The organism is Shewanella sp. 10N.286.51.B2 (genome assembly GCF_041469265.1).
Lineage (GTDB): Bacteria > Pseudomonadota > Gammaproteobacteria > Enterobacterales > Shewanellaceae > Shewanella.
Genome location: NZ_JBFRKH010000007.1, coordinates 1 through 57,671 on the forward strand (window position 1 = coordinate 1; position 57,671 = coordinate 57,671).

General features: G+C 42.2%; 51 protein-coding genes and 2 tRNA genes (1 of these 53 running past the window's edge). 35 read left to right on the forward strand and 18 right to left on the reverse strand.

The window, feature by feature from the left end; translation table 11 throughout:
• Positions 1 to 66: 66 nt before the first annotated feature.
• The 5 genes from AB4140_RS01190 to AB4140_RS01210 form a co-directional block, all read right to left on the reverse strand.
• Positions 67 to 151, reverse strand: a tRNA-Leu gene (locus AB4140_RS01190).
• 123 nt (positions 152 to 274) lie between these two features.
• Positions 275 to 351 (reverse strand) — tRNA-Met (locus AB4140_RS01195).
• 204 nt (positions 352 to 555) lie between these two features.
• Positions 556 to 1,647, reverse strand: coding sequence for a redox-regulated ATPase YchF (gene ychF / locus AB4140_RS01200; RefSeq protein ID WP_102438973.1), 1,092 nt, complete (start codon positions 1,645 to 1,647; stop codon positions 556 to 558).
• A gap of 75 nt (positions 1,648 to 1,722) precedes the next feature.
• The gene (gene pth, locus AB4140_RS01205; RefSeq protein ID WP_102438975.1) at positions 1,723 to 2,310 is read right to left on the reverse strand and encodes an aminoacyl-tRNA hydrolase; all 588 of its coding nucleotides are present in this window, start codon (positions 2,308 to 2,310) and stop codon (positions 1,723 to 1,725) included.
• A gap of 262 nt (positions 2,311 to 2,572) precedes the next feature.
• Positions 2,573 to 3,796: an FAD-dependent monooxygenase gene (locus tag AB4140_RS01210; protein ID WP_102438977.1), complete on the reverse strand. Its 1,224-nt coding sequence runs from the start codon at positions 3,794 to 3,796 to the stop codon at positions 2,573 to 2,575.
• A gap of 259 nt (positions 3,797 to 4,055) precedes the next feature.
• On the opposite strand from AB4140_RS01210, the gene AB4140_RS01215 reads away from it, so the two are divergent.
• From AB4140_RS01215 to AB4140_RS01245, 7 genes are all read left to right on the forward strand, one after another.
• Positions 4,056 to 4,475, forward strand: coding sequence for a hypothetical protein (locus AB4140_RS01215; RefSeq protein WP_102438979.1), 420 nt, complete (start codon positions 4,056 to 4,058; stop codon positions 4,473 to 4,475).
• Between the two features lie 92 nt (positions 4,476 to 4,567).
• Positions 4,568 to 5,998 (forward strand): tRNA (N6-isopentenyl adenosine(37)-C2)-methylthiotransferase MiaB, encoded by a 1,431-nt coding sequence (gene miaB / locus AB4140_RS01220; protein WP_102438981.1) that lies wholly within the window; start codon positions 4,568 to 4,570, stop codon positions 5,996 to 5,998.
• A gap of 133 nt (positions 5,999 to 6,131) precedes the next feature.
• Positions 6,132 to 7,238 (forward strand): PhoH family protein, encoded by a 1,107-nt coding sequence (locus AB4140_RS01225; protein WP_102438983.1) that lies wholly within the window; start codon positions 6,132 to 6,134, stop codon positions 7,236 to 7,238.
• Positions 7,228 to 7,692, forward strand: coding sequence for an rRNA maturation RNase YbeY (ybeY, locus tag AB4140_RS01230; RefSeq protein ID WP_102477091.1), 465 nt, complete (start codon positions 7,228 to 7,230; stop codon positions 7,690 to 7,692). Before AB4140_RS01225 ends, ybeY begins: the two co-directional genes overlap by 11 nt.
• Positions 7,693 to 7,743: 51 nt before the next feature.
• Positions 7,744 to 8,622 (forward strand): CNNM family magnesium/cobalt transport protein CorC, encoded by an 879-nt coding sequence (gene corC / locus AB4140_RS01235; protein ID WP_102438987.1) that lies wholly within the window; start codon positions 7,744 to 7,746, stop codon positions 8,620 to 8,622.
• 43 nt (positions 8,623 to 8,665) lie between these two features.
• On the forward strand, positions 8,666 to 10,192 hold the full coding sequence (lnt, locus tag AB4140_RS01240; protein ID WP_102532072.1) for an apolipoprotein N-acyltransferase: 1,527 nt from the start codon (positions 8,666 to 8,668) through the stop codon (positions 10,190 to 10,192).
• Between the two features lie 14 nt (positions 10,193 to 10,206).
• On the forward strand, positions 10,207 to 10,722 hold the full coding sequence (locus AB4140_RS01245; RefSeq protein WP_102520819.1) for a prepilin-type N-terminal cleavage/methylation domain-containing protein: 516 nt from the start codon (positions 10,207 to 10,209) through the stop codon (positions 10,720 to 10,722).
• A 212-nt stretch (positions 10,723 to 10,934) separates the two neighbouring features.
• Here the strand turns inward: AB4140_RS01245 and AB4140_RS01250 are convergent, their stop codons facing one another.
• Positions 10,935 to 11,435 carry a zinc ribbon-containing protein gene (locus AB4140_RS01250; protein ID WP_076543105.1) on the reverse strand — a complete coding sequence of 167 codons (501 nt, stop codon included), beginning with the start codon at positions 11,433 to 11,435 and terminating at the stop codon, positions 10,935 to 10,937.
• 120 nt (positions 11,436 to 11,555) lie between these two features.
• Here AB4140_RS01250 and leuS point away from each other — a divergent pair, with 120 nt between their 5' ends.
• The 14 genes from leuS (at position 11,556) to lipA (ending at position 26,228) form a co-directional block, all read left to right on the forward strand.
• A complete protein-coding gene (gene leuS / locus AB4140_RS01255) occupies positions 11,556 to 14,135 on the forward strand; it encodes a leucine--tRNA ligase (RefSeq protein ID WP_102439165.1) in 2,580 nt (859 codons plus the stop codon).
• A gap of 136 nt (positions 14,136 to 14,271) precedes the next feature.
• Complete coding sequence (gene lptE, locus AB4140_RS01260) at positions 14,272 to 14,766, forward strand: LPS assembly lipoprotein LptE (protein ID WP_371999542.1); 495 nt, start codon at positions 14,272 to 14,274, stop codon at positions 14,764 to 14,766.
• On the forward strand, positions 14,766 to 15,797 hold the full coding sequence (gene holA / locus AB4140_RS01265; RefSeq protein WP_102438993.1) for a DNA polymerase III subunit delta: 1,032 nt from the start codon (positions 14,766 to 14,768) through the stop codon (positions 15,795 to 15,797). Before lptE ends, holA begins: the two co-directional genes overlap by 1 nt.
• Positions 15,794 to 16,519 carry a nicotinate-nucleotide adenylyltransferase gene (gene nadD, locus AB4140_RS01270; protein WP_102438995.1) on the forward strand — a complete coding sequence of 242 codons (726 nt, stop codon included), beginning with the start codon at positions 15,794 to 15,796 and terminating at the stop codon, positions 16,517 to 16,519. The genes holA and nadD overlap by 4 nt, the downstream gene beginning before the upstream one ends.
• Positions 16,520 to 16,638: 119 nt before the next feature.
• A complete protein-coding gene (gene rsfS / locus AB4140_RS01275; RefSeq protein WP_076543101.1) occupies positions 16,639 to 16,968 on the forward strand; it encodes a ribosome silencing factor in 330 nt (109 codons plus the stop codon).
• A complete protein-coding gene (rlmH, locus tag AB4140_RS01280; protein ID WP_076543100.1) occupies positions 16,968 to 17,438 on the forward strand; it encodes a 23S rRNA (pseudouridine(1915)-N(3))-methyltransferase RlmH in 471 nt (156 codons plus the stop codon). The genes rsfS and rlmH overlap by 1 nt, the downstream gene beginning before the upstream one ends.
• A gap of 95 nt (positions 17,439 to 17,533) precedes the next feature.
• Positions 17,534 to 19,390 (forward strand): penicillin-binding protein 2, encoded by a 1,857-nt coding sequence (gene mrdA / locus AB4140_RS01285; protein ID WP_102477088.1) that lies wholly within the window; start codon positions 17,534 to 17,536, stop codon positions 19,388 to 19,390.
• Positions 19,387 to 20,499, forward strand: coding sequence for a rod shape-determining protein RodA (gene rodA, locus AB4140_RS01290; protein WP_102477087.1), 1,113 nt, complete (start codon positions 19,387 to 19,389; stop codon positions 20,497 to 20,499). The genes mrdA and rodA overlap by 4 nt, the downstream gene beginning before the upstream one ends.
• A 95-nt stretch (positions 20,500 to 20,594) precedes the next feature.
• Positions 20,595 to 21,626, forward strand: a complete 1,032-nt coding sequence (gene mltB, locus AB4140_RS01295) for a lytic murein transglycosylase B (protein ID WP_371999464.1) — start codon at positions 20,595 to 20,597, stop codon at positions 21,624 to 21,626.
• A 49-nt stretch (positions 21,627 to 21,675) separates the two neighbouring features.
• Positions 21,676 to 22,491 carry a septal ring lytic transglycosylase RlpA family protein gene (locus tag AB4140_RS01300; RefSeq protein ID WP_102439167.1) on the forward strand — a complete coding sequence of 272 codons (816 nt, stop codon included), beginning with the start codon at positions 21,676 to 21,678 and terminating at the stop codon, positions 22,489 to 22,491.
• 281 nt (positions 22,492 to 22,772) lie between these two features.
• Positions 22,773 to 23,963 carry a serine hydrolase gene (locus tag AB4140_RS01305; protein WP_076543096.1) on the forward strand — a complete coding sequence of 397 codons (1,191 nt, stop codon included), beginning with the start codon at positions 22,773 to 22,775 and terminating at the stop codon, positions 23,961 to 23,963.
• A 278-nt stretch (positions 23,964 to 24,241) separates the two neighbouring features.
• A complete protein-coding gene (gene ybeD / locus AB4140_RS01310; RefSeq protein WP_076543127.1) occupies positions 24,242 to 24,508 on the forward strand; it encodes a DUF493 family protein YbeD in 267 nt (88 codons plus the stop codon).
• A gap of 102 nt (positions 24,509 to 24,610) precedes the next feature.
• Positions 24,611 to 25,261 (forward strand): lipoyl(octanoyl) transferase LipB, encoded by a 651-nt coding sequence (gene lipB / locus AB4140_RS01315; RefSeq protein WP_076543095.1) that lies wholly within the window; start codon positions 24,611 to 24,613, stop codon positions 25,259 to 25,261.
• Between the two features lies 1 nt (position 25,262).
• Positions 25,263 to 26,228 (forward strand): lipoyl synthase, encoded by a 966-nt coding sequence (lipA, locus tag AB4140_RS01320; RefSeq protein ID WP_076543094.1) that lies wholly within the window; start codon positions 25,263 to 25,265, stop codon positions 26,226 to 26,228.
• A 70-nt stretch (positions 26,229 to 26,298) separates the two neighbouring features.
• Here the strand turns inward: lipA and AB4140_RS01325 are convergent, their stop codons facing one another.
• The 4 genes from AB4140_RS01325 to AB4140_RS01340 all read right to left on the reverse strand — a co-directional run bounded on the left by AB4140_RS01325 (position 26,299) and on the right by AB4140_RS01340 (position 28,612).
• Positions 26,299 to 26,517 carry a DUF6500 family protein gene (locus tag AB4140_RS01325; protein ID WP_076543093.1) on the reverse strand — a complete coding sequence of 73 codons (219 nt, stop codon included), beginning with the start codon at positions 26,515 to 26,517 and terminating at the stop codon, positions 26,299 to 26,301.
• 60 nt (positions 26,518 to 26,577) lie between these two features.
• Positions 26,578 to 27,051 (reverse strand): ribosomal protein S18-alanine N-acetyltransferase, encoded by a 474-nt coding sequence (gene rimI, locus AB4140_RS01330; RefSeq protein ID WP_102439003.1) that lies wholly within the window; start codon positions 27,049 to 27,051, stop codon positions 26,578 to 26,580.
• 115 nt (positions 27,052 to 27,166) lie between these two features.
• A complete protein-coding gene (locus AB4140_RS01335; protein WP_102439005.1) occupies positions 27,167 to 27,532 on the reverse strand; it encodes a hypothetical protein in 366 nt (121 codons plus the stop codon).
• 228 nt (positions 27,533 to 27,760) lie between these two features.
• Complete coding sequence (locus AB4140_RS01340; protein WP_303458965.1) at positions 27,761 to 28,612, reverse strand: GGDEF domain-containing protein; 852 nt, start codon at positions 28,610 to 28,612, stop codon at positions 27,761 to 27,763.
• 383 nt (positions 28,613 to 28,995) lie between these two features.
• Here AB4140_RS01340 and AB4140_RS01345 point away from each other — a divergent pair, with 383 nt between their 5' ends.
• The 4 genes from AB4140_RS01345 (at position 28,996) to AB4140_RS01360 (ending at position 35,237) form a co-directional block, all read left to right on the forward strand.
• Positions 28,996 to 30,651, forward strand: coding sequence for an amidohydrolase family protein (locus AB4140_RS01345; protein ID WP_371999468.1), 1,656 nt, complete (start codon positions 28,996 to 28,998; stop codon positions 30,649 to 30,651).
• Between the two features lie 268 nt (positions 30,652 to 30,919).
• Positions 30,920 to 31,624 carry an oxidative stress defense protein gene (locus AB4140_RS01350; RefSeq protein WP_102439169.1) on the forward strand — a complete coding sequence of 235 codons (705 nt, stop codon included), beginning with the start codon at positions 30,920 to 30,922 and terminating at the stop codon, positions 31,622 to 31,624.
• A 235-nt stretch (positions 31,625 to 31,859) separates the two neighbouring features.
• Positions 31,860 to 32,792 carry a dihydroorotate oxidase gene (locus tag AB4140_RS01355; RefSeq protein WP_371999470.1) on the forward strand — a complete coding sequence of 311 codons (933 nt, stop codon included), beginning with the start codon at positions 31,860 to 31,862 and terminating at the stop codon, positions 32,790 to 32,792.
• A gap of 276 nt (positions 32,793 to 33,068) precedes the next feature.
• Positions 33,069 to 35,237: a cation:dicarboxylate symporter family transporter gene (locus AB4140_RS01360; RefSeq protein ID WP_371999472.1), complete on the forward strand. Its 2,169-nt coding sequence runs from the start codon at positions 33,069 to 33,071 to the stop codon at positions 35,235 to 35,237.
• 58 nt (positions 35,238 to 35,295) lie between these two features.
• On the opposite strand, the gene AB4140_RS01365 is transcribed toward AB4140_RS01360, so the two are convergent.
• The 3 genes from AB4140_RS01365 to AB4140_RS01375 form a co-directional block, all read right to left on the reverse strand.
• A complete protein-coding gene (locus AB4140_RS01365; protein WP_102439015.1) occupies positions 35,296 to 36,654 on the reverse strand; it encodes an amidohydrolase family protein in 1,359 nt (452 codons plus the stop codon).
• 227 nt (positions 36,655 to 36,881) lie between these two features.
• Positions 36,882 to 37,463, reverse strand: coding sequence for a hypothetical protein (locus AB4140_RS01370; RefSeq protein ID WP_371999474.1), 582 nt, complete (start codon positions 37,461 to 37,463; stop codon positions 36,882 to 36,884).
• Positions 37,464 to 37,708: 245 nt separating this feature from the next.
• On the reverse strand, positions 37,709 to 39,946 hold the full coding sequence (locus tag AB4140_RS01375) for an acyl-CoA dehydrogenase (protein WP_102439019.1): 2,238 nt from the start codon (positions 39,944 to 39,946) through the stop codon (positions 37,709 to 37,711).
• A gap of 313 nt (positions 39,947 to 40,259) precedes the next feature.
• Here AB4140_RS01375 and AB4140_RS01380 point away from each other — a divergent pair, with 313 nt between their 5' ends.
• Both AB4140_RS01380 and AB4140_RS01385 read left to right on the forward strand, forming a co-directional pair.
• Complete coding sequence (locus AB4140_RS01380; RefSeq protein ID WP_371999476.1) at positions 40,260 to 40,907, forward strand: SOS response-associated peptidase family protein; 648 nt, start codon at positions 40,260 to 40,262, stop codon at positions 40,905 to 40,907.
• Between the two features lie 385 nt (positions 40,908 to 41,292).
• A complete protein-coding gene (locus AB4140_RS01385; protein WP_303502836.1) occupies positions 41,293 to 41,523 on the forward strand; it encodes a hypothetical protein in 231 nt (76 codons plus the stop codon).
• Positions 41,524 to 41,669: 146 nt separating this feature from the next.
• Here AB4140_RS01385 and AB4140_RS01390 read toward each other — a convergent pair whose 3' ends face one another.
• Complete coding sequence (locus tag AB4140_RS01390) at positions 41,670 to 42,341, reverse strand: DsbA family protein (RefSeq protein WP_102477075.1); 672 nt, start codon at positions 42,339 to 42,341, stop codon at positions 41,670 to 41,672.
• 148 nt (positions 42,342 to 42,489) lie between these two features.
• Between AB4140_RS01390 and AB4140_RS01395 the strand changes: the two genes are divergently transcribed.
• The 4 genes from AB4140_RS01395 (at position 42,490) to AB4140_RS01410 (ending at position 46,875) form a co-directional block, all read left to right on the forward strand.
• A complete protein-coding gene (locus AB4140_RS01395) occupies positions 42,490 to 42,768 on the forward strand; it encodes a peptidylprolyl isomerase (protein WP_371999479.1) in 279 nt (92 codons plus the stop codon).
• A 95-nt stretch (positions 42,769 to 42,863) separates the two neighbouring features.
• On the forward strand, positions 42,864 to 43,505 hold the full coding sequence (locus AB4140_RS01400; RefSeq protein ID WP_102439029.1) for a sulfotransferase family protein: 642 nt from the start codon (positions 42,864 to 42,866) through the stop codon (positions 43,503 to 43,505).
• Positions 43,506 to 43,649: 144 nt separating this feature from the next.
• Positions 43,650 to 44,390: a DUF2057 family protein gene (locus AB4140_RS01405; protein ID WP_371999481.1), complete on the forward strand. Its 741-nt coding sequence runs from the start codon at positions 43,650 to 43,652 to the stop codon at positions 44,388 to 44,390.
• Positions 44,391 to 44,517: 127 nt separating this feature from the next.
• Positions 44,518 to 46,875, forward strand: a complete 2,358-nt coding sequence (locus AB4140_RS01410) for a penicillin acylase family protein (protein WP_371999483.1) — start codon at positions 44,518 to 44,520, stop codon at positions 46,873 to 46,875.
• Here AB4140_RS01410 and AB4140_RS01415 read toward each other — a convergent pair.
• Positions 46,872 to 47,840 (reverse strand): TDT family transporter, encoded by a 969-nt coding sequence (locus tag AB4140_RS01415; RefSeq protein WP_102477072.1) that lies wholly within the window; start codon positions 47,838 to 47,840, stop codon positions 46,872 to 46,874. The genes AB4140_RS01410 and AB4140_RS01415 overlap by 4 nt on opposite strands.
• A 233-nt stretch (positions 47,841 to 48,073) precedes the next feature.
• Here AB4140_RS01415 and AB4140_RS01420 point away from each other — a divergent pair, with 233 nt between their 5' ends.
• The gene (locus AB4140_RS01420; protein WP_371999485.1) at positions 48,074 to 49,000 is read left to right on the forward strand and encodes a LysR substrate-binding domain-containing protein; all 927 of its coding nucleotides are present in this window, start codon (positions 48,074 to 48,076) and stop codon (positions 48,998 to 49,000) included.
• A gap of 437 nt (positions 49,001 to 49,437) precedes the next feature.
• Here AB4140_RS01420 and AB4140_RS01425 read toward each other — a convergent pair whose 3' ends face one another.
• A complete protein-coding gene (locus tag AB4140_RS01425) occupies positions 49,438 to 49,812 on the reverse strand; it encodes a hypothetical protein (RefSeq protein ID WP_102520808.1) in 375 nt (124 codons plus the stop codon).
• A 409-nt stretch (positions 49,813 to 50,221) separates the two neighbouring features.
• On the opposite strand from AB4140_RS01425, the gene AB4140_RS01430 reads away from it, so the two are divergent.
• The 3 genes from AB4140_RS01430 to AB4140_RS01440 all read left to right on the forward strand — a co-directional run bounded on the left by AB4140_RS01430 (position 50,222) and on the right by AB4140_RS01440 (position 54,866).
• Positions 50,222 to 51,943: a bifunctional protein-serine/threonine kinase/phosphatase gene (locus tag AB4140_RS01430; protein WP_102439037.1), complete on the forward strand. Its 1,722-nt coding sequence runs from the start codon at positions 50,222 to 50,224 to the stop codon at positions 51,941 to 51,943.
• A gap of 50 nt (positions 51,944 to 51,993) precedes the next feature.
• Positions 51,994 to 52,434 (forward strand): cyanase, encoded by a 441-nt coding sequence (cynS, locus tag AB4140_RS01435; protein WP_102439039.1) that lies wholly within the window; start codon positions 51,994 to 51,996, stop codon positions 52,432 to 52,434.
• 506 nt (positions 52,435 to 52,940) lie between these two features.
• Complete coding sequence (locus tag AB4140_RS01440; RefSeq protein WP_241901124.1) at positions 52,941 to 54,866, forward strand: bifunctional diguanylate cyclase/phosphodiesterase; 1,926 nt, start codon at positions 52,941 to 52,943, stop codon at positions 54,864 to 54,866.
• A 307-nt stretch (positions 54,867 to 55,173) separates the two neighbouring features.
• On the opposite strand, the gene AB4140_RS01445 is transcribed toward AB4140_RS01440, so the two are convergent.
• Both AB4140_RS01445 and AB4140_RS01450 read right to left on the reverse strand, forming a co-directional pair.
• The gene (locus AB4140_RS01445; protein ID WP_102439041.1) at positions 55,174 to 56,640 is read right to left on the reverse strand and encodes a carbon starvation protein A; all 1,467 of its coding nucleotides are present in this window, start codon (positions 56,638 to 56,640) and stop codon (positions 55,174 to 55,176) included.
• A 530-nt stretch (positions 56,641 to 57,170) separates the two neighbouring features.
• Positions 57,171 to 57,671, reverse strand: the 3' portion of a protein-coding gene (locus AB4140_RS01450; protein WP_303502833.1) for an NUDIX hydrolase. It continues 36 nt past the right edge of the window; only the last 501 of its 537 coding nucleotides appear in the window; its start codon lies off the right edge, out of view; its stop codon occupies positions 57,171 to 57,173.

Genomic DNA, 57,671 nt, shown 5'->3' on the forward strand with positions numbered 1-57,671 from the left:
CCACTTGGCGATATCCCAATCTAAAGCTTTTTCGAAAAACCCGCTAATGCCAGCCTTTCTATATAATGGTACGGGAAGAGAGACTTGAACTCTCACACCTTACGGCACCAGAACCTAAATCTGGCGTGTCTACCAATTCCACCACTCCCGCACTGACTCTGTTTAACATCCAGAACACGATGCTCATTTAACCTTGAGAAGGTAGCCAGTCATATTTCTAAAACCTTGCGGCCTTAACTAACCAGCGAATCTCTAGTTTGACATCTTGAGAAGATGGTAGCAATGGCGGGACTTGAACCTGCGACCCCAGCATTATGAATGCTGTGCTCTAACCAGCTGAGCTACATTGCCACTTTATCTTTCGTTGCCCTCGTCGTGAGGACGGGGCGTATTATGCTTATTCAGCGTATCGAGGTCAACTGCTTTTTTTAGCTATTTTCATCAATTGGCACTGTTCGGCTATAAGTTCACCAAACTGCGTAGCAAATCGGCATATTTGACCAAAAAAGTTAACCTCGACCGCTTGTTTGACTAATTAAAGTCTGCAAATACTATTTATACGTTGAATAAGAAATGCATTACATCGCCATCTTTAACGATATAAGCTTTACCTTCTACGCGTAACTTACCTGCTTCTTTAGCACCTGCTTCACCATTAAACTCGATAAAGTCATCATAGGCCATTACTTGGGCGCGAATAAAGCCACGCTCAAAGTCGGTGTGGATCACACCAGCAGCTTGTGGCGCACTGGCGCCTACTGGCACAGTCCATGCTCTTACTTCTTTTACACCTGCAGTAAAGTAAGTCTGTAAGTCCAATAATTCATAACCACCACGAATAACGCGATCAAGCCCTGGCTCATCAAGACCAAGGTCTGCCATAAACTCATCACGCTCTTCAGCGTCCATCTCAGCAAGCTCAGACTCAATAGCAGCACATACTGCAACTACCACGGCGTTTTCTGTCGCGGCAATGGCTTTAACAGCATCTAAATGTGGGTTATTCTCAAATCCATCTTCAGATACGTTAGCAATGTACATGGTTGGCTTTAGGGTTAAGAAGTTAAGGTAGGCAATTGCAGCCATTTCTTCTTTGCTTAACTCTAATGAACGCAGCATTTGGCCTTCATCTAAAGTTGGACGCATTTTTTCAAGTACTTCTACTTCAAACTTAGCATCTTTGTCGCCGCCTTTAGCGCGCTTTTGCTGACGGAAGATAGCACGCTCTAAGCTGTCTAAATCCGCTAACGCAAGTTCAGTGTTGATAACATCAATATCGCCTGCAGGGTCAACCTTGTTAGCAACATGAACGATGTTGTCATCTTCAAAACAACGTACAACGTGACCAATGGCATCCGTTTCACGAATGTTAGCTAGGAACTTGTTACCTAAACCTTCACCTTTTGATGCGCCAGCAACTAAACCTGCAATATCCACAAATTCCATTGTAGTCGGTAAAATACGTTCTGGATTAACAATCGCTGCTAATGCATCTAAACGTGGATCAGGTACTGGAACCACACCCGTATTTGGCTCAATGGTACAAAACGGGAAGTTAGCAGCTTCGATTCCTGCTTTAGTTAACGCATTAAATAGTGTTGACTTACCAACATTTGGCAAACCCACAATGCCGCATTTAAAACCCATATTTTTACCTTTATATAATTAAACTCACCTAGGAAGTGGTAAGTTGTGTCAAATCAATAATCAAAGCGCGGCTAATTAGAGCGCTTTGAATGTGTGTAATCGGTGCATCGCTTTCGCCATGTCTTGTTTAAACAATATTTCAGTTGAACGCACCGCTTCATCTATTGCTGCGTCCATCTTTTCTTGATCGCTCGCTGGCGCTTTACCTAAGACATAACCACTGACGCGGTTTTTATCTCCAGGGTGACCAATACCAATACGTAATCGGTAAAAGCCTTTTTCATTGGCAAGCTTAGCAATAATATCTTTTAAGCCGTTATGACCACCATGACCACCGCCCAATTTAAACTTGGCAACGCCCGGCTCCATATCAAGCTCATCATGGGCCACTAATATCTCTTCAGGTAAAATACGAAAAAAGTTCGCTAATGCGCCCACTGACTTACCGCTTAAATTCATAAACGTAGTAGGTATAAGTAGACGCACATCTTTACCATCAATAGTGACTCTGGCGGTTAAGCCAAAATATTTACTGTCTGGCGCTAAGGTGGCGCCACATAAACGCGCTAACTCTTGTACATACCATGCACCCGCATTATGACGAGTGTGGGCGTATTCTGCACCTGGGTTAGCAAGGCCGACAATTAGTTTTATTTGACTCATTAGCACTCAATTTCAGTGGTTAAATGACTGCGTTATCTTCAATATCATTTATCCATCTTAATAGTTATAGACTAAGATTTTGTGATTTGAAGGCGCTAAAGTGCGGCATTTTAACACTCAAAACTGAACTCAACAAATACACTGTGATAATTAGACAGAATGGGGATAACCTCACTGTGAAAAAGTTCACAGTGAATATAGTTAACCGCCATTAGAAATTGCGTGGTGGGGGAAGGCGTGATTGCTGATTAAATAGAATAAGTTACGCTAAACCCAATGCGTATTTAAGCACTTTCTGTTTGATCGGATTATCGTAGTTTGCCAGTTTCAACAACCCATTTCTTAACAGTTTTATTGGTAATAAATCATTACTAAAGCCTGCATAGAATGCATCCATTGCTGACATCATCAATAAATTATCGCTATAACGTTTGCATTGATACTGCTTTAAACAAGATGCTGTCCACCAAGGTTTATCATTGCCTACTGCATCGGCAATGGTTGCAATCAATACATCGACATCTTTAAAACCAATATTGACGCCCTGCCCTGCAAGCGGGTTAATGGTATGGGCTGCATCACCTAAAATCACAATATTATCTTGGCAATAATCTTGGGCATGACGTCTTGTGAGCGGGAAACTGCCTCTAGCTATAACGGTAAAGTTCTCATCAAGCCTTGATGGAAAGTTAAGCTTAATTTGCTCAGCCAGTTGTTTATGATTGAGCTGCATAAGCTGCTTAATGCGACTATTACTGTCATACCATACTAATGAGGCGTTATTACCCGGTAATGGCAGTAATGAGCGTGGCCCTTGAGGGGTAAACTGTTGCCAAGTTATGTCTTGCTGCGCGGTGTCAGTTTCAACATTAATGAGCATGGCTGACTGAGCATAATCCCAGCCAGTAATACCAATACCGGCCCATTGTCTTACTTGTGAGTTAGCCCCATCTGCGCCAACTAATAATGATGCATGTAATTCAACGCCACTTTTAAGGGTCGCTTTAATTCCTTGAGACAATGATTTTACGTCACTATTGCTCATTTCAATACGCTCGAACTTAGCAACGCTATCAGGGCAATAACAATGCACATTGTCCATCTTTTCAATTTGCTGCCACAGACTCAGTTGAATTAAGCGGTTCTCAAAAAAATAGCCCAGATGTGATTCATCGATCTGATCAGCATGAAAACGGGTAATGCAATCATCGAGCTCCCAGGTTTCTAAACCTTTATAGGCCACATGACGCATAGTGCGTAATTGCTCCATTACGCCCAAGCGTTCGAGTAATTGCTCAGAGGCCACACTAATAGCTGATACGCGTAAGTCTAAGGGCTGCTCAGGTAAATAGGCTTTAGGCGCGAATGCTTCAACCATGGCAACATTTAAGCCAAGCTGACCTAACCCCACAGCTACAGCTGCGCCCACCATACCTCCGCCAACGATGACGACATCATGTTCAACTACATTCGATGCTTGATGCATTGTCTATTTACCTTTAAAAAAGCTGTAATACTGAAACAACATTGACTGTGACGATTATTATGCCAATAAGTGTCATTGAAACTATGTACAAAGATGTCTGTAACGCCTCAATCGTATCGATATGTTGCTATCTTGAGTTTGAGCAACACTTGCTTACACTGATTAAACTTTGACCACCAAACCTTACCTTATACTGAGACTGTCTAGTATGACATGCCTTGCAACCAACCCCTTAAATGCCAAGGTAAGAGAGGATAGTATGTTCAGTCAAAGCACCTATGTACAATCTAATAATGGAACCCTTAAATCACTAACAAGCAGCCGTAATACGTTAATGAGTTATGTAAAAAAGTTTACTAAGTCACTCTATACTATGCCGCTACTTGCAGGGCTTGTTGCTGGCGCAGCCATTATGCCAATGACAGCACAAGCCGAAGTACAACCGATGGAAACCATTACGGTTATTCACCGTTCATCCTTCGATTATGCCTTATATCAACAAACCACGGAAATGCTTACGCAGTTTAATAGAGAGCTAGCGCAAAAAATAATTGTTCAAGCAAGACAAGATAACGTCACAATGGCGAAACAATTTGGCTATTTTACCAATCAATCAAATGAGTTAGCCCAAATAGATAAACACCCTGAAAATATAGGGGTATTAGTCATTTCAGAATAATGCCGCTTAAGTGTGCACAAAGGCTAGCCAGCGAGCCTTTGTGCAGTTAAAATACTCGGCTATTTTTCTGTGGTAATAGAACGGCGTAACTGATGAGTAAAAAACTACACATAAAGACCTGGGGCTGTCAGATGAATGAATATGATTCATCTAAAATGGCTGACTTGCTGGACGATTATCAAGGTTATACCTTGACTGAGGATGCTGAAGAAGCAGACGTACTGCTACTAAACACATGTTCAATTCGCGAAAAAGCGCAGGAAAAAGTGTTTCATCAGCTTGGTCGCTGGAAAACCCTCAAAGACAAAAAACCTAATCTAATTATCGGTGTAGGTGGTTGTGTTGCCTCACAAGAAGGTAAAGCCATTAAAGAACGTGCTCAGTGCGTTGATATTATTTTTGGCCCACAAACCTTACATCGCTTACCTGAGATGATCACCCAAATTAATAATGGCGATAAAGCAGTTATTGATGTGAGCTTTCCTGAAATTGAAAAATTCGATCGCCTACCTGAGCCTCGCGCTGACGGTCCATCGGCGTTTGTGTCTATTATGGAAGGCTGCAGTAAATACTGTTCATTCTGCGTAGTGCCGTACACCCGCGGTGAAGAAGTTAGCCGCCCGGTTGATGATGTCATTTTAGAAATCGCACAACTTGCTGAACAAGGTGTACGTGAAGTAAACCTGCTTGGTCAAAACGTGAATGCGTTTCGCGGTGCTACCCATGATGATGATATTTGCACCTTCGCAGAGTTATTGCGTCTAGTGGCATCAATTGATGGTATCGACCGTGTGCGTTACACAACGAGTAACCCCATTGAGTTTTCACAAGACATTATCGATGTTTATGAAGACACCCCTGAAGTGGTGAGTTTCTTACATTTACCAGTGCAATCGGGATCAGACCGCATTCTAACTAATATGAAACGTGGTCATATGGCAATTGAATATAAATCAATTATTCGTCGTTTACGTAAAGCGCGCCCTGATATCCAAATCAGTTCCGACTTCATTGTCGGCTTCCCTGGTGAGTCAAATGCTGAATTTGAAGACACCATGAAGTTGATTGAAGATGTCAGTTTTGACCACAGCTTTAGCTTTATCTACAGCGCCCGTCCAGGAACACCAGCGGCTGATTTGCCAGATGATGTCACCATGGAAGAAAAGAAAAAGCGCTTAGCGATTTTACAAGACCGTATTACCCAACAAGCCATGCGCTACAGCCGCCAAATGTTAGGCACTGTTCAACGTATTTTAGTTGAAGGCCCTTCAGTTAAGAACCCTATGGAGCTTCGCGGCCGTACTGAAAATAACCGCGTAGTGAACTTTGAAGCTGATCCTAAGTGTATTGGCGGTTTTGTGGATGTTGAAATTGTTGATGTATATACAAACTCGCTGCGCGGCGTATTTATTCGTGGCGAAGACGAGATGGATTTACGTCGAAGTTTACGTCCGTCAGATATCGTAGCCAAACACAAAACTGATGATGATATTGGTGTAAGCCAATTTACCCCAGGCAGCTAATTTAGCCATAAAACGGGTTTATCATTATTTAATAAAGGCGGCCTCGAGCCGCCTTTATTGTGCTTTTCATTTAATACCGTGGTATTTTAACTTTTATACCTATTCGCATTCTTTTTCTTTTGGAGCATTATTTTTGTCCACTAAAGTTACTACCATGAATTTATACCTCGAGCCTGCTGAAACTCGAAGAATTGCCTCATTATGTGGTCCATATGATGACAACATTAAACAGCTTGAACGTCGTTTAGGTGTTGAGATTATCCATAAGAATAATCATTTCAAAATCGTTGGCCTGCCAAGACATGCCTTTAATGCTAATAATTTACTGAAACAGCTATACATTGAAACCCAAACTGTTAAAGGTAGCACCCCAGATTTAGAGCCAGAGCGAGTGCATTTAGCCATTCAGGAGGTCATTAACCTCGAAGCTGAATCATCGGCTGAAGATGACACCCTGCATATCAAAACTAAACGCGGCATCATCAAACCTCGCAATCCAAACCAGTCTGTGTATGTGGCGAATATGGCCAAACACGACATTACCTTTGGTGTGGGACCTGCCGGTACCGGTAAAACCTTTTTAGCAGTTGCCGCAGCTGTTGATGCCCTTGAAAGACAAGAAGTAAGACGAATACTCCTTACCCGCCCAGCTGTTGAGGCTGGCGAAAAATTAGGTTTTTTACCAGGGGATTTAAGTCAGAAAGTCGATCCCTATTTACGCCCGCTTTATGATGCCTTATTTGAAATGATGGGCTTTGAGAAAGTTGAAAAGCTACTTGAACGTAATATTATTGAAGTCGCGCCTTTAGCCTATATGCGTGGTCGAACCCTAAATGATGCGTTTGTTATATTGGATGAAAGCCAAAATACTACTGTTGAGCAAATGAAAATGTTCTTAACCCGTATCGGCTTTAACTCGAAAGCGGTGATCACCGGTGATATTACCCAGATAGATTTGCCTCGCAGTCAAAAATCAGGGCTTCGCCAAGCCATTGAAGTATTGAGTGAGGTCGATGAAATCAGCTTCAACTTCTTTATGTCTCAAGATGTGGTGCGTCATCCGATTGTGGCAAGAATTGTCGAAGCTTATGAAGCCTTTGATTCAAAAGAGCTAGCACAAAAAGCTGAAAAAGAGCGCCAGTATAAACAACGTCAAACGGCCTTTAATGAACAAATGGCCAATGTGGACGTTAACGCCAACGAGATCAGTAAAGACGGAGCAATAAATAATGAGTCTTAAACTTGATTTAGATCTGCAAATTGCCGTTACTGACAGCAGTAAGCTCCCCAGCCGAAGTGAATTTGAGCTATGGGTAGCGACAGCCCTTGGTAACACTATGGCGCAAGCTGAACTGACCATCAGAATTGTTGAAAATACTGAAAGCCAGCAACTTAATAATACTTACCGTGGTAAAGACAAGCCGACTAATGTATTGTCTTTCCCCTTTGAAGCGCCTCCAGGGATTGAGTTACCGCTATTAGGCGATCTCATCATTAGTGCTGAGGTGGTAGAACTTGAAGCAAATCAACAAAATAAGCCCCTTGTCGCACATTGGGCCCATATGGTTATTCACGGCTGCTTGCATTTACTAGGCTATGACCATATTATCGATAATGAAGCTGAAGAAATGGAGTCATTAGAGACTCAACTCATTGAAGGCTTAGGTTTTTCAAATCCATATAAGGAAGCGTAAATAAATCAGACGACTGCATATAACATGCTGATTTTGATTTAGTAAAATATTATGAGTGACGACATCCCACCGAGTACCAACGCCCGTAAGAAGAACTGGATTGGCAAAATTAGTCAGATGTTTCAGGGCGAACCTCAAAATCGCGAAGACTTAGTTGATGTAATTGCTGGCGCAGAAGAGCGCTCTTTAATTACTGAAGACACCCGCGAAATGATGAATGGCGTATTAGAAGTATCAGGGTTGCGGGTACGCGACATCATGATCCCTCGAAGCCAAATAGTCACATTGCAAATCGATAGCACTGTTGAAGAGCTACTAGAAACAGTCATTGAGTCTGCACACTCCCGTTTTCCTGTGGTCAACGAGGATAAAGATCATATTGAAGGTATTTTGCTTGCAAAAGATTTACTTAAATATGGTTTCAAACAATCAGCTCAACCTTTCTCATTGCATCAAGTCATCAGGCCTGCGGTTGTTGTGCCTGAAAGCAAACGCGTTGATGTACTGCTAAAAGAATTCCGCTCCCAGCGATATCATATGGCCATCGTGGTCGATGAATATGGCGGTGTATCCGGCCTAGTGACGATTGAAGATATCTTAGAAGAAATCGTCGGTGAAATCGAAGACGAGTTCGATCATAGTTCAGTAGAAGATACCGAAATCAAAAAGATCAGTAACACCGTGTTTATGATTAAAGCACGTACACCGATTGATGAATTTAATGACGCTTGTGGCACCCAATTTAGCGACGAAGAATTTGATACCGTAGGCGGCTTAGTTTCACACGCATTTGGTCACTTACCAGAGCGAAATGAAACTGTCGTTATCGATAATATCGAGTTTAAAGTCACCAATGCTGACACCAGACGTTTAATTCAACTTAGTGTGAAGTTACCCGATCAAAAACTGCTAGAAGAACTCGACGACTAACTCTGTGCTAAAAAATAAACTTTCCAAGTCATCAGTGATTAAAATGGTGACTGCATTTGTTGCAGGTGCTTCAACCACACTTGCTTTTGCCCCCTACGCTATTTGGGCTTTTTACCCCGCAGCAATGCTATTTGTTTTATGGCAAAGTCGCAGCCTAACCCCGAAAGAAAACTTCTTTCATTGGTTAAGCTTCGGCTTTGGCTGTTTTGCATTTGGCATTAGTTGGGTACATGTCAGCATTGATACCTTTGGTGGTTTACCGCTAATAGTATCAATGGCATTAATGGCAATATTGGCGCTTTATCTGGCCTTATTTCCAGCGCTAGCAGGTTATCTCACTGCGAAACTGTCCCAATATCAGCAAACTCAAGGCTGGCAAGTTTATTTTCGTTACTTAGGGTTATTCCCCGCACTGTGGGTATTTACCGAGTGGATGCGCGGTTGGGTTCTCACAGGTTTCCCTTGGTTATGGGCAGGCTACAGTCAAACCCAAGGGCCATTGTCAGAGCTTGGCAGTATAATTGGCGCATTAGGCTTAAGTTATGTTATCGCACTGGTTTGTGGCAGTATCGCACTGGTGTTATATCAACGTTTTGCCAGTGTTATCATCATATTCTCTTTGATATTTATCAGCACTTACCTTGCGCCGCACATCTCCGACATAAGCCCACGAAATGAAACGGTTAAAGTGGCTTTAGTACAAGGCAATATTGAGCAAAGTATGAAGTGGGAGCCTGACGCACTATGGCCAACTTTACTCAAGTATATGGATTTAAGTCGGCCTAATTTTGATGCTGATATCATCATTTGGCCTGAAGCCGCGATTCCAGCGCCTGAAGCTATGGTGGCAGACTTTTTACATAATACCGACAAGGTGGCTAATTTAAATAATAGCGCCATCATTACCGGTATTATTAGCATGCAACAAAATGACTTTTATAACTCATTAATTGTATTGGGCAATGCCTATCATCCTCAGCAGACTGAGGGCGATTACGTTGGAAGTGGCATTAATGATTACAAGAAACATCATCTATTACCAATAGGTGAGTTTGTCCCTTTTGAAAGCCTTTTACGCCCAATAGCCCCGTTTTTTAATTTACCCATGTCATCTTTTGCACGTGGCACCTATGAGCAAAAAAACCTTAATGCTTTAGGCTATCAAGTGGCACCGGCTTTATGCTACGAAATCGTCTTTCCTGAGCAATTACGCGCCAATGTGAATAAAGACACTGATTTTTTACTCACAGTGTCTAATGATGCCTGGTTTGGTGACTCTATCGGGCCACTGCAACACATGGAAATAGCCCAAATGCGCGCAATTGAGTTGGGGCGCCCCTTAGTCAGAGCCACCAACAACGGTGTTACCGCTGTGGTCGATATTAAAGGCCGTATTACTCACCAACTGCCACAGTTCAAATCTGGAGTATTAGTGGCTGACGTTGCCTTATATGACGGTGAAACTTGGTTTAAGCGAATAGGCCAAACACCGTTACTCATATTATGTAGCTTGATAATTTTATTTAGTTTTATATATCAACTATTATTAAACAAAGGCAGAAAAAAATAGCAAGGAGGCCATGATTGCAGCAAGCATTGCCAGTTAAGCCAAATATATTCAATCCAAATGGATTTACATTAATTGAGTTAGTGGTGGTCATTATCATTTTGGCCGTCATTGCCATTATTGCTGCGCCAAAGTTTATCAACTTTGCCACTGAAGCCCGAATTAACGCATTATCACAATTACAGAGCAGCGTTAAAGCAGCTAATACCCTCGTTTATGCACGCACGCAAATGCCCAGTATTTCTACCCGAAGTGTTCCAGGTCGTGATGATTTAACCGATATCGATTTAGAAGGCGATGGCAGTTTCAATACCCGTTTAATAAACGGTTATCTTGATAATACTGATATCGAAAAATGGATTGTGTCGATGGACGATTGGGAAATCCAATATCGAGGTGCACCTGAAACCTATATTGGATATGATCTCAATGACGATGGTGATGTGCGTGATGACAACTGCTATTTTTTGTACACCCAGGCCAGTAGTGAAGCTAACCCGCCAACATACCAAGTTAGCACCTCGGGTTGCTAAATATGCGCTTTAAACTCAGTTAATCGATAAAAATTGACCATAAAACACTATTGCATAAACATAAGCCATAAAACACTATTACATAAACATAAGCCGTAAAACACTATTACATAAACATAAAACGTAAAACACTATGCCACTTAAGTCAGCTAGCATAGTTGCTGTCTCAAACAATCTCTAAAATCGTGCTATTGTTTGAAATAGGCAGCGCTTTAAGGCGTTAGCGCTTCTCGAGTGAACATTTCATTATCGCATTGTGGGCAATCTGGAATAATACTGGGGAATTCAATTTTCATTTCATGATTACACTCAGTACAAATCACTTTACCTTGGTTAATCACCTCCCCTGACATATAAAAACCCTGATGCTTAAAGTCTTGGGCAATTTCATGCCACTCTACTTGGCTGCGATCAGTAATTTCACCCAGCCAGTGCCATAAGGTGTTTTCAATACCAATGACAGTTGGGCTAAAACTGAGGTTATCGGCATTTTCCTCTTTTATGTAGCTGGCGATGTCACGCTTTAAAAAATCTTCTGCTAAAGCAAGCTCCTCGGCATCGGCGGCTGACTTTAATTGCAAATAATCTTTACACTGGGTCACAGAAGCAAAAAGGCTCTTTGCCGTCAATGAGTTATCTTCATCATATTGTTTCTTAACTTGCTCAAAAAGCGTCTTATATAGTGCTAATAACGCTGAACTTCGTCCACTCATAGTAAATACTCCTTCATCTGAACCTTTTTAATGCATCACTTCTAGTTTATTCTATGCAGATCTTACTCGCGCTTTTTAGCGCTAGATCAAACAATGGGCGGCATTGGCCGGAATAGAGTGATGCAAGAGCAATATAATCCCTCAGAAATTGAAGCCTTGGTGCAAAAGCACTGGGAAGACAAAAAAACCTTCGAAGTAACTGAAGATGCAAACAAAGAGAAATTTTACTGTCTCTCTATGTTCCCTTATCCATCAGGCCGACTTCACATGGGACACGTGCGTAACTACACCATAGGTGATGTTGTTGCTCGTTACCAACGTTTGCAAGGTAAAAATGTGTTACAACCTATCGGTTGGGACTCATTTGGTCTACCTGCAGAGAATGCCGCAATCAATAATAAGACTGCGCCTGCGCCATGGACTTATGAAAATATCGACTACATGAAGAACCAACTTAAGCTATTAGGCTTTGGTTATGATTGGAGTCGTGAAATCGCGACTTGCACCCCTGAGTATTACCAGTGGGAACAATGGTTCTTCACCCAGTTATTTGAAAAAGGCTTAGTCTACAAAAAGACCGCCTCAGTTAACTGGTGTCCAAACGATGAAACAGTACTGGCTAACGAGCAAGTACAAGACGGTTGCTGTTGGCGTTGTGACACTGAGGTGGTTCAAAAAGAAATCCCTCAGTGGTTCATTAAAATCACCGATTACGCTGAAGAGCTATTAAACGATATCGATAAGTTAGATGAATGGCCTGAGCAAGTTAAGGCGATGCAACGTAACTGGATTGGCCGCAGTGAAGGGATTGAAATGACTTTCGGTGTTGCTGGCAGTGACGATAGCTTTGATATCTATACCACTCGTCCTGATACCGTGATGGGCGTAACCTATGTTGCAATTGCCAGTGGTCACCCTCTTGCTGAAGCTGCAGCAAAGAATAACCCTGAGCTTGCTGCATTCATTGAAGAATGTAAAAACGTTGATACTACCGAAGCGGCTATGGCTGCAATGGAAAAGAAAGGCGTTGCGACCGGTCTTAATGCAATCCACCCATTAACCGGCAAAGAAGTGCCTATTTGGGTCGGTAACTTTGTATTAATGAACTACGGTACTGGCGCAGTAATGTCAGTTCCAGCCCATGACCAACGTGATTATGAGTTTGCTAAAAAATACGGTTTAACCATTGAAGCTGTGATCAAGCCTGCTGATAGCGATGTGGATATCAGTGAAGCTGCCTTTACTGATAAAGGCGTGCTATTTAATTCAGGTGAGTTTGACGGTTTAGAGTTCCAAGCTGCATTCGATGCTATTGATGCCAAACTGACTGCTGAAGGTAAAGGTAAGCGTCAAGTGAACTTCCGTCTGCGTGACTGGGGGGTATCGCGTCAACGCTACTGGGGCGCTCCTATCCCTATGGTTACGCTTGAAGATGGCACTGTAATGCCAACACCAGCTGAGCAACTGCCGGTTGTATTACCTGAAGATGTGGTAATGGATGGTATTCAAAGCCCGATAAAAGCTGACAAAGAGTGGGCTAAAACCACGGTAAATGGCCAGCCAGCACTGCGTGAAACTGATACCTTTGATACCTTTATGGAATCATCTTGGTATTACGCCCGTTACTGTAGCCCCCATGCAGATCAAATGCTTGATCCTGCTAAAGCAAACTACTGGTTACCAGTGGATCAATATATTGGCGGTATCGAGCATGCTTGTATGCATTTGCTATACTTCCGCTTCTTCCACAAGTTGCTACGTGATATTGGTTTAGTTGACTCTGATGAGCCAGCCAAACGCTTACTGACTCAAGGTATGGTATTGGCTGATGCTTATTACTATAACAACGAGAAAGGCGCCCGCGTTTGGGTTTCACCATCTGACGTTACAGTACAAGAAACTGACGATAAAGGCCGTGTAGTAAAAGCGGTAGACAGTGAAGGTCATGAACTGGTTTATACCGGCATGAGCAAGATGTCTAAGTCTAAGAATAACGGTATCGACCCACAAGAAATGGTTGATAAATACGGTGCTGACACCGTGCGTTTATTCATGATGTTTGCAGCCCCACCTGAGTTAACCCTTGAGTGGCAAGAATCAAGCGTTGAAGGCGCACATCGATTCATTAAGCGTTTCTGGAAAACAGCTCATGATCATATCGCTCAAGGTGATGTGGTTGAACTTGACCCTAAAGCACTTGATAACAATCAAAAAGCACTTCGTCGTGAATTACATAAAACCATTGCTAAAGTCAGTGATGATGTTGAACGCCGTCAAATGTTCAATACCGCCATTGCCGCTATCATGGAACTGATGAACAAGTTGCAAAAAGCCCCGTCTGCTAATGAGCAAGACAGAGCCCTGATGCAAGAAGCATTATCAGCAGTAACACGTTTGCTTTACCCAATCATCCCACATACTTGTTTCAGCATGTGGACAGCCTTAGGTAACCAAACTGATATCGAAGATAGCCTATGGCCAACAGTTGATGAGTCAGCACTAGTTGAAGACAGCAAACTGATTATCGTGCAAGTTAACGGTAAGCTGCGTGCTAAAATCACAGTAGCTGCAGATGCTGCTAAAGAAGAAGTAGAAGCCCTAGGTTTAGCTGATGAAAACGTACAAAAATTCACTGATGGCGTCACCGTACGCAAAGTGATTTATGTACCAGGCAAACTGCTAAACATCGTTGCTAATTAATCATTTATAAGTAACGATAGCTTGAAGGTGACAAATGACAAGCAATTAGCCTCGTCATTCGTCGCCTTCATAAAGTTAAAGATGTAACCTAATACCCATCTTATGCATGTACAGTTAAAGGATGCCAAAAACAGTGATGCTAATTAAACGCATTAACTTGGCCTTGTTGGCGCTCGTCATTATGACCAGTGCTGGTTGCGGCTTTAAATTACAACGTAGCTATTCAATTCCTGCCGAACTTGAAGAATTGCACCTGCGTTCCAATGACCAATACAGTGAACTGACCCGTCTAGTTAATGAACGCTTACGTATTCACCGTGTGGCAACCGTACCCGCATCAGATGAAGCACCCACTTTAAGCCTCATCAATGACTCACTAGAGCGTGCTACCCTGTCTTTATATCCTACGGGTAACGTAGCTGAGTATGAGCTTATTTATGTGGTTAATTACACTGTTATGTTCCCAGGCAGCGAGCCACAGCGATTCGTATCTGAAATTCGCCGTGATTATCAAGACGATCCGCGTACAGCACTAGCAAAAAGCCGAGAAATGGAAATGTTAGTCAAAGAAATGCGTATTCAAGCGGCTGATAATATTATCCAAACTCTGGCCTCAATCGAGGTGAATTGATGCGGGTTTACCCAGATCAATTAAATCAGCATCTCAAAACACTCCATGGTTGTTATTTACTCTTTGGTGACGACCCATGGTTAATTGAAAACTGCAAAGCACAAATTCTCAGCGCGGCTAAAAAACAAGGTTTTGAAGAGCGGGTACATTTAACTCAAGACAACAGCTTTAGCTGGAATGATTTGCAACAAGAGTGGCAATCAATGAGTTTATTTGCCAGTCGCCGCATCATCGAGTTGACGCTTCCCCAAGCAAAACCTGGCACCGAAGGTTCGGCAGCGTTAACAGCCATGATGCAAAATCCTAATCCGGATATTATTCTGATTATCCATGGGCCAAAGATATCTGCTGAAACCAAAAGCAAATGGTTTAAATCCCTTGATAACGACGGTATTTATTTACCTTGCGCTACCCCTGAAGGGAAACAGTTCCAGCGCTGGTTAGATAATCGCATTCATTTTTACAAGTTACAGGTGCAGATGGACGCCAAAGCCATGCTGTTTAACTTGTTTGAAGGTAATTTGTTAGCTGCTGAGCAAGCCTTGCAATTATTGCAATTACTCAGCCCTGATAAGCCAATCCACAGCGATCATTTAAACGATTATTTTGAAGATCAGTCGCGCTTTACTGTGTTTCAGTTAACCGATGCGCTACTAGGAAACCACCAAAAACATGCCCAGCATATGTTGGTACAGCTTAATGCTGAAGGCACTGCGATGCCAATTCTAATGTGGGCATTGTTTAAAGAGTTAAATGTATTACTCAGTTTAAAATCTGCAGTAGAGCAAGGCGAGCAACTGAATAGTTTATGGTCTAAACATCGTATTTGGGATAAGCGTAAACCCTTTTATCAAGCGGCATTAACCCGACTGAGCCTCAGTCAAATCGAACACATGCTAGCCTTTGCCTCAAAAATTGAGCGCAACCTCAAGCAGCATGGGGTAGAAGATTGGACCGCTATCAGCCATTTAAGTCTGTTATTTGATCCTAATGCCCACAGACGATTAGCCCATATAGAACTGCAAACATGAAGATTGGGATTTTAGGCGGCACCTTTGATCCCATTCATTATGGTCATATCAAACCTGCCATTGAAGTAAAACAACAGCTCAATTTAGACAAAATTTGGCTAATGCCTAATCATATCCCGCCTCACAAACAAACCACTAAAGTTAGCAGTGAGCAACGCTTAGCTATGGCTGAGTTAGTTTGTCAGCAATATGATGAGCTTGAAGTGTGTGATATCGAAATTAATCGTGATAGTCCATCTTACACTGTGACCACTCTTGAGTTATTAACCCAGCGTTATCCCCAGCATCAATTTTATTTCATAATGGGCACAGACTCTTTTATTCAGCTAGCGTCATGGTATCAATGGCAGCAATTATTTGCCCTGTGCCATTTGGTGGTTTGTCGCCGCCCTGGTTGGTCAGCGAGCCATGACCATCCGATGATGCAACTGCTTAAACAAAAGCAAGTAGATTGTCAGCAAGCTGAGTCGATTGAGGCTAAAGTTGGCAATATATTCCCAGTTGAAGTGACCTTGCAAGATATCTCCTCTACTGAAATAAGGGCGCAGCTGACTCAGTTAATGGCTAACGAAACTCACTTACCCACCCAAAGCACTAAACTACTCGCACAAAGCACTCATTTTTCCGCTGATGGCTCTTTGAAATTAGCAAAAGGCTCATTAAATAAAAAACTCCCAGCGTGCATCCAAGCCTATATTTTACAACATCAACTTTACCGTTAACCCCTCGTAATTCCCGCCTCAAAAATCGCTGCTGTTAAAATCAATTTCAGCTTCAATTGCGCTCGCATAGGTATTTTGCGTATAATGCCCCGTTATTTTTATATATCGAGGTAAGTGACGTGCAGAGCACGGAATTAAAAGATTTTGTTATCGATAAAATCGATGACCTGAAAGCCAAAGACGTTGTGGTATTAGACGTTGCAGAACAATCACAAATCACTGATTTTATGGTTATTTGCTCTGGCACATCAAAAACACACGTTCGCGCAATTGCGGAAAATATGATCGTTGAATCTAAAACTGCAGGCTTACAACCATTAGGTGTTGAAGGTCGTGAGAGCAGTGAATGGGTACTGGTTGATCTAGGTGGCGTAATCTTACATGTAATGCAAGACCAAACACGTGAGTTTTATGATCTAGAAAAACTATGGTCTGAAAACAACGCATAATGAAGTTACAACTGATTGCTGTTGGCACCAAGATGCCAGATTGGGTAACCCGCGGATTTGAAGAATACCAACGTCGTTTTCCTCGTGATATGGCGTTAGAGTTGATTGAGATCCCCGCAGGAAAGCGCGGTAAAAATGCTGATATAGCACGCATTCTTCAAAAAGAAGGCGAACTAATGCTAGCAGCAGTACCCAAAGGCAATCACATTGTAAGCCTAGACTTGCCTGGTAAGAACTGGGAAACCCCACAACTTGCCGAGCAACTCAGCAAATGGCAGCTTGATGGCCGTGATGTCAGTTTATTGATTGGCGGTCCTGAAGGTCTTGCGCCAGCATGCAAAGCTGCTGCAAGCCAAAGCTGGTGTTTATCCGCCCTCACTTTGCCCCATCCATTAGTTCGAGTACTGGTTGCCGAAAGCCTTTATCGAGCATGGAGTATAAATAACAACCACCCCTACCATAGAGAGTAAACCTTATTGGTCAAGGCTCTGGTAAAAGCAAAGCTAATTCAGCTAATATAACAAATCTGAATTTATTAGCCTGAATCTCATCGGAGAAAGCTTAAGTGTCGCCAAAAAAGCGCATTGCCATGCACGACCACGCTGCCGAGGCGTCGCTATTCAAACGTCGTGCTTTGTTCACTTTCCTGTGCGTGTTTATTCTCATCAGTGTTTTACTGTCTAACCTTTATCAACTGCAAGTTGTCTCATACACTGATTATGAAACCCGCTCTAATGACAACCGTATCCGCGTTGTGCCCGTAGCCCCGAGTCGCGGCTTAATCTACGACCGTAACGGCCAACTGCTTGCTGAAAACCAGCCGTTTTATACCCTAGAAGTCATCCCAGAAAAGTCTAAAGATATTACTGCGACCCTAGATAAACTCAATGAGGTTATTGCCCTTACTGAAGAAGAGCGTGAAAGTATCACTGAAAGATTACGTTATCATCGCCGCTTTAAACCATTAACCATCAAAAGCCGATTAACTGAAGAGCAAGTTGCCGCATTCAGTGTTAACCAACATCAATTCCCCGGTTTTAGAGTCGAAGCAGGCCTTAAACGCCATTATCCCTATGAAGATTTGATGACTCACGTATTGGGTTATGTGGGTAAAATTAACACCCGTGATCGCGCATCTCTTGAAAAATCGGGTACCTGGAAAAATTACGCCGCCACTAATGATATTGGCAAACAGGGGATTGAAAAGTTCTATGAGAGCCTATTATTAGGCACCCCTGGTCACCTTGAAGAAGAAGTGAATAACCGTGGCCGCGTGATCCGCACCTTGAAGGTGACCCCGCCAACGCCTGGGCAAGATATTTACCTCACCTTAGATTTAAAACTACAGCAAAAAGCTATGGAACTATTAGATGGTCGCCGCGGCTCAGTGGTTGCAATCGATCCACAAGATGGCGGCGTACTTGCGATGGTATCAAGCCCAAGTTATGACCCTAATTTATTTGTTCACGGTATTAGCAGCAAGGCGTATAACGCACTACTAAACGATAAATCACGCCCTCTTATCAACCGTGCAACCCAAGGCCAATACTCACCAGCATCAACAGTAAAACCGCATATTGCACTACTGGGCTTAGAACAAAAAGCCATTAGCGAAAAAACCCGCATCTGGGATCCAGGCTTTTGGCAAATCCCCAATGTCGAACGTAAATACCGCGACTGGAAACGCTGGGGCCACGGCTGGGTTGATGTATACAGTGCCATCATGGACTCCTGTGATACCTTCTTTTATGACTTAGCCTATAAAGTCGGTGTCGATAAGATTGCTGATTTCATGAACCAATTTGGTTTTGGCGAATCAAGTGGCATTGATATCTACGAAGAAGCTAACGGCATCATGCCATCAAAAGATTGGAAGCGCATGCGTTACAATCAGCCTTGGTATATTGGTGATACGATTTCGGTGGGTATTGGTCAAGGCTACTGGACCTCAACACCATTACAGCTTGCTAATGCCGCCACCATTTTAGCCAATCACGGCACCCGTTATACGCCGCATTTATTAAAATCATTTAAAGATGACACCGCTAAAATCGATACCCCGATTGATGAGCGTGAACCAATAAAATTAAACGATGATAATAACTGGGAAATCATTAACGAAGCGATGCGAAAAACGGCTGATAAGTCTCGCTTTACTGATGCCAAATATACCGCAGCAATGAAAACCGGTACTGCGCAGGTATTTAGTGTTGCCCAAGATGAAAAATACGATGCTGATACCGTGTCAGAGTTTTTACGAGATAACGCCTTAATTATTGCCTACGCGCCTTATGAAAACCCTAAGATTGTTCTCGCGGTGGTTATTGAAAATGCTGGCTGGGGCGGAGTCAATGCTGGACCTGTCGCCCGGGCGCTATTGGATGAATACATGTTACGAGATCAATGGATGGTGGAACAATGAATACCTCACACCACCCACACAAACAGACTATTTGGCAAAAACTACACATAGACTTACCGTTATTGTTGGGCCTACTCGCGCTAATGATTTTTGGCTTGTTTGTGATTTATTCTGCCAGCGGTGAAGACTTTGCCATGATGGAAAGGCAATTAACCCGCTTTGGCTTGTCATTATTTGTCATGTTTATCTTTGCCCAAATAAACCCTGAAATTCTCAGGCGCTGGGCTTTACCTATTTACGTGGCAGGTATCATCCTACTGCTTGGGGTACACTTTTTTGGCACCATTAATAAGGGCGCACAGCGCTGGCTAAACTTAGGCTTTATGGAGTTTCAGCCATCAGAACTTATCAAACTCGCCTTCCCTATTACTATGGCGTGGTACATCAGTAAATTTCCGCTACCACCGAAAAAACGTTATTTAGCCGGTGGTTTGGTTATTCTGCTAATTCCTACGTTACTGATTGCTAAGCAACCTGATTTAGGCACCTCAATTTTGGTCGCCGCTTCGGGGATTTTTGTGCTGTTTTTATCAGGCATGAGCTGGGTAATTGTCGGCAGTTGTGTGACCGCGGTTTTAGCCTTTTTACCGGTACTGTGGTACTTCTTAATGCACGACTATCAGCGCACTAGGGTGATGACCTTGTTTGATCCTGAGCGCGACCCTCTCGGCGCGGGTTATCATATTATTCAATCGAAAATCGCCATTGGCTCAGGTGGTCTATGGGGTAAAGGCTGGCTGCAAGGCTCACAATCACAACTTGAGTTTTTACCAGAGCGCCATACCGACTTTATCTTTGCTGTTATCGGTGAAGAGTTTGGCCTGATCGGCAGTTTACTGTTACTTGCCCTGTATATGTATATCATCGGCCGCGGCTTGGTTATCGCATCGCGAGCGCAAACCTCCTTTGCTCGCTTACTGGCAGGCAGTATTACCTTAACCTTCTTTGTTTATATTTTCGTCAATATTGGTATGGTATCTGGCATCTTACCTGTTGTGGGAGTGCCCTTACCTTTAATCAGTTATGGCGGCACCTCGATGATGACATTGATGATAGGTTTTGGCATTCTGATGAGTATTCAAACCCATAGACGCTTTGTGGATAGGTAATCCCAGCCAAACCTAATGAAATAACTTAATAAGGAAAACTGCCGCACAGCTGAATTGACATCACTTAGCGGTAGTCCAATTACACAGGACCTTAAATGCAAATAACAACTAAAATCGCAACAGCGCTGGCATTACTTCTCAGTTCAACAACACTTTTTGCGGCGCCAACGCCGCCAACAGAGCAAGAAGTTAGCGCACTAAAACAGGCTTTTATCACTGAACAAGTGAGCAAGGGCTTTACCGAACAAGAAGTTCAGCAATTCTTATCATCTGCTAATCATAATCAAGCCGTACTTGATGCTATTTCCAAACCTTGGGAAGCCAAACCTTGGCACCAATACTATCCCATCTTTTTAACTGACTCCCGTTTAGAAAAAGGCTTAGCCTTTTGGCAACAAAATGCTGAAACCATCAAGCAGGCCTCAGAAAAATTCCAAGTTGACCCGCAAATCATTGTTGCCATTATCGGTATCGAAACCTACTACGGCGGCTACATGGGTAACTATAAAGTACAAGATGCGCTGTATACATTAGGCTTTTACTATCCTCCTAGAGCCACCTTTTTCAGGAAAGAATTTGGCAACCTGATGTCATTAATTAAAGAAGAGCAATTAGATAATGACAATCTTAAAGGCTCTTACGCTGGCGCTATGGGTTATGGCCAGTTTATTCCTTCAAGCTATCGTCACTACGCGGTTGATTTCAGCGGTGATGGCCGCCGAGATCTATTGAATAGTAAGCCGGATGCTATTGGTAGTGTTGCTAATTATTTCCACCAACACGGCTGGAAAAAAGGCGCACCTGTTGCCCTTAAATTAAATCACACCGTTGAAACCGCGCCTAAAGCCAAGGTATGGCTTAAAGGCAAGCCGACACAAACTGTGGCTGATATCTTGACCCCAAGTTTATCCCTAGCGGTTGCCAAAGATATTGATGCTTCGCAATCTGCATTACTGATCAAACTTGAGCAACCCAAAGCAACAGACTACTGGTTAGGGCTTAATAACTTTTATGTGATTACCCGCTACAATCGCAGCCCACTATATGCCATGGCGGTATATCAATTTAGCCAGCAATTAGCAGCTGCGTACCACTCAGGTGCAGCCCCTGCACATGACAAAAAATAAGATGCGCACTCACATGAACGGTCAAATAAACTGTCACATTAAATATGACATGCTAAAAAAGTCACTCATTAGTCTCGCCGTGGTTGGGTTGTGCGGTGCATTGGCTGCGTGTTCAAGTTCACCGACGCCAACTAGCCAAGATGACCGCTATCAGCTCAAAGATGATCGCGCCCCTAAAAGTGCCCCCGATGTCAGTAAGGTTGAAGATGCCCACCCAAAGTATGAGCCCTATAGTCGCCAAGGAAACCAGCAAAACTATACTGTGCGCGGCAAGTCATATCAGGTGATGTCGAGCGCGAAAGGTTTTAAACAAACGGGCGGCGCATCTTGGTATGGGTCAAAGTTTCATGGTCACCTAACATCAAACGGCGAAACCTATGATATGTACTCCATGTCAGCAGCCCATAAAACCTTGCCATTACCAAGTTATGTGCGAGTCACTAATGAGGCTAATAACAAACAAGTGATTGTCAGAGTCAATGATCGTGGCCCATTCCATGAAGGGCGCATCATTGATTTATCCTACGCAGCGGCCTACAAAATTGGTATGTTGCAGCAAGGCACCGCTAAAGTCAGCATTGAAGCCATTCATATTGAGTCACCAGAATCAATGGCACTAGATGAACTAAAAGACTCCAGCGTGCATTTTATTCAAGTGGTGGCCTCTAAAGATCTGCTGCGGATTAATGTGCTGGCAAAAGAGCTTGAACAAAAGTACCAAGTGCCGGCAAAAGTTGAAGCGGCTAATGGCTTTTATCGCCTACAACTCGGGCCAATTGGACAGCGTTATTTAGCGAATAAAGTATTAGTGCAGCTAAAACAAGATGGCCACCCTAATAGCTATATGATGTACCCTAAAAAATAACCAGTTTTTGAAAAATAATAAATTAGCCTGCCTGACAGTTTATTTATGTTAATGAAGCTTAATGTCAAATTGTCAGCGACTAATGATATAATGTTTTTAATTATGTCGTTTATTCATTTAAACCTACTAAAGATGCTTTAAAGTAATAATCTTGCTTGGTTTTTATGCTATTTTTGATAAATGCGTTTGTTGGTGCTTTCACTAGCACATCAAACACGGTAAGTTAAAAATAAACCCTAAACGACGTCACCTTCTACATTGACCAGAGATGTGCCAATTTAATGATGAATATTGTTAACACTCCCCTAAAATCTTTGCTGTTGCTTTCTGCGGTATCTTTTTCATCTCAAGCAGCCAACGCAGCTAATGCACCTATGGTTATGCCTAATGCGCCGACTGTCGCCGCTAAAGCTTATGTTCTAATGGATTACAATTCAGGGCGCGTGATTGCTGAAAGCAATGCCTATGAATCACTTAACCCTGCTAGCTTAACTAAAATGATGACCAGTTATGTTATTGGTCATGAAGTTAAAGTCGGTAATATTTCTTTAGATGATGAAGTAACCATCAGTAAAAAAGCTTGGTCTAAAAACTTCCCAGATTCGTCAAAAATGTTTATTGAAGTGGGTAAAACTGTCACGGTCGAAGATTTAAACCGCGGCATTATTATTCAATCAGGTAACGATGCCTGTGTGGCAATGGCAGAACATATCGCCGGCACCGAAGATGGCTTTGTTGACTTAATGAACTCATGGTCAAAGCAACTGGGCATGACCCAAAGTTACTTTGAAAACTCACATGGTTTAGATTCTGATAATCACAAAACCACCGCCTATGATATGGCATTGCTAGGCGCAGCGTTAATTCGTGATGTGCCAGATGAATACCGTGTTTATTCAGAAAAATCTTTCACCTTTAACGGCATTAAACAATATAACCGTAACGGCCTATTGTGGGATAACAGCCTTAATGTTGACGGCATCAAAACTGGCCATACATCAGGTGCGGGTTACAACTTAGTGTCTTCAGCGACCAATGACGGTATGCGTCTCATTACCGTGGTGATGGGTACTAACAGCGAGTCAGCCCGTAAAGCTGAAAGCAAAAAGCTGCTTAACTACGGTTTCCGTTTCTTTGAAACCATTACCCCATATAAAGCTGGCGACACCTTTGTTACCCAAAAAATCTGGTATGGTGATCGTGAAACGGTTGATTTAGGTGTCGTTACCGACACGCCTATTACCATTAATCGCGGTCAAGCTAAAAACTTACAAGCAAACTTTGAGCTAACTAAGCCACTAACGGCGCCGTTAGCGAAAGGCGAAACTGTTGGCCGTGTTTTCTTCCAATTAGATGGCAAAGACATAGCTCAATTCCCATTAGTCACTTTAAATGAAGTCAATGAAGGCAGCTGGTTTAGCAAATTGATGGATTACTTCAAGCAAATGTTTGAAGGCTGGTTTGGTGAATAATAAGCTAAGCTATTTTCTAAATAATTAGCAAAATGGTCAGTTAAACAAACTGATATCTACAATAAAGCCACCTTCGGGTGGCTTTATTGTTATCGAAGCAGCAGCGCAAAACTAACGCCTTAGGTAATAAATTACAATGGCGCAGTAAAAATGACCATCAAACGCTGCTCGCAGACTTGTATTACAGTATAATTACCCCATATAGAAGTGATAACAGCTTCAACTGTACCTGCTGTAATATCTACAAACAGGCGCATTCAACCGTAGAGAGCAAACACATGTTAGAAACAAACTTTGGCGAACTAATGGATTTTCCAAATTCATGCCCATTCAAAGTCATCGGTAATGCTGACGATACCTTAGCTGATCGCATCGTTGCTGTAGCGCAAAAACTCGCACCTGGCGATTATGCGCCAACAGTCAAAGCATCAAGCAAAGGCACCTACTACGCAGTATCAATTCGTATTACTGTTACCAGTAAAGAACATATTGAGCAAGTTTATACAGATCTTGCTGCAATTGAAGGTGTAAACCGCGTACTTTAACACCGCTCAAAATGGTATAAAACGTGATCCACCTATCACTTTGATGTTATTTCAGTGATAGGTGCGTATAATAAGCCAACTTTTTTGAGGGAGAGCTTGCCCTTGCAAACTCAGACGTTACATATCAGGCATCTTGGCCGCCAAGATTACGAGTCGGTCTGGCATGCCATGCAAAGTTACACTGACAATCGCGACAGTGACAGCAACGACGAGCTATGGATAGTTGAACATTCACCGGTATTCACCCAAGGCCAAGCAGGCAAAAGTGAACACATTCTCAATCCTGGCGATATCCCAGTGATCCAAGTGGATCGCGGCGGACAAGTCACTTATCACGGCCCCGGCCAACTGGTTGTCTATCCACTCATTGACATAAAAAGAAGTAAACTCGGTGTGAGACAATTAGTGAATAATATCGAGCAAAGCATCGTTGATATGCTCGCCATGTACGATGTCAATGCTTACGCCAAAGCAGATGCACCCGGTGTCTATGTTGACGAGCGAAAACTCGCGTCATTAGGGTTACGCATTCGTAAAGGCTGCTCTTTTCATGGCCTTGCCCTCAACGTCGATATGGATTTAGCACCATTTCTGCGCATTAATCCTTGTGGTTATGCCGGACTTGAAATGGTGCAATGCAAAGCCTTAGGCGGCCCACAAACCGTGACTGAAGCTGGCGATAAACTGATTCAAACATTAAGCCAAGTATTAGGCTACCAAGAACTTGTACATCATCAAGGATTAGCAGAATAAAATGAATAGGCCTGAAAGATTACAACCCGGTGTTAAATTGCGTGATGCTGAAAAAGTCGCGCGTATCCCTGTTAAAGTGGTTCCATCTGAACGTGAAACCATGTTGCGTAAACCAGATTGGTTAAGAGTAAAACTCCCTGCATCAAACCAGCGAATTACTGATATAAAATCAGCACTGCGTAAAAACGGTTTGCACTCAGTATGTGAAGAAGCCTCATGCCCTAACCTTGCTGAATGCTTTAACCACGGTACTGCCACCTTTATGATCTTAGGGGCGATTTGTACTCGTCGTTGCCCTTTTTGTGATGTTGCCCACGGCCGTCCACTAAAGCCTGATGCAGCTGAGCCTAAGAAACTCGCGCAAACCATTCAAGATATGAAGCTTAAATATGTGGTGATCACCTCTGTAGATCGTGATGATTTACGTGACGGCGGCGCACAGCACTTTGCTGATTGTATTCGTGAAATCCGCATCTTAAATCCTGAAATTAAAATTGAAATTTTAGTGCCTGATTTCCGTGGCCGTATTGACGCCGCTTTAGATATTTTAGCCACTGAGCCACCAGATGTGTTCAACCACAACCTTGAAACAGCGCCAATGCATTACCGTAAAGCGCGCCCTGGGGCAAATTACCAGTGGTCATTGGATTTACTAAAACGCTTTAAAGACCGTCACCCTGATGTTCCAACTAAGTCAGGTTTAATGATGGGCTTAGGGGAGTCAAACGAAGAAATCGCCGATGTATTACGTGATTTACGTGCTCATAACGTCGAGATGTTAACCTTAGGTCAATACTTACAACCAAGTAAGTTCCACTTACCGGTTGAGCGTTACGTGCCACCAGCAGAGTTTGATGAGCTAAAAGCATTAGCTGACGAGATTGGCTTTACCCATGCAGCCTGTGGCCCGCTTGTACGTTCAAGCTACCATGCGGATTTACAAGCGCAAGGTAAAGAAGTGAAGTAAGCTTTATTTGCTTCCTAAGAGACTAAAACGGCGCCTAGAGCGCCGTTTTTAATGTCTGTTATTAATAGTATTACTTACCAGCTTGAACCATTGCTTTAATCACATGGGCTTTAACGAAATGATCAAGTTGATGAGTTTCAATCCACCAAGTCGCAGCTTCCATCAATAATATCGGGTCATCGTTCTTATTGGCAAAAAAGGCATAAAATGATAAACCAACATTATCGCCTTTGGCGGCAATTTTTTTATCGCACACTTGGATTATTTTGGCTCTTAACGACTCTCTCATTTAACGCTCTTTATTGGTTTAACAATATTAATTTACTCAGCATATGATTCATTCAGTCATTTATTCTGGCAATAACCTGTAATCCATCAAGATAGCATCTTCACGGCCAGTTACGCTTGGGTAATAACCCGTGCGGCGACCTGCTTCAACAAAACCTAATGTATTATACAAGCCAATTGCAGCAAGATTAGACTGTCGAACCTCTAACATCACCACCACTGCCTGTTTCACTTTAGCATCATAGATAACATGATTAAGTAGCTGCTTTCCTAGACCCTTTCCTTGTTGATTCGGCGCAATACAAATATCTAATAACGTCAGCTCATCGACAATTTGCTGCACAATGGCAAAACCAATAAGCTCATCTTTATCAAAGACTCCATAAACGCGATATAAGCGGCCAAAACAGTCTTCTAAGCTTGCTAAACTCCAAGGGTGAGAATGTGCAGCAGACTCAATTTCAAACATTGCAGCTGTGTTTTCAGGAGATAATAACGAAATTGTTAAACTTGTTTGAGGAGAAGCTGAAGTCATAAGGTTTCTTCAATAGTGGAAGTTTGAATAATCGAAGCTTTAAATAATCGAAGCTTTAAATAATCGAAGCTTTAAATAATCACTGTTTTATATCGTCAATGTCAGTAACTAAATTCTAAGCTGACTTATCTGTATCAATCGAAGCCGTTTTATCAAGCTGCAAACCAAGCTGTTGCCACAGGTCTCTCTTACCTTGATGGCCTTGCAATAACGCCTCAATAGGATCGGTAATAATCCAAGCCACTCGTGGACGGACGCGCATTTTGCGCATATCCCAAATCACCTGCATGCCTTTGACCATTTCAGTATCAAACTCACATTGTGACTCATCAATATGTAATAGCGACAACACGCTTTTAACCAAACTATGCTGGCTAATATCATCACCGTCATCATGAATAATTAAATACGGCTTGCCTTGGCTATCAGCGCTGCGCCAACGGGTTACGCCCATGGCATCTAAAAAAGCTGATTTTTCCATAGTAATTCTCTATCAATGATCTCGTCACTAGAATAGCAGTTCATTAACCACAATGTGAGAGCAAATCAGCTTGAGCGGGTAGATTTAATCCAATTAAAGCCTTAACAACAAAAAACCGCAATAATTTAAAAACCTTGATAAATACATATCTGGTTAATAGGAGCCCTAGGTTCTTCAGAATGAGCGATATTCACCACTCGCGATTCTAGTTTTAAGAATAATGATCCCTTAACTCTTTTCAACATCTAAAACAGATTCAGGTAGTGTGGTTGTCGGTAGATGAGATTGATAATACTGATGGGGCATTTCATTCTTTTTTGCGTGATACATGGCGATATCGGCATACTTAATTAAGGTTTTGCTATCTTGCCCATCCTCTGGATACTGAGAAATTCCAATACTGGCGGCAATGACAATCAAATGTCCAGCACAAGGAATGTCAATTAATAGTGCAGTTTCAATATCTTTCGCCACATCAGAAATATTCAGAGTGGCGGTATCAGGAATAATAATCGCAAATTCATCACCGCCAATACGGGCCGTTAAGCTATTTTCAGGTACGACTTGCAAGATCCGCTGGGCAATCACTGTTAAAATTCGGTCCCCTTCTGGGTGCCCAAACGTGTCATTAATCATTTTAAAATTGTTAATGTCTAACATTAAGCAATAAAAACCTTCACTTTTTAGCGCTAACATTTGATCCATATGGCGATAAAAGTGCTGACGATTGGCTAATGTGGTTAACAAATCATGGTTCGCTTGATGGTGCTTTTGCTGCAATAACACATCAATATCCATAATTGTTTGCTTACTTAGGTTCGTCACCAAGTACACAAACCCGCCGCCAGCGAAGAAAATACCAGCCACCACTAATTGTATAAAATCAATCTCACTGGTAGAGCTAAATAATAAAGATAAATAACTGAGGTAACTGACAATAAATAATCCAATTAACAATAACAGCGTCAACCAGCCTTTATTACTAAACTGAGAATAAGCACAGATGGCATAAGCTGGGCGTAACGATAACACCAGCCCGATGCTTCCAACCAGCACCAAAAATAAAGCAACATAATCCATAGCACACCCAAACAGTTGTCAAAATCACATTCGATTCATTTTATTCAGTTCTCGAAGCTCTTTGCCATAAAAGACATTGGCGTTGGAATTCACTGAAACCGATAAGGTTAATTAATATAAATATTGTTATATATTAACCTATTACATAATTTAAAGTATACCAGTTCATCGCAACCATCGATATTCAAGGTTTAGCCAACTGCCTACTAAATAAAGAGGGAGCATTGCGCTTTCGAGATGAATATTAACCACCAAAGTGCTACAGCCCTAGAGTCAAAGGTCTCTTTTCAAAACAAAGCAGTTAACATTTTGGTAACAGTGTGGCATTTTGTATTTAAGATACGCTAAAAACACAAATAATAAGAACATGGACCGGTTTAATCATGCTTAAGAACTATAAATTACTATTACTTACTTGCCTTTGCCTTCCCCCGTTAACAAGCCTTGCCCAAAGTAAACTTATCAATAATATCAATGGCTACACTGTCAGTAATGGTAAATTAGTTGAGTTTAAGGCATTACAATTTAACGGCGATGTCATTGAAAAAATCTACCTTGAAAATGAACATCTTCCCTACAGTACTAACACCAGTATTGTAAGAATTGATGGACAAGGCAAAACCTTACTACCAGGCCTTATCGATGCGCATGGTCATGTTTTAAGCTATGGATTAAGCCTGATGCGAGCCCAGTTACGTGGCAGCGTGACTGAACAACAAGCCGTTGAAACTGTTGTAGCATTTAGGCAATTACAACCAACAATGCAATGGATACAAGGACGCGGCTGGAACCAAGTGTTATGGCCACAACAAAACTTTCCCGTGGCTGCATCACTGGATAAAGTCTTTCCCGATACCCCTGTATGGTTAGTTCGCATTGATGGCCATGCTGGCTGGGCAAATAGCGCTGCGATGAAAATCGCTGGTATTAGCTCTGCCACCACCAGCCCTGAAGGTGGTGAAATTATCAAATATGCTGATGGTCAGCCGACAGGGGGATTTATTGATAATGCCATGAGCCTGATCACTACTAAAATCCCACAACCTTCTATCGACGAGCAACAAGAAATACTGCTAACAGCTCTTACTTCGCTGGCTAAGCAGGGATTAACAAGTGTCCATGATGCAGGTATTGGCAGTGACACTATCGCGGCTTATCAGGCACTTGATTATGCCGATAAACTGCCAATTCGCGTGTACGCCATGATAGATGCTCAAGACCCTGAATTTGACAAGATGATGCAGGCAGGGCCGATGGCTTCAGGCTCAGATAAATTACACATCAGCAGCGTAAAAATATCCGCCGACGGCGCCCTTGGCAGTCGCGGCGCTGCATTGATTGAAGACTATAGCGATTTAGCTGGCCATAAAGGTTTATTGCTCTATTCTGAAAAAGAGTTGGGCGATACGATTCAACAAGCGATGGATGCAGGCTTTCAGGTCAATACCCATGCCATTGGCGATAATGCCAATCAAATAGTGTTGGATCACTACCAAGCCAATATCGCCGCAAGTAACAGCCGTCATTTACGCCATCGAATTGAACATGCCCAAGTGTTGCAATTAGCCGATATTCCACGTTTTGCGCAACTCAATGTTATCGCATCAATGCAAGCAACCCATGCCACAAGTGATAAAAACATGGCATTAGACCGAATTGGTAATGCCCGTATAAAAGGCGCCTACGCTTGGCGTAAGCTACTTAATGCCAATACGATTATTGCCGCAGGCTCTGACTTCCCCATTGAGTCGCCAAATCCTTTTTATGGCCTGCACGCCTCGGTAACTCGTCAAGATCACGACAATCAACCTGTTGATGGCTGGTATCGCCGCGAAAGCATGAATTTAACCGAAGCATTAGCCACATTTACCACCCACGCCGCTTTTGCCGCCCATCAAGAGCAAATGATTGGCCAACTTGTCCCTAAGCGTAAAGCAGATTTTATTCTGATTGATAAAGATATCTTTGCTATTAACCCTGAAGATATTTGGAAAACTAAGGTGCTGGAAACTTGGGTTGATGGTGAGCGAGTAGAATAACGCCGCAATCATTTTTAATATGCCTAACCTAAAAGCCTAGCGATTAATTTAACTAGGCTTTTTTACGCCTATATTTTGCATTAAACGCCAAACGCCTAAAAAGTGCTTATTAAAAACTGACTTTTCTTAATTAGGTTTTATCGCGTCAAAAATAAAATTCAATAAATTAACCCTTTTCAAATTTGCTCTCGTTTATAGCTATAACAAGGTTACTACCAACCTCATTTATTGTTTGGAGCACGACATGACAACATCAACACATCGCATTATAAAAACAACCTTAATGAATGGTTTGCTAGCAACAGGATTACTATTTGGTTCACTGTCTCAAAATGCTATTGCTGCTGACTATAATTTTCCACATATTGAAACGGTTGGTACGAGCCATTTAAAAATAGCCCCTGATATGGCGGTAATTTCAGTTCAAGTCAGCCTAACTAAAGATGATGCTAAGCAAGCTAAAGTCGCTGTTGATCAAGCCGTCGCTAAATTCATCAAGCGACTCAAGGATGCTGGAGTCGATAAAAATGCGATATCTAGCGCTAATTTGAGCATTCAGCCGCAATACCATTACCCCTCGAAACAACCCAAAGAGTTAGTGGGTTACCGCGCTAACAGACAAGTGATTGTTACCATCAAGCAGTTGCCTAAGCTTAATGACATTTTAGATTCCGCATTAGAAGAAGGCATTAATCAGGTGCAAAATATCAGTTTGAAATCATCAAACGAAACTGCAGCGATTGAACAAGCAAGACAAGCCGCTATTAAAGATGCCAAACAAAAAGCCCAATCATTGGCCCAAGGGTTTGAGCGTGAGCTTGATGGTGTTTGGAAAATCCGTTACTTAACTCAGCAGCCGGTACAACCTGTGATGATGCGTATGGCGGCAATGCAAAGTGACACGGCCGAAAGCTATCAATACGGTCAAGTCAGTGTCGAGGAGCGTGTTGAGGTCATTTACAAATTAAAATAGCTATAAACGTAAGTGGCGATTAACAGCAACAGTTCATCGCTGCCTTACTCGGTGGTATAAAGAACAGCGCATAAAGAACAGCAGCATTTATGCGCTCTAGTTAACACTCTTAAAAAATAATCACACATTTGTCATATTTATTGTTTTTAATCAATACCTCTATTGTCCCGCTGCATAAACTACCTCGCAATTTACATATGCTTTTTTATTGTTTATTCCACCAAGAGGACGCTTCATGAACATCGATTTATCCACTGAAATTGCTGGTATTAGCTTAGACAGTTACTTAATGAATGCCTCTGGCCCCAAGTGCACCACTTGGGGTGAACTGCACACGATTGCCCAATCTCATTCGGCTGCTGTGGTCACTAAATCTTGTACCATGGAAGCGCGCGAAGGCAATCCTGAGCCACGCTATAAAGATTTACCATTAGGTTCGATTCAATCGATGGGCTTACCCAATTTAGGTTATAAAGCTTATTTAGCAATGGTGCCTCAATTAAAAGCATTAGGTAAACCTGTTGTTGTAAGCATTTCAGGCTTTAGCATTGAAGATAATATTGAAATGGTCAGCGCCTTTCAAAACAGTGATGTTGACCTAATTGAAGTTAACTTCTCTTGCCCTAATATCCCCGGTAAAGCGCAGGTCGCCTATGACTTTGAACAAACTGACAAAGCACTCGCTGCCCTAACAGCGCTAGGCAATAAACCAATTGGGATTAAACTGGCGCCTTATTTTGATATGTCACATTTTGTGGCAGCAGCCAATGTCATCAAAAAATATCCAGTAAAATTTATCACCTGCATTAACTCAATCGGCAACACTTTAGTTATCGACCCGTACACTGAGCAACCCATAATCAAGCCTAAAGGCGGCTTTGGTGGTTTGTGTGGTGATTATATTAAACCTGTCGGTTTAGCCAATGTGCGCGCCTTTCGTGAACTGCTGGATGATGACGTACAAATCATTGGCGTTGGCGGGATAAAAACCGGAATCGATGCCTTTGAATACCTACTCGCCGGTGCTGATGCGGTACAAATCGCGACCTGTTTTGAAAAAGAAGGTGAAGCTTGCTTTAAGCGTATTGAAACAGAACTCGCTGACTTCATGCGCGGTAAAGGTTACCAGTGTATTAATGACGCTAAAGGCAAATTAAAACCGCTTTAATGATACCAGTGACACATTAAGCCTCTGAATATCTGTATTGAAACTCCCCCCCTTCCCCTTTAAAGCCACTGTATTTACAGTGGCTTTTTAGCCGTTTCAAAAACACTGCATATAAATAAATTCAGTAAGATATTTATTGTACAAATTATCCCTAATCCAAACTAACACTGTTAATATTAAACTTGAGCAACAACTTTGTAGCATTATCAAAACATTAGCCTGCTAACGGTTAATGTGAGTTTACCCTCAAGCCCAGATAATAAATGGAACATAACTGTGTTTAAAAAATTACTTGCGATGACCAGTTCAACCCAAATGCTAGTGGCTATGTTTGTCGGCTTTGCTGTGGGGATATTCTTTGGCGAGTCCGTAGGCTGGCTTAGCGCTATCGGTAATGGCGTTATTTTATTAATGCAAATGACCGTATTGCCTTACATAGTGGTATCGCTTATTGGCGGTATAGGCAAACTGCAAAAAAGCACGGCCATATTAATTTTTAGCCGCGCTGGCGCCATTATGTTATTGCTGTGGTTAGTCGGTTTAGTTCTCACTGCGTTAATGCCATTGTCTTTTCCGTTTATTGAATCAGCATCGTTTTTCAGCACCAGTATTATCGAACCTGCCCAGCCGATTAATTATTTTAAGCTCTATATTCCTTCAAACCCGTTTGAGTCGATGGCGGAAGGCTATGTTCCTGCCATGGTGGTATTCAGTATTGCCTTGGGTCTCGCGTTAATTAGTATGGAGGGCGACAATAAAAAGCTGGTGTTAACCTTCATGCATACCATCACAGAAGCCTTTTCTCGGATCACCCAAGGCTTGGTTAAAGTGTTGCCCATTGGTATTTTTGCCATGTCAGCATCGGCAGCTGGCACTATGGGAGTTGATGAATTTGCCAGTATGCAGGTTTACCTAATTAGCTATTTTGCGTTGTGCTTATTGCTCACATTTGCAGTGCTACCTTGGATAGTTTCGTCATTAACGCCAATTACTTACAGGCAGGCGATTAACATCAGTAAAGCCAGTTTAGTCACCGCCTTTGCAACCGGTAATATCTTTATTGTTATTCCGGTGATTATTTCAGAGTGTAAGCAAATTATGCGCGAGCATAATAACTTAACTGAAGATGGTGTAACCTTAATTGAGATTTTGGTGCCGATCGCATTTACCTTCCCCAACATAGGCAAACTTACCGTTATCTTATTTGTGTACTTTGCAGGTTGGTTTAATGGCACCCCTGTTGATATCAGCGCTATGCCATCACTGTCTGTCAGTGGCTTATTATCTTTATTTGGTAGCGTATATGTCGCGATCCCTTTTATGTTGGATTTAGTGCAGCTACCTTCTGACTTATTCCAATTATTTGTCATGTCAGGCTTTATCACTGGCAAGTTCAACTCTATTGCTGCAGTGATGAATCTCTTCGCCCTCACCTTATTAACCGTGTGCTTATTCCAAGGGACACTGAAAATTCGTCCACCGCAATTAATTAAAATGTCGGTTGGGCTTTTAGCCAGTACAGCGATCACGATTGTTGTTTGCCGCATAGGTATGGGATTATTTATACATAGCCCTGATATCACCAGTGAGGTGATCGCCAACATGAAAGTGGCTGACAAAGTGCCCACGAAAGTGACTCGCCAATACCCTGAAATCGGTAAAACGCCCACTCAAGCAATCGCCAGCGTCCATTCCATTCGCCAACGTGGCTTACTAAGAGTCGGTTACATTCCCAGTAATGTGCCTTTTAGTTACTACAATAATGCCGGCCAGTTAGTGGGCTTTGATATTGCAATGGCCACTAAGTTGGCGGAGGACTTGAAAGTCGAGGTAGAGTTTATCCCGTTCAAAAAAGATAAGCTCGCAGCGTCATTACAGGCTGGCTATTTTGATGTCGCCATGTCGGGGCTGTCAATGGATATCAAACAAATGGACAGGCTTAGTTATGGCGAACCAGTGCTAGAGCTTAACATCGCCATTGCCACTCAAGATCATCGGGTTAATAGCTTCAAAACTGATGAGTCCATTCTCGAAATGGAAAATACCACCATCGCCTATGTTGAACATGATGATAAAATTGCCGATGCCAAGAAAAAACTGCCTCATATTAATTTTGTTAAAATTGACGGTTATAAAGATTTCTTTAGGCAAAAAGCGCCCAAATACGATGCGGTGGTGATCAGCGCTGAAGCAGGTTCAGCTTGGACATTATTCTTCCCAGGTTACGGCATTGCTATTTTAGAAGGTAAAAATCGCTACCCTGTGGCTTATGCCGTGGCCCAACCTAATCAGTCACTATTAAACTACATTAATAACTGGCAAAAACTGCGCCGAGTCGATGGCCACCAGCAACAATTTTATGATTATTGGATGCTAGGAAAAGGCGCAACCACACCAGTGCCGCGATGGTCGATTATTCGTGATGTACTGCATTGGGTTGACTAAATTAACCATCCATTAAAAAGGCTCCTTCGGGAGCCTTGGTGATAATGATTAGCCAAGGTTATTGCTTATGTACTTTACCTGATTTCATGACAAAATGAATATCAAGTAAGGCATCAATACTTTCAAGGGGGCTCGCTTTCATTGCAATAATGTCAGCATGCTTACCTTGTGCTAGCGTGCCTAGAGTATCGCTCATATCAATAAGGTCAGCAGCGTTAATGGTCGCACTGACTAAGATATCTTGATTGCTCATCCCCGCCTGACTCATCAGCACAGCCTCCTTAGCATTATCGCCGTGGCGTGATACGCCGCTATCTGTACCAAAAGCAATGTTAACCCCCGCTTTATAGGCATTACCAAAGTTGTTTTGCATATCATGACCGACCCTAATCGCTTTGGCTTTAATTGCTTCAGACATAAAGTTGCCATCACTTTTAGCCATTTGAACCACAGTGTCACCCGCTAACAGAGTTGGCACTAAGTAAGCCCCTGACTTTTTAAATAGCTTAATCGATTCTTTATTGGCGTAACTGCCATGTTCAATGCTATCAACACCTGCTCTCAGAGCCGCATTAATCCCTTCAGCCGCATGGGCATGGCTGGCGACTTTACGCCCTAATGCATGCGCTGCATCAATGACTTCTTTTAACTCGTCATTGGCCATCTGCTGGCCTGTGCCAGTATTGGTATCTGACAACACGCCACCTGTAGAGGTAATCTTAATCACATCAGCGCCATATTTTATCGCTCGACGCGTAGCACGGCGGCAATCAAAGGGACCATCACAAATGGTTTTAGAGGTTAGCATATCCAGTAAGTCAGGGCTTTTCCCATCCACATCACCATGACCACCAGTGACAGAGACGCCGCCTGAGGCAATAATTCGAGGGCCTGCCAACCAGCCTTTGTTAACCGCATCACGAAGCGCATAAATCTGCTCAGGCTTGGCGCCTAAATCTCTTACTGTGGTAAAACCAGCTAACAGTGTTTTATTTGCAAAATAAGCACTTTTCATTGCCACATCGGCATCTGACATGCGTAATGCTTCGCTGTCATTATTGGGCCCTAACTCCCCTTGTAAATGCACGTGCATATCCATTAAACCCGCCATGACAAAGCTGTCTTTGAGGTCAATATATTCAAGGGTATCTGCTTCAGTTATTTGGCTGGATGGAAGCTCAATATAGCCACTGTTGATGGCGCTGATTTGACCATCTTTAATCACTATCGATTGCTTAGTTGTCGGCTTTTCACCTGCAACAGCAAGTAACTCCCCGGCATGGATAACGGTAAAGTCTGCTGCTTGAAGCGCAAATGGTGTGCTGCATAAACTCACCAGCAATCCCAGTTTATAGGCTTTTTGATAAGGCTTTTTGTTAGAAAGCGCATTTGTGAGTCTTGAATTAAACCTTGTCATAATTCCCTGCTTCTTATGAGTTAATTTCCTGAGTATTAACATGCCTAACCACAGGCGTGTTTACAAGCTATTCACATCTTCAGCAGCAAATTAATCCCGTTATTTAATGATAAAGTAATAGCTAATACCTTGCTAAGTTGATTTCACCACATAAAAAAGCCCGAACAATTGAGTATTGAGCGGGCTTTTTTCTATCCAACTTTTTCAAGCGTAAATTTTCCCTAGGACTAGAAACGAAAATCAATGCCAAAATACACTTGCTCGCTATCATTTAGGGACAATGACAAACTGTTGTCGTTACCAGCACTGGAACTGAAGTTATGTTTTAAATAGCGAAAACCAAGTTCAGAACTAAAGTCATGGCCTAAATCAAACAATAGCCCTGTTTGACCACCAAAAACGTAACTGCTACTGCTGTCTTGATAACTGCTATCTAAATTGGTGAGTTGAATTTGGTTACCACTTAATCCCGCCGATGCCCCAATAAACCAATTGATATGATGTGCATCGTCAATAGAAAATAGTTTGTCATAGGACACTAAAATCCCTTCATGTTGATTCATATCATCAGAGTTATAGGAATAAGCGCCATAGAGTCGATTACTGGGGTTAAGTTTAATGCTACTTCGATATTGGTAATTAATGCCACTTTCTTGAGTATCATAAAGCCCCACAGAAGAAGCGCTATAATCGGCATAACCCACAACGCCGCCTACAATGGCCTCAGCACCATGACCAACACTGGGCAGCAAGTAAATAAAAGTCACCTTGAGTATTAACGCCAATTTGCTGTTATAAGCACGAGTCATTATTCCTCCACAAAGTTAGTGACCATCATTAATTTATACGCCCTAGCGCTGAGCAAAAAACGAACTAAGATCAAACTTTGATGATTAAGACGCGCTTAAAATACAGCTTTAATACAAAATTGTGAGCCGGTTACAATTTAATCGACAATTAATCAAACATTAATCTTGCCAACATAAGCCCTAAACGCAAAAAAGCCGCTTAAAAGCGGCTTTTAACATCCTAAACAAGGCTGATTTTAGCGATATTAGTTAGCGATTTTTAAATCCGCTTTATCGGTAATTATGTTCATATCAAAATCAAACTCATCAACTCGGATCGCACGTTCACGCTTTAAGTTGTAATCTTGCAGCTGCTTATGCTCATCGGCTGTAATAACCTTAGCTTCAAGCGCGGCATCCAGTGTTAACGAGAAACGAACCCCAGCTTTAAATACACGCTGTTTAAGGGCCTTTTTCACTTTAGCTAGCATAGGTAAACATGCCATTTTAGCTAAGTAAGCTTGCTCATTAATGTAGTTACCATCACCAGCAACAGGCTTAATTAAATGAGTTAACTGCTTTTTAAATGTGGTATCAAGCTGGGCTTGATGGGCAAGCTCTCTGACCAAATCATCATTCACTTTTGGCATTTTAGCTGAGTAAGTCATGGTGATTAAACGCATGAACTGACGAGTCGGCTTAGATGGGAAGTTCTCTAGGAAGCCTAGTAGTGCTTCTTCAGCTTTACATAGCGCCCAACGAGTTGCGTAATCAAAGTATGGCTTAGCTTGCGTGCGCTCATCTGCTGACACTTTTTGCTCGTAAAAACGAATCGATGCCATCGCCGCATAAAGGTAACTCATTACATCACCTAAACGTGCTGAGATCATTTCAGCCTGTTTAAGCTTGCCGCCTAATACAAGCAACGAGAAGTCAGCATAAACAGCCAGTTTAGATGCAAGCTTGTGTACTGATTTTTCGTAACCAATAACTTCAGGCAATGCAGATGAAGCTGGAGCAGTAAATGGCAATACGCCTAATTTGAATGCGCGTAAACTATTACCAACACTGTAACCTACGGTTTGTCTGAAAATACGGTTAAAGGTTTTATCAGCATCACTTGCATCACTATGAATTGATTCAACCATACTTTGTAAGTGAGGATGACAACGCATCACCCCTTGACCAAAAATCATCAAGTTACGGGTTAGAATGTTGGCACCTTCAACGGTAATTGCAATAGGTTGCGCCACATAACCTGATGCTAAGGTATTTTGTGGTCCACGTTGAATCGCTTTACCAGCTTGAATATCCATAGCAGAATCAAGAACATCACGTCCAAGCTCTGTCATGTGATACTTAGCAATAGCTGTTACTACAGAAGGTTTTAAGCCTAAACCTAATCCTTCAGTGGTTAGCACTCGCATCGCCTCTTGCAAGTAAGTTTTACCGGCAATATCTGCAAGCTTTTCTTGAATACCTTCAAACTTACCAATTGATAAACCAAACTGTTCACGCACAGCGGCATATTCAGCAGAAGACTTAAATGAACATTGGCTAACTGAAACACCTAAAGCCGGCAGAGAAATACCCCGACCTGCGCCTAAACAGCTAACCAGCATTTGCCAGCCGCGACCTATGTTGCTTTGACCACCAATAATAAAGTCCATTGGAATAAACACATTCTCACCACGGGTAGTACCGTTATAAAAACGACAGCCCATAGGATCATGACGGTTACCTAATTGCACACCAGGGTGCGCCTTAGGAATAAGCGCACAAGTAATACCAAGCTGTTCTTTGCCACCTAATAAACCTTGTGGATCTTCAACTTTAAACGCTAAACCGAGTACCGTAGCGATTGGCGCTAAGGTGATATAACGCTTATCCCAAGTTACTGATAAACCCAGTACTTGCTCGCCTTGGTACTCACCCATGGTGACGGTACCAATATCAGGAATACCACCAGCATCAGAACCCGCTTCAGGGCTTGTTAACGCAAAACATGGAATTTCTTGGCCGTTAGCTAAACGAGGCAACCAAAAGTCACGTTGGCTATCTAAACCGTAGTGCATTAATAACTCGCCAGGACCTAAAGAGTTAGGCACCATGACCGTAACAGCAACCGCAGAACTTTTAGCAGCAATGGTCGCTACGATAGTTGAGTTAGCATAAGGGCTAAACTCAAGTCCACCGTAAGACTTAGGAATAATTAAAGAGAAGAATTTGTTCTCTTTTAAGTAAGTAAGAATATTGTCTGGTAAGTGTTTACCATTTTGAATCTCAAAATCATCAACCATTTCGATTAATGTTTGCACCGGGCCATCGAGGAAAGCTTGCTCATCAGCTGACAGCGTTGCCCCAGGAATGTCACGTAAGGCGGCAAAATCAGGAATGCCCTGATAAATAGACCCTTCTAACCAAACATCTCCGGCATCTAACGCTTCTTGTTCTGTCGTCGAAATACTTGGCAATACTTTTTTAAATGTTGTTCTTAAGCTCATAGTTTTACACTCATCAGACCAGACTAATAGTGTGCATTACGTCACAAAAATTAAATTAGATCAAACATTCTAATTAAAAATAAACCCAATAATTACAACAACAAAGTAACATTTAAAAAATAATACCAGCATTTCATAAACTTACACGTGTGCGCTGAAGCAAAAAATTTTTAAAAAATTTATACGCTCGTTTGAATTTTTAAAGTCGAGAATGCTATTTAATCAAATTTTCAAAGCTACTCGACACAAATCATTAGTCAAACTCATGGGAAAAAATGCTACTTTAAGTGAATGGAAATAAAAAGGGGCCGAAATGATGTGTGGCAGAATTGAAATGCTATTTGATGGCATGAAGCAAACACTTGATGACTTGTTTGATATGCCACTGTCGATACAAACAAACCTTGATTTACGCCCAACAGATACTGTTACCTGCATCACTCGTACTTGCCCTGAAACAACCCCATCAATAAATGCCGCAGACCCTAGTAGCACTGCAATTGCAACAATAAGTCACTCGGCAAATATTCCGCCTTTAACTGTCATAAATAGCCTTTGGGGGATAAAACCTAATTGGTCTAAAAAAATCATTATTAATGCCCAAGGAGAAACCGCGGCCGACAAAGCAACCTTTGCCAATGCCTTTAAACAGCAGCGCTGTATCATCCCTTGTAGTGCTTGGTTTGAGTGGCGCGATGAACGCCAGACTAAAAAACAAAAGTATCGCTTCAGTCACGCAGCTAATAAGCCATTGTTTATGGCTGGCATACTGTACCCTGAAGAAAATCAACTGGTTACACTTACCATTAACCCTAATGATAAATGCGCTCAGTATCACCACCGCATGCCATTGTTTATTCCGTCTACCGAGATTAACAACTGGCTTTATCATGATGTTTCGCAGCTCCAGCCATTACTTAATCCACTACCAGATAAATGGATTAAGATCTATCGCGCCTAAATGATTAAGCCGCTTTCTCCAAAAATTTCCCCCTGTTAATTCTGAACTCGGATAGGGTTAACACATTTTAATTTTCTATAATTTTATTAAGCAGATCACAACCTTGAAAATTAACTCCGCTAGAAAATGTAAAACGGTAGCTTTGCAGCCAATTTTGAGTTTCAATTAGCATAAATCGATAAGATGGTCTTTAAGTAACGCAACTTAAGTTGTTTTACAAAGACAAATTAAAATGTGCTATCCAATTTTCAGTGTTCTTAGTTTTAAAGTAACGGATTTATTTTCATTAAGATATTGGTTCATTGAGTAAGCGCGGTTTGTTAAGACCATAATATTTGGTACTTAACATGGGCGATAAAGCCCCTTAACTGATGATGGAGTTACTATGAAATATTTAGCTATGATTGCTGCACTTATGTTTGCAGGTTCTGCTTTTGCTGTTGATTGTGTTGATTGTCACAATACTATTAATGTTGAAGAGCATACAGAAATGGAAGCAACCATCGCAACTTGTGATGATTGTCATGGTTTTACTGACCATCACGAATTAGATACTGATTTACACACATCAGATCTAACTATTACTGATTGTGCTGATTGTCACACAGTAGAATAACTAACTTAGTCTTGATGTAGATTGTCCATAATCCAGATTTGGTCAAACTAGTTAATCAAGTGTAAGCGCTCTATAAAGAGCAATAAAAACCAGTTGCCTTGCAACTGGTTTTTTTGCGCCTGTCATTAACCAAAAATAACTGATAGTTACTCAGCTAACAGCTTGTTAATCGCTTTTAGACTGACATTAACGTCTTTATAATCCAATGGAACACAATAGCTTTGCTGATCAATCGCCAATACCAGTGACGGAAAACCCTCATTAGGTAAAGACTGAGCAACATTAAGCTCAGACAGTAATTGCTGCTGCGTGGCACTGGAGGTTAATTTCGCCCTAAAGTCTGCTTCATCAATACCCAGTTGGCTTGCGAATGCAATGAGTGTGCTGTCATCTGAGGGGTTTTGCGCCTGCAAATAATAGCCTTGTTGAATGGCAAACAGCATTTGCTGCTCTAAACCATAGTGCCTTGCCACAAGGCAAGCCCGACAGGCGGGATAAGTCGAACGCCTTGGCTTGCATTGACGCCAAAAATCAAAATTAAATTGGGTTCCTAGCTGCGTCGCTATTTTTTGCCAGGTGTTAGCTAAAAATTGCTGCATTTCTAGTGGCATTGGCACATCGGAGTCTGGGGCTAAGCCGCCTAACAGGTATGTCAGTTGCACCTGAGGCAACTGCAGCTTGATTTGCTCAGCTAATGCCAGCCAAGTGGGGCGATATCCCCAGCACCAACTGCACATAGGGTCGTAAACGTAAAACAATTGCACTTGCTTACGGGCTAATGGCTGATCCACTAACGGGCTGCTGAGTCGTTGAGGCATGTATCACTCATCTGTTTTAAAGGGACTAAGCTAGCTGTTATACCATCAATTCAACTAAAAATCAGAGTCAAACTCGGGCGATTAAATTCGATTCAAATTTTGCCATTAAACAAGGTATAATCTGGCCATTATTGATTGGAGAGTCCCCATGGCCAGAACCGCTGCAGCACTGCACATATTAGTTAAACACAAAACCCAAGCAGAAGACTTAATCAAGCAACTTGATAATGGCGCTAAATTTGATGTGCTAGCAAGAAAATATTCATCGTGCCCTTCAGGAAAAAGTGGCGGTAACTTAGGTGAATTTAAAAAAGGTCAAATGGTACCACAATTCGATAGAGTCTGTTTTACTGGTGAGCTTATTACCCCCCATTTAGTTAAAACCAAGTTCGGTTGGCATGTGATAAAAATTTTGTACCGCACCTAAGGAGCCACCTTAGTTTATTGCGTTTTCGGCGCACATTTAACTCACCATACCCAAGCCTAACATCATTGTTTCTTGAGTATTAATCGAGAGCAATCATGTCCAAAGTGTTTATCATTGGTTTGCCCAGAACTGGCACCACCAGCGTGAGTGCTGCCTTACTTGAACAGGGATTAAAAGTCGCCCATATCGGTTTAACCAAACGCGCTTTTGAAGTGGCCGATGTGGTTTCAGATGTGCCCTGTTTTTGTGATTACCCACAGTTAGATCAGTTATTTCCCGATGCCAAATTTGTCTACATCGACCGACCTATCGACACTTGGGTTGCGTCAATACAAATGCTGCTCACAAAAATGAGGCCAAACCTTGCCGATAAAACCGGCACCTTCCATCCGATCCTTAAGCGCTGTTTCAAACAAACTTTTGGCCCGTTAGACGCTGATAATCTGCTAGATGAAGCGCGTTTAAAAGCTTGCTACCTTGCGCATCAACAAGCTGTTTACCATTACTTTAAGCATCGAGATGACTTTCTATCGATAAAACTTAGCGATAACAATAGCCTGCAAACTTTACTCAACTTCATTGGTATACATGACAGCCCCACTGCTGAGTTTCCACAGCTTAATGTTGGCACCCATGTGGCAAGCTGGGGCGAATATAAGCACCCTAATAAAGTGAATACCAACTTAGCAGGCCCTGAACATCGCAAGTTTTTTGATTATCAAATTCCTAAAAGTTAGTTATGCCTAAGTTGTAACTCAGGCGAGCTTTGCTATAACTTAATGGAACGATTAAGCATTGTTTTGAACAAATAGTCACTGCTCGCTCAGCATCATTCAATGCCAATAGTGACCATACCCACTTCTAGCCATAATGAGAACACCATGAAATTACATCCACTTATCATCGGACTCCTCGTCGTCATCACCAGCCCTGCAAGCTTTGCCGCTAGCGTATTAGATATTCCTAGTAGTGTTGATGTATTGCTATTGAATGGCCAACAATTGGATACTGATGAAGTGACTTTGGTTGAAGGTGACAATCAGCTGCTATTTCGCTATCAGGTTAATTACCGTGATAGCGGCATGCAAACGCAATTTAAATCTGAAGCGGTGATCGTAAAGTTTAGCGCCAGTAATGATACCTATCGCCTTAAACTGCCAAGCATACGCAATCGAAATGCCGCCAATAGCTTTAATAAATCGCCCCAATTAACCCTTACCAATAGCCAAGGTCTACCTGTGGAGTTTATACAAGATTTACTCCTAAAAGATGGGCTGCAATTAGGCCGCGATTTTGAGCTTGAGCTCAGCCAGTACAACCTTAGCAATAAACCTGCCGCCATGAGCTTTACGCCGCTAAGTGTCGATAACGCCAATCTCGCGACTAAGCCAGCGTTAACTGCTGCACCAACAATAACCTCGACAGCAACGATAACTCCTGCGTCAACGACCACAGCAGCACCTGCCACTGTCGCGGCTGCGCCAGCATTAGCTCCGACAGTGATGACACCTAAGACAATTGCTCAAGATCAGGCAGAAATCACTGAAATGCTCGATTATTGGTACAGTAAAGCCAATCAAGAAACTCGCGCTAAATTTAAAGCCAAAATTAATCAGCAATGATTAACTAACCCTAATTTATAAACGCTATTTTATAACGTTAAGTTATTTTGCTATAAGCAATAAAATGCTGTTAACAAACTAGTAACCTTGGTTATCATAGACTCGAATATTCTTTAGGGTCATAACCATGTCTATTAGCTTTACCAAGGTGTTGCAATCTAACGTCACCAAATACACGCTCACCAGCCTAGTCGTACTGATCATGCTGGTGTTATTAGCCATTTATAGTGTATTGCGCCTAAGTATGCCCAGCTTAAATACAAGCTTTAATAGCCAAGATATAACAGCGCCTGTCACCATTGAACGTGATGAACTCGGCACGGCGATTATCAGCGCCAGCAACCGCCTTGATGCCTCTTATGCCCTTGGCTATGCCCACAGCCAAGACCGCTTTTTTCAAATGGACTTATTACGACGCAATGCCGCAGGTGAACTGGCTGAAATATTTGGTGAAAAGGCACTTGAGCGCGATAAAAACCGCCGCTTTCATCAGCTACGCAAACGGGCACAAATGATATTTGATGGCTTAACCACAAAAGAAAAGCAAACCCTTAGGGTTTACACTAAAGGGGTAAATGCCGCACTGAAGGCGCAAACTCTGTCCTCATTTGAATACCTACTCACCCAATCAAGTCCTCAACCATGGCATGAAACCGACAGCTTATTGGTCATATTTAGTATGTATCTTGATTTACAAGGCAATACCATTAAGCGAGATATGGCCTTAACCCAAATAAAACAGACCTTTGGCCCCGATATGCTGGCATTTTTAACCCAAACAAGCCACCATCAGGCAGCTCTTGATGATAGCCAAATCCCCTACTTTGACGGCGATATCCCAACACTTGAGCCCCAGCTTTTGGCTCAAGCAAACAGCAGCACAATCACCGCCCCATTAGAGGTCGGCAGCAATAACTGGGCAGTGACCGGAGAGCTTACCAAGTCTGGCCGGGCAATGTTATCTGATGATATGCACTTATCGTTTGCCGTACCTATTATCTGGTATCGAGCGCAATTAAATTACCCCAGCATTAGCGATGCTAAAACCAATAATGTCCCAAATAATACCAATCCATCGGCGCAAATAACTGGCGTCTCATTACCCGGCGCGCCAACCATTGTTGTGGGCTCTAATGGCAAGCTCGCTTGGGGATTTACCAACAGTTATGTGGACACCGCTGACTGGGTTGAAATTGACGCCAACACTGAAATAGCGCTTGAATATGAGCCGATTAAACTGCCCAGCTCAGAAGTGATGCATACAGTACAAGTCAGTGAATATGGCCCGGTAAAAACCGTTAATGATAAAAACTACGCACTATCATGGGTCGCCCATCAAGACTATGCGGTTAATATGGGCTTAATTGAACTAGAGCAAACAACCACAGTCGATCAAGCCATGGCATTAGCCAGCAGTATCGGTATTCCAGCACAAAATATGTTGTTAGCAGACAGCCAAGGTAACGCGGGCTGGAAGATAGCTGGCGCGCTACCAAGTCGTAGTAATCCTGCCAATGTCGCTCAAACAACAACTGAAGTGCAAACCCAAGCTTGGCAGCAACCCCAACCCAATGTCCCAAGTGTCATTAACCCACTCAGCCATCGTATTTGGACCGCTAATTCACGGGTGCTCTCCACCCAAGATTTAGCCCAATTCGGTGATGGCGGCTATGCTCTTGGGGCCCGCGCTACGCAAATTCGGGACAGATTACATGAGCAAGAGCAATTTACTGAAACTGATTTTTTTAATTTGCAGCTAGATAATCAAGCACGATTTTTACAGCCTTGGCAGCAATACCTACTTAATCTGCTAAGCCAACAACCCAAACGGTTCGCTGAAGATGTTAAGTTCATCAATCAATGGGGCGATTGTGCCTGTGCAGACTCGGTGGGCTATAGCTTAGTAAAACATTTTCGCGCCGCCATGATAGATCAAAGCTTTGCGCCGATTGAAACTAATCTAACAAGCCAAGGCAGCAGCTTAGCTGTGATTAAGCGCTATTTAGAAACGCCTATGTGGCAACTGATCAATCAGCAGCCTAAAAGCTGGCTACCTAAGCAATTCCAAAGTTGGGATGAATTTGCCATCAGCGCCTACAAACAGGCTAAAACCGCCTTACTTAAACAGCACAGTCAAGATAATCAGCTAGCTGATTTACGCTGGGGTGAGGTAAATAAGCTCGACATTAAGCACCCATTTTCAAAACAGATGCCCTTACTGAGCCATTGGTTAGATATGCCTGCTGCACAAGGTTATGGCGACAGCTTTATGCCAGCGGTGCAAGGTGCCTCATTTGGCGCCTCACAGCGATTTATTGTACAACCGGGCAATGAGCAAGATGCCATCATGAGCATTCCTGGTGGGCAATCTGGCCACCCGTTATCGCCTTATTATCGTAGTGGCTATCAGCAATATGTTAATAATCAAGCTACGCCATTATTGCCACAAACTATTGAGCACACATTAACCATTAAGCCGCGCTAAACTTGCGCGGATTTTGCCCTTCGGGGTTGGTAAAAGTGTAAATAGCACGCGGCCACATACACCACTACCACGGTGGCTATCGATAATTCTATAATAGCCAGTATCCGCACTTGCTGAATGTATTGCTCAGCCATATTAATGCTTTGCATCCAGCTGATCATTTTAAATAATGCTGTCGCGCCTATGACCATAGGGAAAGTAAACGCGGCATAGCCAGGGCTAAAAGGGAGGGTTAGTAACTTAAAGAAGGCTAAATAAATAATACTGGTCATCAGCACTGCAATGCCAAATAATAAGGCAATGATAATGGGTGATGGCGTAGCCGTTACCGTTAAATAACCCGCTAGTGATAAGCTTGCTGGCGCCGCTAAAATTGCCATGGTCGGTTTAGCCGCATCAGGCACTTCATGGGTAAATATCAAACGATAAATCATCACCGGCAGCATCAAGGCATAGGCAAGCATGCCAAATACCAAGGCGATATGGGCGATTAATGTCAATTGCGGGTTACCTGAAAAAGACACATCGGCCACGATAATCCCCACCGGCGGCACAAACCAACTTGGCACCATATGATGTAGCTCAAATGCTTTAGCGCGGTGATATAAAAAGCTAATCAAAAATACGATATGAAGCCCTACTGCAAATAACCATAAAGCATCACCGACTTGAGGGTAAAAATGCCCAACTGAGTTAGATACTACCATGGTGGCCATGGCAAAGGTCGGTACTACACTGCCAACCACAGGGTGCGCTAAATCTGCCTTTAAGGTATGAGACAGCAATAAAAACTTCAGCGTTAACACCAGTAATAATAGGCTCGCAATAGCAGCGCTGCCCCATTGACCATAACCCTGAAAATCGGCGAGATTCTCCCAGCACCAACCTAAGCTAGCAATCGCCAATGCTAAGCCTGCCATAGGGGTTGGAGCGGTCATTAATTTAGCTTTAGCGATGTTTATCATGGTGGCCTCAACTTAACTCTCGGATAAACCCCTTTGTTAGCAATCAAAGAGATTGCAATAAAAGAGTTTCAACTTTTTAGCTTGAGTTGATATTACTCTTGCTAATTGTTCAGATATATCCAATTATTTAAAACATGCGTTAAGTTTAATTGAACGTATAATTAGGCCATCAACAAAACAACTGACAATAAAAGCAAACTGGCGTTAAACCTAAGTCAGCGCTAATGATAACCATGAAAAGCGGGGATGATAACACCATGGCGATACTGATATCTTTGCGGCAGCTCAATGTATTTAACGCTATTACTCAGCACAACACCTTAACTGCAGCAGCTGAAAAACTATACTTATCAAAAGCGGCGGTAAGCATGGGGCTAGCAGAGCTTGAAAAACACTTAGGACAGCCACTATTTGATCGCGTAAATAATCGACTTATCCTTAATCAAGAAGGTCAAAAACTGCTGCCTTTGGCCGATGAATTACTGGATCGCGCCCAGCAAATCAATACCCTCTTTGATGATGAGCACGCCAATAGCGGTAAACTCAGGCTTGGTAGTAGTGACACCATAGGCAACCATGTTAGCCCTTATTTACTGAGCCAGTTTCGCCAGCAACAGCAACACTTCAGCCAAAGTTTATTCATTTCAAACTCCGCCACTATTTGCCAAAAACTGCTTGATTTTGAACTAGATGTCGCCTTAATTGAACGAGATAATTACCACCCAGATCTCCTCTCTGTGCCCTTCAGTGCCGATAACATGTGTGTTATTAGTGCTTCTGAGCACCCTCTAGCTAAGCTTGAAAAGGTAACTATTAACGATTTAGACAATCATGATTGGGTGTTAAGAGAGCCAGGTTCCGGATCGCGAGAATGCTTTATCAATACGCTGGCACCACAACTTAAACACTGGCAACTGGCCTTTGAGCTTAATACCACAGAGGCGTTAATTAGCAGTGTCTCAGCAGGGCTGGGCTTAGGTTGCTTATCCACCTTAGCCGCGCAATATGCTATAGAAAGTGGTCGAGTTAGTTTACTCAAACAACCAATTGAAATGCCGCGCAGCTTTTGGCTGCTGGTACATAAAGACAAATACCAAAGCCCACTACTCAAAAGATTTATGACGTTTTGTTTGCAATGGCAATCAAGTGTTCAGCTTTGATATCAATAAGGTATTGCAGCGGCAGTAATGCCGCCCATTTGTTTCTGATTGCTAGTACATAAAGACAAATACCAAAGCCCACTACTCAAAAGATTTATGACGTTTTGTTTGCAATGGCAATCAAGTGTTCAGCTTTGATATCAATAAGGTATTGCAGCGGCAGTAATACTGCCCATTTGTTTCTGATTGCTAGTACATAAAGACAAATACCAAAATCCACTGCTCAAAAGATTTATGAGGTTTTGTTTGCAATGGCAATCAAGTGTTCAGCCTTGATATCAATAAGGTATTGCAGCGGCAGTAATGCTGCCCATTTGTTTCTGATTGCTAGTACATAAAGACAAATACCAAATCCCACTACTCAAATGCTTTATGAGGTTTTGTTTGCAATGGCAAACGAAAAACTAAATAACTTGTTCATCGAGTCGAGCTGAAAATCACTTCGTAGTAGGTGCCGCTACCGTTATACGCTCTTGGTTAGATAAGCGAATTTGAATGCCATCCACAGTGGTAATACGCTGCGCTTCAATGTCTTTTTTGCGCACATAATAAGTTGCCGACATCGCTTCAACAGGCGATGAAATGGTCACTTGCACAATTTTATTATCGTCATACCATGACCAGCCCCAAAAGGCTGCAGTTACTAGCATCGAAACGGCGATCATCGGATAAATAATCAACTTTGAAAATAGCGGTGAAGAATCACTGCCCATTGACACTAAAGCCGGCTTTTTCTTTGTGCCACGACCGCTGCGTATGTACAGCACACAAGCGACGATCACTAACAAGGTTACCAGTATTTTTGTAAGCACAGCGTGTTCCACAGTTAATTAGCTTAAGTATAATTATACTGATTTTAAAGATATAAACCGTTATATAAAACACAGCCCGTTAAATTAACTATTGCTAATGGATAATGTTTTAACCCCAAAGCCAATAAGCCAGTCACAGCCGCTATTTCGATCTATTTAAGTGCGTTAATTATTCGCACTGCACCATTACGTAACAAAGCAAACGACCAACTGAGCGCCATCACAGACTTTCATTGGTTTAACTTAGTTACCGCTAGGCAATAGTAATGCTGCAACGCTATAACTTGTTAGCCTTTTGACTGAGTTAACATTGCGCACTGGCCACGTTTTGGAATGTTAGTTGCACTTAAAAGCAAGTATTTATGATTGGCGCTGATGAGCCATTACTTTTAGCTTAATAAGAAAATATATGACTCGAAAGCTCACCGTTTCAATAGGCCAATATTCCAACAAAGGCATTAAGGAAATCAATCAAGATTTTCATGGCGCCACGATCCCAAAGCAACCACTATTGACCTCTAAGGGCATTGCTATTGCCATTGCTGATGGGATCAGTAGTAGTGATGTGAGCCAAATTGCCAGTGAAGCTAGCGTAAGGGGCTTTTTAGATGACTATAGTTGCACGCCAGAATCTTGGTCGGTTAAAAAGTCCGCCGCTCAGGTGCTAACCGCCACAAACTCTTGGCTCTATTCCCAATCCCAAAAAAGTGAACATCGATTTGATAACGATCGTGGTTATGTATGCACTTTAAGCGCGATGGTCTTCAAATCGACCACTGCCCATATATTTCATATTGGTGATAGCCGCATTTATCGGTTGCGGGATAATGAAATAACTCAGCTTACTGAAGATCACCGCCTGTGGATAAACGCTCATAAAAGCTACCTTAATCGCGGCCTAGGTATCAGCCCCTTCTTAGAAATCGATTATGATGCTAAGGCACTAGAACTCGGTGATACTTTTATCTTAACAACCGATGGCATTTATGAATTTATTTCCGAAGACGAAATTAACTCATTAATAAAATTACATCATCAAGCCTTAGATATTGCCGCCCAAGTCATTGCAGAGGTTGCACTGGCCAATGGCAGCCAAGACAATTTAACCATTCAAATTATCCGCATTGATGACTTGCCGCTGCAAAGCGCTGATGAAGCTTTACAAAAACTCACCGAACAACCTTTTCCACCTATTCTTGATGCCAGAATGAATTTTGACGGCTATCAAATCCTCAGGGCTTTGCACCATAGCAGTCGCAGCCATGTGTACTTGGCCATGGATATCGACAACCTAGAAAAAGTTGTCATTAAAACACCATCAATAGATTTACAAGGTGATCCTGCTTATCTTGAACGATTTTTAATGGAAGAGTGGATTGCCAGAAGGCTAAATAATGCCCATATCCTTAAGCCTTGTCCGCCCACTAAACAGCGTAATTATCTCTATGTAGCCATGGAATACATCGAAGGCATTACCCTGAGCCAGTGGATGTTAGATAATCCACAACCCGCTATTGAAACCGTGCGTGATATTGTCGAGCAAATAGCTAAAGGCTTGCGGGCTTTTCATCGGCAAGAAATGATCCATCAAGATTTACGCCCTGAAAACATCATGATTGACATTAATGGCATGGTAAAAATCATAGATTTTGGCGCCACCAAAGTAGCTGGTCTTGCTGAAATATCATCCCCAATCGTACATGCCGATATTCTCGGCACAGTGCAGTATACCGCCCCCGAATACTTTGTAGGTGAAGTTATCACCCATATGGCTGATAACTTTTCACTGGCGGTGATCACCTATCAAATGCTCAGCGGCAAATTACCCTTCGACGGTAAGATGTCCCAAGCAAGGACCAAAGCGGCGCAAAACCGCTTGGTATATCAATCAGTATTGGATGATGAGCGCGACATCCCGGCCTGGATTGATGATGCGTTAAAAAAAGCGCTCCATCCTAATCCTTATAAACGCTACAGTGAATTATCAGAATACTTATACGACTTGCGTCATCCCACTCAAGCTTTTTTAAATAAAACCCGTGCCCCACTTATCGAGCGCGAGCCTGTTAAGTTCTGGCAAGGGATTTGTGCAATCTTAAGTCTCATCATCTTGCTATTAATATTTCGCTGATGTGCTAATTAACTTTACCTTAACTATGTCACTTAAACTGGAGCTGCACTATGGAAATCAACACCCTAAGTAAAACGATTTTAGCTGCCAAAAAAGCACAAAAACTCACCTTCAATGATATAGGTCAGATGGTGGGCCGAGATGAGGTCTGGGTGGCGGCATTATGCTACGGCCAAGCCTGTGCATCTGAAGCTGAAGCAATTCAAATTGCACAAGCCTTAGGTATCGAAGCAGAGCAAATGATGCCACTAACCAACTCCCAACTTAAAGGCTTAGGCCCGACAGTGCCTACCGATCCATTGGTGTATCGCTTTTACGAGATCATGCAGGTGTATGGTATGCCGATGAAAGCTGTGATCCATGAAAAATTTGGTGACGGGATAATGAGCGCAATCGATTTTAGTTTAAACATTGATAAAATTGAAGATCCCAAAGGCGATCGCGTATTAGTGACCATGAATGGTAAATTTTTACCTTATAAGAAATGGTAACTGGCAATTACAACTGAGCTAGACAAGGTGTAACTACCTAGACCATGCCTCGCCGATTAATAAATCCTATCGCCATTAATGGGCGGTGGGATTTTTGTAACAGTGACGCGATAAAGTTAACCGAAGCAGCGCTATTACCTTAATACTTTTGTGCCATCTATGTTGGGCAAATAACTGACGGGTCAAAGCCAATTGGCTATAGTGCCGAATATAATGCTAATTCATATTATTACTTCACCTTATTGCACTGTAAAAAAAGCCAATTTAAAGCCAGTTACAAATCTGGTTAAGACGCTTCCCTCGTCCACAGAAAAAGCTTTGTTACATTCGTAACACATTATATTTATTGCACTTTTTAACAATTCGATAACCCAAAAAATCTTGTATCCCCGTATTAATGAGCTTATAATTCAGCCGCTACATCATTGAAACAAAATTGCTAACTACCGTAAACAAAATGCGAACATCATACGATTTTCAATCGGCACACTTTACTAAGACTCTTTATGACTAAAATTTCAAAGTTCGTATTCATGTTAATTAGCTTTTTGATGATGATGAACGTATTACTGGTGTTAAGTTTTAGCCAGGGTATCGATGCTATTCATACTGAAAATTTTCACCACAACGTAATTAAGATTGCACCTGCCAATGTCATAGATACTAATTCCAATTGGGAAAAGTGGCTGTTTTTAGAAAATGATATCGTGAAATCTGGGCAGCATTACTTTGCGGTACTGGCTCGGGATGACAATGAACTCACCGTAGTCAAGGTCACAGACGTGTTTGGCGCTATGATGATGTTCAGTAATGTGCCATTACTACTCATGTTTCTATTTGCCTGCTTTATCCCTTTTTATATCAAAGCCAGTTCTGATAAGAAGAACAGTGCATCACTTGAATTTATCAGTAATGAAACCGATAAATTGTTAGCGACCTTCAAAATAAAGCAGCCAAACAATCACACTAACAATACTCTGTCACACATTAGCGTGGCATTAAATGAGTTAAATAGGCATGTAAAACAACAAAATATTGATACCCAGTTAACTATATTTCAAGACAAGCTCACCGGTCTTGTCGATCGCCATGCCTACCTTGAACACTTAGAAAAACAGTTACAACGCGCCCAAAAAGATGGCACCAAACAAGCCTTACTATTCATAGACTTAGATGGATTTAAACAGGTTAATGACTCCTTTGGCCACAGCTTTGGCGATGAGGTGCTCATTCAAGTTGCCAATCGATTATCCACAGTGATCAGAAACCATGACCTTAGCTATATCGGCTCTGGGGTAAATTTAGAGCTAAATCTATCCCGCTTAGGCGGTGATGAATTCTCTATTTTTATTGATCACATTGACGATGACAACCGTGCAGTGGAAGTCGCTAAAAACGTGCTACAAGAAGTTGAACGAGATTTCGTACTTGGTAATAAAATCATAAAAATTGGTGCTAGCATTGGCATTGCTAGCTACCCTGACAGCGCATCAAACCCCAATACACTATTACAAATGGCCGATGTGGCCATGTACCGCGCCAAAGCCGATGGCCGCGGTATTTTTCGTGTCTATTCGCCAGAAATGGGTAATAAAATTCGCCGCTATCACTACCTACTCGAAGAAATGCGTTTAGCCATTGCCAGCCAAAATTTCAGCTTATCATTTCAACCGATTGTCAGCGTTGATGACTGCAGTATCGATTACTTCGAATGCTTAGTCCGTTGGAATCACCCTATTGAAGGCCCAATCACCCCAACTGAATTTATCCCAATCGCAGAAGACTCAAACTTGATCATTGAACTGGGTAACTGGATTTTATTTGAAGCCTGTCGCCAAATGTCAGCTTGGCACAATGCCGGCATGAATAAAGTCCGAATTTCAGTGAATATCTCAGGGGTGCAATTAAAGCATGTGCCGTTATACGACTGGATTATGGACACCTTAGCGAAAACAGGCTTACCAGCTAGAGCATTATTATTGGAAATAACAGAATCATGTTTAATCCATGCATCTGACACTATTATTAATGATTTACAAAAACTACGCCGCCAAGGGGTATTAATTGCCATCGATGATTTTGGCACTGGCTTTAGCTCCCTTTCAACATTGGCTAATTTACCCGTTGATGTGATCAAAATTGATAAGCTGTTTATTGACCAAGCTACTATTAACCCTAAATACGAAAAGATTTTAGATTCGATTAGTAACTTGGGGAAAACCCTTGATTTAAAAGTGGTTGCTGAAGGCGTTGAAGTGGCCTCTCAATTTGAATTAATCAAAAAACTGGGCATTCATTGTGTGCAAGGTTACCTCATCAGTCGACCTGAAACCTCATTCAATGTTGGTTCTAAAGTGATTAAAAACAACCTCAACCATATTGCATTAACGGGCACAGGTGTGTGTAATCCGATTATCAATAAAGATGAATAAACCTAACCGCAGCTAGCCTTAATAAAGGGCATGATAGCAGCATCTACCTTGCCCTTCATTTTTTGGGATACGTCAAATTGACCACACTCAGTGAATAGAATGGCTAATCGCTATTACTGATCATCAACTGACTTCTAAGCTGGCTTTTTAACTTGCTGTACGACCCAATTTAGGCATAAAAAAACCGATGCATACATCGGTTTTTGGGGCTTAAATAACATCTTTTATGTGATTGCTTAACTGCGATCACCTAATTGTTATCATCTATCGTTTAAATCATTGCAGAATTAGCCGATATCAGAGCCTATTAAGCGTGCGCGACTTTACGTTTACTGTGGGCAATAATCAGCCCTACTAAACATATAATCCCAACAGCGATACCCACTGGCTGGCTTAACTCTTGTGGTAAACCAAGGCCAACACCCGCAGTCATAATATAAGAGACTGTGATAGAAGTACCGACGATTGCAGGTAAACTCACAATCCAATGGAAAGTACCACGGTTAAATAAGTACTTAGTTGCCAACCACAGTACACTGGTTGAAAGTAACATGTTGGAGAAGGCAAAATAGCGCCAGATTAATGAGAAATCAATCTTAGTCATAAAGTATGCAATCACCAGAATTGGAATGGCTAATAGCAAACGGTTACGCATACTTTGCGGGATTTTAAACGCATCAATGATGGTCAAACGTAATGAACGGAACGCGGTATCCCCTGAGGTTATCGGGAAAATTGCTACAGCAATAATCGCCATAATACCACCAGCAACGCCAAGATAAGTGCTCGCAACTTGGTTCACTACAAGGCCAGGCCCACCCGCATCAAGAATACTCTTAAGCTCAACATATCCACCAGGGAAAGCCGCAATACCTGCTGTTGCCCATACGCAAGCAACAATACCTTCAGACATCATTGCGCCATAATAAACTGGGCGAACATATTTTTCATTGGTTAAACAGCGAGCCATAATAGGGGCTTGAGTAGAATGGAAACCACTAATGGCACCACAAGTTATGGTGACAAATAATAACGGCCATACTGGTAAACCATCAGGATTTGGCTCCAGTAAATCATTGTTGTAATGGCTATGGTCAAAATAAGCAAAAATATCTGCAACCTCGGGCAATTGCGGCGCACTGATAAGCAGTGCCACTGCAATTGATACTGTCATCACAATCATGAGTAGACCAAATAATGGGTACAATTTAGTGATAATTTTATCAATGGGTAACAGTGTCGCTAAGAAGTAATAGCCTAAAATAACCAATACCCAAAAGGTATTGTTAGCCAAGATGGTACCTTCAAATAACTCTAAGTTACTTAACAGTCCCGCAGGACTCATAATGAACACCACACCAACGAAGAACAATAACATCGCAGTGAATACCAACATCACCCCTTTAAAGTACACATTAAAATAGTGACCGGCGATTTCAGGTAAGCTTTTACCGTCTTCTTTGATGCTCATAACTCCAGAGAAGTAATCATGCACCGCGCCGCCAATAATATTACCCAATACAATCCACACTAAGGCGATTGGACCGTATAATGCCCCCAGGATAGGACCAAAGATTGGCCCGACACCAGCAACGTTTAAAAATTGAATAAGGTACGCTCTAACGGGATGAACTTTGACGTAATCAACCCCATCGTCAAAACGTGTTTGAGGTGTTTTTGCATTTGGGTCAATGCCCGCTTGGCGCTCAACAAAAGGGCTGTAGAATTTATAAGCGAGGACTAACATCGCAATACAAATAAAGAAAATTAGCATTTTTTATTATCCATACTTGGTAGGGTATTTGGTTAGCATAGAGTGTCAGGTAGTTACTAACATTGGTCAAGCTATCCAGAGTTATACCAAGGTCGGGGTTGCGTTACTCAAATCATTAAACTGTAGATATATTACCAACCAAAAGAAATAATCATTCGCGTGACATCAAATCGCCCCTATCAATAAAGCTTAAGCCACTAATAAAACAGCTATTTCAATAATTTAGTCAGTCTCTATGAAAACTGTATTTCAAAACTGTTGCTTAATTACTAATTAATAAACCTGCAAGCAAAAGCCATTTTTGTGATCGCCGTCCATACTTGGAAATTCAAAAGAACGTTCACATCTCAAAAAGTAGCAAGGTAGCTATTTATTAAAGAGCTTAGCAATTAAGCACTAAGCAGTTATAACCATACTCGCCGCAATGACGACGCCCCTACGTTATTTGCTGGGCGTTAAAGGAATATGTTGAGTAACCATTATTAGCTCAACACTAACTCTACGACCCCAAGTATCCTCTTAGCTCAAAGCTAGCTATTGATAAGCTCAGCTTTAATTAGCTTAAGTAAAAAGGTTTCACGTTCAATGGATAAACCTTTTTTAGCGCTATTGGCAATGGTATTAAGGTTGTGCTGAATCGCTTCATCAATATCAATCCATACAGGCTGCATGCCGTTGCTAATTTCGTGGGCTTCAAATCGGGTCTCACCCAGCTCACTATCTATCTCACAGCTAAAACAGTAGCTCAGCATGTTTATCACTTTATAGCCATCACGCTCCCAAGGGCGATACTCTTCATAAACCCCAAATGCGGTAATATTGCTAATAGATTTCGCACCGGTTTCTTCTTGTAACTCGCGGATCAACCCTTGCTCAATATCTTCATGGGCATCAACACCGCCACCTGGCAAGCTGTAATCGTGATAACGCTCGGTATATAACATCAAAATATTATTACCTTTTAATACAATTGCTCTAGCAGCAATTCGCGTCAGCATATGTGGTTGATTAGCAGCAACAAACTCGATAGG

Coding starts and splice junctions, on each gene's coding strand:
- ychF (WP_102438973.1), bottom strand. CDS start 1,647: ATGGGTTTTAAATGCGGCATTGTGGGTTTGCCAAATGTTGGTAAGTCA.
- pth (WP_102438975.1), bottom strand. CDS start 2,310: ATGAGTCAAATAAAACTAATTGTCGGCCTTGCTAACCCAGGTGCAGAA.
- AB4140_RS01210 (WP_102438977.1), bottom strand. CDS start 3,796: ATGCATCAAGCATCGAATGTAGTTGAACATGATGTCGTCATCGTTGGC.
- AB4140_RS01215 (WP_102438979.1), top strand. CDS start 4,056: ATGTTCAGTCAAAGCACCTATGTACAATCTAATAATGGAACCCTTAAA.
- miaB (WP_102438981.1), top strand. CDS start 4,568: ATGAGTAAAAAACTACACATAAAGACCTGGGGCTGTCAGATGAATGAA.
- ybeY (WP_102477091.1), top strand. CDS start 7,228: ATGAGTCTTAAACTTGATTTAGATCTGCAAATTGCCGTTACTGACAGC.
- corC (WP_102438987.1), top strand. CDS start 7,744: ATGAGTGACGACATCCCACCGAGTACCAACGCCCGTAAGAAGAACTGG.
- lnt (WP_102532072.1), top strand. CDS start 8,666: ATGGTGACTGCATTTGTTGCAGGTGCTTCAACCACACTTGCTTTTGCC.
- AB4140_RS01250 (WP_076543105.1), bottom strand. CDS start 11,435: ATGAGTGGACGAAGTTCAGCGTTATTAGCACTATATAAGACGCTTTTT.
- leuS (WP_102439165.1), top strand. CDS start 11,556: ATGCAAGAGCAATATAATCCCTCAGAAATTGAAGCCTTGGTGCAAAAG.
- lptE (WP_371999542.1), top strand. CDS start 14,272: ATGCTAATTAAACGCATTAACTTGGCCTTGTTGGCGCTCGTCATTATG.
- holA (WP_102438993.1), top strand. CDS start 14,766: ATGCGGGTTTACCCAGATCAATTAAATCAGCATCTCAAAACACTCCAT.
- nadD (WP_102438995.1), top strand. CDS start 15,794: ATGAAGATTGGGATTTTAGGCGGCACCTTTGATCCCATTCATTATGGT.
- rlmH (WP_076543100.1), top strand. CDS start 16,968: ATGAAGTTACAACTGATTGCTGTTGGCACCAAGATGCCAGATTGGGTA.
- rodA (WP_102477087.1), top strand. CDS start 19,387: ATGAATACCTCACACCACCCACACAAACAGACTATTTGGCAAAAACTA.
- mltB (WP_371999464.1), top strand. CDS start 20,595: ATGCAAATAACAACTAAAATCGCAACAGCGCTGGCATTACTTCTCAGT.
- AB4140_RS01300 (WP_102439167.1), top strand. CDS start 21,676: ATGCTAAAAAAGTCACTCATTAGTCTCGCCGTGGTTGGGTTGTGCGGT.
- AB4140_RS01305 (WP_076543096.1), top strand. CDS start 22,773: ATGATGAATATTGTTAACACTCCCCTAAAATCTTTGCTGTTGCTTTCT.
- ybeD (WP_076543127.1), top strand. CDS start 24,242: ATGTTAGAAACAAACTTTGGCGAACTAATGGATTTTCCAAATTCATGC.
- lipA (WP_076543094.1), top strand. CDS start 25,263: ATGAATAGGCCTGAAAGATTACAACCCGGTGTTAAATTGCGTGATGCT.
- AB4140_RS01325 (WP_076543093.1), bottom strand. CDS start 26,517: ATGAGAGAGTCGTTAAGAGCCAAAATAATCCAAGTGTGCGATAAAAAA.
- rimI (WP_102439003.1), bottom strand. CDS start 27,051: ATGACTTCAGCTTCTCCTCAAACAAGTTTAACAATTTCGTTATTATCT.
- AB4140_RS01335 (WP_102439005.1), bottom strand. CDS start 27,532: ATGGAAAAATCAGCTTTTTTAGATGCCATGGGCGTAACCCGTTGGCGC.
- AB4140_RS01340 (WP_303458965.1), bottom strand. CDS start 28,612: ATGGATTATGTTGCTTTATTTTTGGTGCTGGTTGGAAGCATCGGGCTG.
- AB4140_RS01345 (WP_371999468.1), top strand. CDS start 28,996: ATGCTTAAGAACTATAAATTACTATTACTTACTTGCCTTTGCCTTCCC.
- AB4140_RS01355 (WP_371999470.1), top strand. CDS start 31,860: ATGAACATCGATTTATCCACTGAAATTGCTGGTATTAGCTTAGACAGT.
- AB4140_RS01365 (WP_102439015.1), bottom strand. CDS start 36,654: ATGACAAGGTTTAATTCAAGACTCACAAATGCGCTTTCTAACAAAAAG.
- AB4140_RS01370 (WP_371999474.1), bottom strand. CDS start 37,463: ATGACTCGTGCTTATAACAGCAAATTGGCGTTAATACTCAAGGTGACT.
- AB4140_RS01375 (WP_102439019.1), bottom strand. CDS start 39,946: ATGAGCTTAAGAACAACATTTAAAAAAGTATTGCCAAGTATTTCGACG.
- AB4140_RS01380 (WP_371999476.1), top strand. CDS start 40,260: ATGATGTGTGGCAGAATTGAAATGCTATTTGATGGCATGAAGCAAACA.
- AB4140_RS01385 (WP_303502836.1), top strand. CDS start 41,293: ATGAAATATTTAGCTATGATTGCTGCACTTATGTTTGCAGGTTCTGCT.
- AB4140_RS01390 (WP_102477075.1), bottom strand. CDS start 42,341: ATGCCTCAACGACTCAGCAGCCCGTTAGTGGATCAGCCATTAGCCCGT.
- AB4140_RS01395 (WP_371999479.1), top strand. CDS start 42,490: ATGGCCAGAACCGCTGCAGCACTGCACATATTAGTTAAACACAAAACC.
- AB4140_RS01400 (WP_102439029.1), top strand. CDS start 42,864: ATGTCCAAAGTGTTTATCATTGGTTTGCCCAGAACTGGCACCACCAGC.
- AB4140_RS01405 (WP_371999481.1), top strand. CDS start 43,650: ATGAAATTACATCCACTTATCATCGGACTCCTCGTCGTCATCACCAGC.
- AB4140_RS01410 (WP_371999483.1), top strand. CDS start 44,518: ATGTCTATTAGCTTTACCAAGGTGTTGCAATCTAACGTCACCAAATAC.
- AB4140_RS01415 (WP_102477072.1), bottom strand. CDS start 47,840: ATGATAAACATCGCTAAAGCTAAATTAATGACCGCTCCAACCCCTATG.
- AB4140_RS01420 (WP_371999485.1), top strand. CDS start 48,074: ATGAAAAGCGGGGATGATAACACCATGGCGATACTGATATCTTTGCGG.
- AB4140_RS01430 (WP_102439037.1), top strand. CDS start 50,222: ATGACTCGAAAGCTCACCGTTTCAATAGGCCAATATTCCAACAAAGGC.
- cynS (WP_102439039.1), top strand. CDS start 51,994: ATGGAAATCAACACCCTAAGTAAAACGATTTTAGCTGCCAAAAAAGCA.
- AB4140_RS01440 (WP_241901124.1), top strand. CDS start 52,941: ATGACTAAAATTTCAAAGTTCGTATTCATGTTAATTAGCTTTTTGATG.
- AB4140_RS01445 (WP_102439041.1), bottom strand. CDS start 56,640: ATGCTAATTTTCTTTATTTGTATTGCGATGTTAGTCCTCGCTTATAAA.